This window comes from Acinetobacter sp. H1(2024) (genome assembly GCF_046557555.1).
GTDB classification, from domain to species: Bacteria; Pseudomonadota; Gammaproteobacteria; order Pseudomonadales; family Moraxellaceae; genus Acinetobacter; species Acinetobacter seifertii.
In genome coordinates, this window is sequence record NZ_JBKGFO010000004.1 from 1 (window position 1) to 57671 (window position 57671).

General features: G+C 38.9%; 57 protein-coding genes and 1 pseudogene (1 of these 58 running past the window's edge). 23 read left to right on the forward strand and 35 right to left on the reverse strand.

Going from position 1 to position 57671, the window contains the following annotated elements:
* Positions 1 to 441: 441 nt before the first annotated feature.
* The 7 genes from ACLCEG_RS11910 (at position 442) to ACLCEG_RS11940 (ending at position 5410) form a co-directional block, all read left to right on the forward strand.
* Positions 442 to 1341 (forward strand): VacJ family lipoprotein, encoded by a 900-nt coding sequence (locus ACLCEG_RS11910; protein WP_217486314.1) that lies wholly within the window; start codon positions 442 to 444, stop codon positions 1339 to 1341.
* Positions 1342 to 1456: 115 nt separating this feature from the next.
* Positions 1457 to 2425, forward strand: coding sequence for an RsbU family protein phosphatase GigA (gene gigA, locus ACLCEG_RS11915; RefSeq protein ID WP_410567660.1), 969 nt, complete (start codon positions 1457 to 1459; stop codon positions 2423 to 2425).
* A gap of 102 nt (positions 2426 to 2527) precedes the next feature.
* Positions 2528 to 3049 carry an anti-anti-sigma factor GigB gene (gene gigB, locus ACLCEG_RS11920; protein ID WP_000103065.1) on the forward strand — a complete coding sequence of 174 codons (522 nt, stop codon included), beginning with the start codon at positions 2528 to 2530 and terminating at the stop codon, positions 3047 to 3049.
* 26 nt (positions 3050 to 3075) lie between these two features.
* The gene (locus tag ACLCEG_RS11925; protein WP_004698535.1) at positions 3076 to 3900 is read left to right on the forward strand and encodes a carbon-nitrogen hydrolase family protein; all 825 of its coding nucleotides are present in this window, start codon (positions 3076 to 3078) and stop codon (positions 3898 to 3900) included.
* Between the two features lie 14 nt (positions 3901 to 3914).
* A complete protein-coding gene (locus ACLCEG_RS11930) occupies positions 3915 to 4292 on the forward strand; it encodes a DUF4951 domain-containing protein (protein ID WP_410567662.1) in 378 nt (125 codons plus the stop codon).
* A 161-nt stretch (positions 4293 to 4453) separates the two neighbouring features.
* Positions 4454 to 4891: a MarR family winged helix-turn-helix transcriptional regulator gene (locus ACLCEG_RS11935; RefSeq protein WP_410567664.1), complete on the forward strand. Its 438-nt coding sequence runs from the start codon at positions 4454 to 4456 to the stop codon at positions 4889 to 4891.
* 87 nt (positions 4892 to 4978) lie between these two features.
* Positions 4979 to 5410: an organic hydroperoxide resistance protein gene (locus tag ACLCEG_RS11940; protein WP_174724020.1), complete on the forward strand. Its 432-nt coding sequence runs from the start codon at positions 4979 to 4981 to the stop codon at positions 5408 to 5410.
* Positions 5411 to 5466: 56 nt separating this feature from the next.
* On the opposite strand, the gene gspE is transcribed toward ACLCEG_RS11940, so the two are convergent.
* A complete protein-coding gene (gene gspE, locus ACLCEG_RS11945; protein ID WP_410567666.1) occupies positions 5467 to 6957 on the reverse strand; it encodes a type II secretion system ATPase GspE in 1491 nt (496 codons plus the stop codon).
* Between the two features lie 96 nt (positions 6958 to 7053).
* Here gspE and ACLCEG_RS11950 point away from each other — a divergent pair, with 96 nt between their 5' ends.
* Together ACLCEG_RS11950 and ACLCEG_RS11955 are read left to right on the forward strand one after the other, a co-directional pair.
* Positions 7054 to 7875, forward strand: a complete 822-nt coding sequence (locus ACLCEG_RS11950; RefSeq protein ID WP_004698550.1) for a hypothetical protein — start codon at positions 7054 to 7056, stop codon at positions 7873 to 7875.
* A gap of 9 nt (positions 7876 to 7884) precedes the next feature.
* The gene (locus ACLCEG_RS11955) at positions 7885 to 8802 is read left to right on the forward strand and encodes a mechanosensitive ion channel family protein (protein ID WP_191012640.1); all 918 of its coding nucleotides are present in this window, start codon (positions 7885 to 7887) and stop codon (positions 8800 to 8802) included.
* Here the strand turns inward: ACLCEG_RS11955 and ACLCEG_RS11960 are convergent.
* Entirely contained in the window at positions 8792 to 11605 is a 2814-nt protein-coding gene (locus ACLCEG_RS11960; RefSeq protein WP_410567668.1) for a DUF2339 domain-containing protein, read from the reverse strand. The two genes, ACLCEG_RS11955 and ACLCEG_RS11960, sit on opposite strands and share 11 nt — an antisense overlap.
* A 154-nt stretch (positions 11606 to 11759) precedes the next feature.
* Here ACLCEG_RS11960 and polA point away from each other — a divergent pair, with 154 nt between their 5' ends.
* The gene (polA, locus tag ACLCEG_RS11965; RefSeq protein WP_191105667.1) at positions 11760 to 14531 is read left to right on the forward strand and encodes a DNA polymerase I; all 2772 of its coding nucleotides are present in this window, start codon (positions 11760 to 11762) and stop codon (positions 14529 to 14531) included.
* A 59-nt stretch (positions 14532 to 14590) separates the two neighbouring features.
* Here polA and ACLCEG_RS11970 read toward each other — a convergent pair whose 3' ends face one another.
* The 5 genes from ACLCEG_RS11970 to ppx are packed head-to-tail and all read right to left on the reverse strand — an operon-like array spanning position 14591 to position 19690.
* On the reverse strand, positions 14591 to 15160 hold the full coding sequence (locus ACLCEG_RS11970) for a YggT family protein (RefSeq protein ID WP_002054582.1): 570 nt from the start codon (positions 15158 to 15160) through the stop codon (positions 14591 to 14593).
* A gap of 21 nt (positions 15161 to 15181) precedes the next feature.
* Entirely contained in the window at positions 15182 to 16018 is an 837-nt protein-coding gene (gene proC / locus ACLCEG_RS11975) for a pyrroline-5-carboxylate reductase (RefSeq protein ID WP_077169012.1), read from the reverse strand.
* Positions 15993 to 17393, reverse strand: coding sequence for a tRNA lysidine(34) synthetase TilS (gene tilS / locus ACLCEG_RS11980; protein WP_410567671.1), 1401 nt, complete (start codon positions 17391 to 17393; stop codon positions 15993 to 15995). Before tilS ends, proC begins: the two co-directional genes overlap by 26 nt.
* Positions 17330 to 18151, reverse strand: a complete 822-nt coding sequence (locus tag ACLCEG_RS11985; RefSeq protein WP_004698563.1) for an acetyl-CoA carboxylase carboxyltransferase subunit alpha — start codon at positions 18149 to 18151, stop codon at positions 17330 to 17332. Before ACLCEG_RS11985 ends, tilS begins: the two co-directional genes overlap by 64 nt.
* An 18-nt stretch (positions 18152 to 18169) precedes the next feature.
* Positions 18170 to 19690: an exopolyphosphatase gene (ppx, locus tag ACLCEG_RS11990; protein ID WP_004698565.1), complete on the reverse strand. Its 1521-nt coding sequence runs from the start codon at positions 19688 to 19690 to the stop codon at positions 18170 to 18172.
* A 279-nt stretch (positions 19691 to 19969) separates the two neighbouring features.
* Here ppx and trxA point away from each other — a divergent pair, with 279 nt between their 5' ends.
* Both trxA and rho read left to right on the forward strand, forming a co-directional pair.
* The gene (gene trxA, locus ACLCEG_RS11995) at positions 19970 to 20296 is read left to right on the forward strand and encodes a thioredoxin (RefSeq protein ID WP_002054512.1); all 327 of its coding nucleotides are present in this window, start codon (positions 19970 to 19972) and stop codon (positions 20294 to 20296) included.
* A 320-nt stretch (positions 20297 to 20616) separates the two neighbouring features.
* Entirely contained in the window at positions 20617 to 21885 is a 1269-nt protein-coding gene (gene rho, locus ACLCEG_RS12000; protein WP_001054522.1) for a transcription termination factor Rho, read from the forward strand.
* 186 nt (positions 21886 to 22071) lie between these two features.
* Here the strand turns inward: rho and ACLCEG_RS12005 are convergent, their stop codons facing one another.
* Entirely contained in the window at positions 22072 to 22206 is a 135-nt protein-coding gene (locus tag ACLCEG_RS12005; protein WP_077162702.1) for a hypothetical protein, read from the reverse strand.
* 92 nt (positions 22207 to 22298) lie between these two features.
* Here ACLCEG_RS12005 and ACLCEG_RS12010 point away from each other — a divergent pair, with 92 nt between their 5' ends.
* Positions 22299 to 22562 (forward strand): hypothetical protein, encoded by a 264-nt coding sequence (locus ACLCEG_RS12010; RefSeq protein ID WP_410567673.1) that lies wholly within the window; start codon positions 22299 to 22301, stop codon positions 22560 to 22562.
* Positions 22563 to 22729: 167 nt separating this feature from the next.
* Here the strand turns inward: ACLCEG_RS12010 and ACLCEG_RS12015 are convergent, their stop codons facing one another.
* From ACLCEG_RS12015 to pheS, 3 genes are read right to left on the reverse strand one after another with little or no spacing between them, the layout of a single operon-like run.
* Positions 22730 to 23026, reverse strand: coding sequence for an integration host factor subunit alpha (locus ACLCEG_RS12015; RefSeq protein WP_000126166.1), 297 nt, complete (start codon positions 23024 to 23026; stop codon positions 22730 to 22732).
* Complete coding sequence (gene pheT / locus ACLCEG_RS12020) at positions 23023 to 25404, reverse strand: phenylalanine--tRNA ligase subunit beta (RefSeq protein WP_410567675.1); 2382 nt, start codon at positions 25402 to 25404, stop codon at positions 23023 to 23025. The genes ACLCEG_RS12015 and pheT overlap by 4 nt, the downstream gene beginning before the upstream one ends.
* Before the next feature lie 32 nt (positions 25405 to 25436).
* Complete coding sequence (gene pheS, locus ACLCEG_RS12025) at positions 25437 to 26417, reverse strand: phenylalanine--tRNA ligase subunit alpha (protein WP_002054514.1); 981 nt, start codon at positions 26415 to 26417, stop codon at positions 25437 to 25439.
* Between the two features lie 157 nt (positions 26418 to 26574).
* On the opposite strand from pheS, the gene ACLCEG_RS12030 reads away from it, so the two are divergent.
* Positions 26575 to 27576 (forward strand): hypothetical protein, encoded by a 1002-nt coding sequence (locus ACLCEG_RS12030; protein WP_107973746.1) that lies wholly within the window; start codon positions 26575 to 26577, stop codon positions 27574 to 27576.
* A gap of 6 nt (positions 27577 to 27582) precedes the next feature.
* On the opposite strand, the gene ACLCEG_RS12035 is transcribed toward ACLCEG_RS12030, so the two are convergent.
* The 5 genes and pseudogenes from ACLCEG_RS12035 to ACLCEG_RS12055 all read right to left on the reverse strand — a co-directional run.
* Complete coding sequence (locus ACLCEG_RS12035) at positions 27583 to 28086, reverse strand: GNAT family N-acetyltransferase (protein ID WP_347914002.1); 504 nt, start codon at positions 28084 to 28086, stop codon at positions 27583 to 27585.
* A 58-nt stretch (positions 28087 to 28144) separates the two neighbouring features.
* Positions 28145 to 28702, reverse strand: coding sequence for an NADAR family protein (locus ACLCEG_RS12040; protein WP_410567678.1), 558 nt, complete (start codon positions 28700 to 28702; stop codon positions 28145 to 28147).
* A 91-nt stretch (positions 28703 to 28793) separates the two neighbouring features.
* A complete protein-coding gene (rplT, locus tag ACLCEG_RS12045) occupies positions 28794 to 29153 on the reverse strand; it encodes a 50S ribosomal protein L20 (protein WP_000124858.1) in 360 nt (119 codons plus the stop codon).
* Positions 29154 to 29164: 11 nt separating this feature from the next.
* Positions 29165 to 29359, reverse strand: coding sequence for a 50S ribosomal protein L35 (gene rpmI, locus ACLCEG_RS12050; RefSeq protein WP_002054552.1), 195 nt, complete (start codon positions 29357 to 29359; stop codon positions 29165 to 29167).
* A gap of 11 nt (positions 29360 to 29370) precedes the next feature.
* Positions 29371 to 29469: pseudogene (locus tag ACLCEG_RS12055) on the reverse strand (hypothetical protein); the annotation flags it as partial.
* Positions 29470 to 29608: 139 nt separating this feature from the next.
* Here ACLCEG_RS12055 and nreB point away from each other — a divergent pair.
* Positions 29609 to 30859, forward strand: coding sequence for a nickel resistance MFS transporter NreB (nreB, locus tag ACLCEG_RS12060; protein WP_134262295.1), 1251 nt, complete (start codon positions 29609 to 29611; stop codon positions 30857 to 30859).
* 40 nt (positions 30860 to 30899) lie between these two features.
* On the opposite strand, the gene ACLCEG_RS12065 is transcribed toward nreB, so the two are convergent.
* The 4 genes from ACLCEG_RS12065 to thrS all read right to left on the reverse strand — a co-directional run bounded on the left by ACLCEG_RS12065 (position 30900) and on the right by thrS (position 34685).
* Positions 30900 to 31328, reverse strand: coding sequence for a YqaA family protein (locus ACLCEG_RS12065; RefSeq protein WP_033846493.1), 429 nt, complete (start codon positions 31326 to 31328; stop codon positions 30900 to 30902).
* Positions 31329 to 31379: 51 nt separating this feature from the next.
* Positions 31380 to 32000, reverse strand: a complete 621-nt coding sequence (locus ACLCEG_RS12070) for a glutathione S-transferase N-terminal domain-containing protein (protein ID WP_019456643.1) — start codon at positions 31998 to 32000, stop codon at positions 31380 to 31382.
* A gap of 205 nt (positions 32001 to 32205) precedes the next feature.
* Complete coding sequence (gene infC / locus ACLCEG_RS12075) at positions 32206 to 32757, reverse strand: translation initiation factor IF-3 (protein ID WP_077162708.1); 552 nt, start codon at positions 32755 to 32757, stop codon at positions 32206 to 32208.
* 5 nt (positions 32758 to 32762) lie between these two features.
* On the reverse strand, positions 32763 to 34685 hold the full coding sequence (thrS, locus tag ACLCEG_RS12080; protein WP_019456642.1) for a threonine--tRNA ligase: 1923 nt from the start codon (positions 34683 to 34685) through the stop codon (positions 32763 to 32765).
* 411 nt (positions 34686 to 35096) lie between these two features.
* On the opposite strand from thrS, the gene ACLCEG_RS12085 reads away from it, so the two are divergent.
* Positions 35097 to 36725 (forward strand): acyl-CoA synthetase, encoded by a 1629-nt coding sequence (locus ACLCEG_RS12085; protein ID WP_410567680.1) that lies wholly within the window; start codon positions 35097 to 35099, stop codon positions 36723 to 36725.
* A 55-nt stretch (positions 36726 to 36780) separates the two neighbouring features.
* Here ACLCEG_RS12085 and yjgA read toward each other — a convergent pair whose 3' ends face one another.
* From yjgA to mazG, 9 genes are all read right to left on the reverse strand, one after another.
* Positions 36781 to 37317: a ribosome biogenesis factor YjgA gene (gene yjgA, locus ACLCEG_RS12090; RefSeq protein ID WP_004698595.1), complete on the reverse strand. Its 537-nt coding sequence runs from the start codon at positions 37315 to 37317 to the stop codon at positions 36781 to 36783.
* 2 nt (positions 37318 to 37319) lie between these two features.
* Positions 37320 to 37589 carry an HPr family phosphocarrier protein gene (locus ACLCEG_RS12095; protein WP_019458135.1) on the reverse strand — a complete coding sequence of 90 codons (270 nt, stop codon included), beginning with the start codon at positions 37587 to 37589 and terminating at the stop codon, positions 37320 to 37322.
* A complete protein-coding gene (rapZ, locus tag ACLCEG_RS12100) occupies positions 37586 to 38437 on the reverse strand; it encodes an RNase adapter RapZ (RefSeq protein WP_019458134.1) in 852 nt (283 codons plus the stop codon). Before rapZ ends, ACLCEG_RS12095 begins: the two co-directional genes overlap by 4 nt.
* A gap of 22 nt (positions 38438 to 38459) precedes the next feature.
* A complete protein-coding gene (gene panC / locus ACLCEG_RS12105) occupies positions 38460 to 39308 on the reverse strand; it encodes a pantoate--beta-alanine ligase (RefSeq protein WP_004698600.1) in 849 nt (282 codons plus the stop codon).
* Positions 39309 to 39311: 3 nt separating this feature from the next.
* Complete coding sequence (gene panB, locus ACLCEG_RS12110) at positions 39312 to 40121, reverse strand: 3-methyl-2-oxobutanoate hydroxymethyltransferase (protein WP_004698602.1); 810 nt, start codon at positions 40119 to 40121, stop codon at positions 39312 to 39314.
* A gap of 43 nt (positions 40122 to 40164) precedes the next feature.
* Positions 40165 to 40647, reverse strand: a complete 483-nt coding sequence (gene folK, locus ACLCEG_RS12115) for a 2-amino-4-hydroxy-6-hydroxymethyldihydropteridine diphosphokinase (protein WP_004698604.1) — start codon at positions 40645 to 40647, stop codon at positions 40165 to 40167.
* On the reverse strand, positions 40644 to 42107 hold the full coding sequence (pcnB, locus tag ACLCEG_RS12120) for a polynucleotide adenylyltransferase PcnB (RefSeq protein ID WP_410567682.1): 1464 nt from the start codon (positions 42105 to 42107) through the stop codon (positions 40644 to 40646). Before pcnB ends, folK begins: the two co-directional genes overlap by 4 nt.
* 125 nt (positions 42108 to 42232) lie before the next feature.
* Entirely contained in the window at positions 42233 to 42643 is a 411-nt protein-coding gene (locus tag ACLCEG_RS12125) for a ComEA family DNA-binding protein (RefSeq protein WP_410567684.1), read from the reverse strand.
* Positions 42612 to 43418, reverse strand: a complete 807-nt coding sequence (gene mazG / locus ACLCEG_RS12130; protein WP_410567686.1) for a nucleoside triphosphate pyrophosphohydrolase — start codon at positions 43416 to 43418, stop codon at positions 42612 to 42614. Before mazG ends, ACLCEG_RS12125 begins: the two co-directional genes overlap by 32 nt.
* 112 nt (positions 43419 to 43530) lie before the next feature.
* On the opposite strand from mazG, the gene ACLCEG_RS12135 reads away from it, so the two are divergent.
* Positions 43531 to 44304 (forward strand): SDR family oxidoreductase, encoded by a 774-nt coding sequence (locus ACLCEG_RS12135; RefSeq protein ID WP_410567688.1) that lies wholly within the window; start codon positions 43531 to 43533, stop codon positions 44302 to 44304.
* A gap of 45 nt (positions 44305 to 44349) precedes the next feature.
* Here the strand turns inward: ACLCEG_RS12135 and ACLCEG_RS12140 are convergent, their stop codons facing one another.
* The 4 genes from ACLCEG_RS12140 to cysM are packed head-to-tail and all read right to left on the reverse strand — an operon-like array spanning position 44350 to position 49851.
* Entirely contained in the window at positions 44350 to 46656 is a 2307-nt protein-coding gene (locus tag ACLCEG_RS12140; protein ID WP_410567690.1) for a RelA/SpoT family protein, read from the reverse strand.
* Between the two features lie 30 nt (positions 46657 to 46686).
* A complete protein-coding gene (gene rlmD / locus ACLCEG_RS12145) occupies positions 46687 to 48078 on the reverse strand; it encodes a 23S rRNA (uracil(1939)-C(5))-methyltransferase RlmD (protein ID WP_410567692.1) in 1392 nt (463 codons plus the stop codon).
* A 9-nt stretch (positions 48079 to 48087) separates the two neighbouring features.
* Positions 48088 to 48906 (reverse strand): 3'-5' exonuclease, encoded by an 819-nt coding sequence (locus ACLCEG_RS12150; RefSeq protein WP_410567694.1) that lies wholly within the window; start codon positions 48904 to 48906, stop codon positions 48088 to 48090.
* Positions 48907 to 48918: 12 nt separating this feature from the next.
* Complete coding sequence (cysM, locus tag ACLCEG_RS12155) at positions 48919 to 49851, reverse strand: cysteine synthase CysM (protein ID WP_174739060.1); 933 nt, start codon at positions 49849 to 49851, stop codon at positions 48919 to 48921.
* Positions 49852 to 50023: 172 nt separating this feature from the next.
* Between cysM and ACLCEG_RS12160 the strand changes: the two genes are divergently transcribed.
* From ACLCEG_RS12160 to rsfS, 5 genes are all read left to right on the forward strand, one after another.
* Positions 50024 to 52831 carry an ATP-binding protein gene (locus ACLCEG_RS12160; RefSeq protein WP_346791043.1) on the forward strand — a complete coding sequence of 936 codons (2808 nt, stop codon included), beginning with the start codon at positions 50024 to 50026 and terminating at the stop codon, positions 52829 to 52831.
* Between the two features lie 96 nt (positions 52832 to 52927).
* The gene (locus tag ACLCEG_RS12165; RefSeq protein ID WP_410567697.1) at positions 52928 to 53716 is read left to right on the forward strand and encodes a crotonase/enoyl-CoA hydratase family protein; all 789 of its coding nucleotides are present in this window, start codon (positions 52928 to 52930) and stop codon (positions 53714 to 53716) included.
* A gap of 11 nt (positions 53717 to 53727) precedes the next feature.
* Positions 53728 to 54594 (forward strand): NAD(P)-dependent oxidoreductase, encoded by an 867-nt coding sequence (locus ACLCEG_RS12170; protein ID WP_410567699.1) that lies wholly within the window; start codon positions 53728 to 53730, stop codon positions 54592 to 54594.
* A gap of 16 nt (positions 54595 to 54610) precedes the next feature.
* Positions 54611 to 55405 carry a hydroxypyruvate isomerase family protein gene (locus ACLCEG_RS12175; RefSeq protein WP_019458119.1) on the forward strand — a complete coding sequence of 265 codons (795 nt, stop codon included), beginning with the start codon at positions 54611 to 54613 and terminating at the stop codon, positions 55403 to 55405.
* An 81-nt stretch (positions 55406 to 55486) separates the two neighbouring features.
* Positions 55487 to 55888, forward strand: a complete 402-nt coding sequence (rsfS, locus tag ACLCEG_RS12180) for a ribosome silencing factor (RefSeq protein WP_019458118.1) — start codon at positions 55487 to 55489, stop codon at positions 55886 to 55888.
* A gap of 82 nt (positions 55889 to 55970) precedes the next feature.
* Here rsfS and ACLCEG_RS12185 read toward each other — a convergent pair whose 3' ends face one another.
* Positions 55971 to 56351 carry a hypothetical protein gene (locus ACLCEG_RS12185; protein WP_200027460.1) on the reverse strand — a complete coding sequence of 127 codons (381 nt, stop codon included), beginning with the start codon at positions 56349 to 56351 and terminating at the stop codon, positions 55971 to 55973.
* A gap of 265 nt (positions 56352 to 56616) precedes the next feature.
* On the opposite strand from ACLCEG_RS12185, the gene ACLCEG_RS12190 reads away from it, so the two are divergent.
* Complete coding sequence (locus ACLCEG_RS12190) at positions 56617 to 57438, forward strand: SDR family NAD(P)-dependent oxidoreductase (RefSeq protein WP_410567701.1); 822 nt, start codon at positions 56617 to 56619, stop codon at positions 57436 to 57438.
* Positions 57439 to 57523: 85 nt separating this feature from the next.
* Here the strand turns inward: ACLCEG_RS12190 and ACLCEG_RS12195 are convergent, their stop codons facing one another.
* A protein-coding gene (locus tag ACLCEG_RS12195) for a hypothetical protein (protein WP_410567703.1) crosses the window boundary here: on the reverse strand, positions 57524 to 57671 show its end. It continues 416 nt past the right edge of the window; 148 of the gene's 564 nt are visible here — the last part of the coding sequence; its start codon lies off the right edge, out of view — the gene reads right to left on this strand; the stop codon is at positions 57524 to 57526.

Consider the following 57671-nt stretch of genomic DNA (forward strand, 5'->3'; position numbering starts at 1 on the left):
CAGTAAAAATCCACACAAGTTGTTCTTCAATTCTCTTAATGATCTTCTTCCTGGTTCGTCACCAGCAAGCTAGGTCGGCTATATTACTCTTAATCTCTTAAAAGTCAACAGGTAATTTCGATATTTTTTAAAACTTATTTTCTAAACTACCTTATCATCAAATTCATCACTTAAAGCAACCAATCTAATCACAAGTAACTGTTTTTCAACAAGTTTCTATCTGCATCACCGCCGATGGATGTGCATTATAGACCATTAATCCCCAGTTGCAATACCTTTCTCATATTTTATTACTCAAGCGGTCACTTTTTAGGCTTTTTCGCCATATTTCTATATTATTTGACCAATTTTACATTGATAATAGGTTATCGCTTCTGTATTAAAATATATCTCTATCCAACTGCATATTATAGATAGCCTGGCTAGCGGTTAAGGAATTATATGAATTATTCTAATTTACTATTATCGAGCTTATTAACTGTTGGTATTTATACATCAGCACACGCTCAAGAAAATCTTACTGAAGGATCTACCGCGAGTTCGGAAGATGTCGCTTCGACAGAGGCTCAGCAGAGTCGCCCCCGCTCACAAATTATTAAAGACTTGAAAGGTCTAAAAGCTAAAGATTTAAAAATCAATGCAAACGCTGCTCAACCTGACACAGTAAAAGATCCATTACAGTCATTAAACCGCCCTATTTATTCTTTTAATGACATGCTAGATCGCAACTTTTTGCGTCCCGTTGCAGTTCAATATAATGAAAAAACACCAGAAGATGTTCGTGGTTCCTATCGCCAGTTCCGCAAAAACCTGGGTGAGCCATGGAATGCTGTTAACCAACTCATTCAAGGTCGTCCTGGTCGCGCAGTAAAAACACTTGGCCGATTTACTGTGAACACCTTAACAACTTTAGGTTTAGCTGACCCCGCTAGTCGCTTAGGGCTTCCACCTGAAGATGAAAGTTTTGGCGTAACTCTCGGTTACTATGGTGTTCCTTCTGGACCATTCCTGATGCTACCTTTCTTTGGCCCAAGTACTTTACGTGATGGTTTAGGCTTAGCTGTAGACTCTCAAGCTCGTCCACAAAAGTATATTATGGATAACCAAGATGGTTTGTATTGGTCAACTAACGTCTTACAAGCTGTTGATACACGTGCCCAGTATTTAGATTTGGATCAAACGATACAAGGCGATCAATATGCAATGATTCGCGATTTGTATCTTCAACGTAAGGCATTCCAGATTGCCGAGAAAAAAGGTAATTCAGCAGACGTATCTTTCATCGATGATGACGAATCTGAAGATGTTCCAGATGATAGCCAACCTAAAAGCAAGAAATAATTAAAGAGGAAACCAAGGTATTGTATCTACTATATAGAAAGGCAATACCTTGATTTTGATTATACATCCTCTATGATGGATAAAATGATCTTGAAAAAGGACAATCATATCTTCTATGTATTTTATTAAACCGACACGCTCTATCCCTTTCTTAGAGCAAGCTCTGGATTCACTTCCAGACTTACAAGTCATTCACATAGATGATCTCGATTTATACGATCCAACAATTATCGCAATTGCTGATGTACAAGATTTCCTGACTTATAAATGGCGTTTACCTACCATTGTGATTGCTTTTGAACATGAAGGTAGTGCATTAGCTAAGGCATGGGAGGCAGGTGCTCTTGCTGGATGGGTATGGAATCAGTTACCTCAAGATCTGAATAAAGCATTAACAAGAATTGATGCTCAATATAAACGCAATCAAGATAGTCGCGACTTACCTTCGGCGGCAGAATTACAAAAACGTTTACTACCGAATCCTATTGATTTATTAAATTATGAAGTTGAAACTTTTTTCCAACCTTCCGCATATCTATCAGGTGACTGGTATGACTATTGGAAATTAAATGATAAAGAAGTTTTATTTTATCTTGCTGATGTATCGGGACATGGTGTTACAAGCAGTTTATTAACTTCATGGATGGCTGCATTTCATGGGCGTTCAAAAACTCCCCGACAATTGATTAAAAAATTAAATGGAATGCTCGTTCAAGAGAATATTGAAAAACATATTACGATCGTGGTCGGTATTTTAAATCTTGAAACGCATAATCTTCGCTGGTCTAGTGCAGGTCACTACCCTCCTCCAATTATTTTTGAACCAAATCAACCTCCAAAAATTTTAACGACTAGTAGCTTTCCTCTGGGCTTAACTGACGAATTGGAAGTTGAAGAACATGTATGTACATTAAATCGTCATGCGCGTTTCATTGTTTGTTCAGATGGAGCACTAGAACCATTTGATGGCGGATTGAATGATCAGTTTCAACAATTGGTTCAACATTTGCAAAATCAATCATTCCAAGCCCCTGATCATGTTGCTGATGACATTGCCATCTTTAGTCTTTGTCGAATGAATTAATTTAAAAATCAATCAATTAAAAAATATACGACTTAAGGACTCTTGAGTCTGAGATGGCACTATGTGATAATTTTTCTATCCTTCTCTGAAAATGGCATTTATATGTCAACAGGTCATGTTGAATATGCAAGCTTAAATGGAACGCATATTTTCAAACTTATTGGTGAAGTGCGAGCCCATTCTTGTATAAGTCTAGACAAACTTTTAAACAGAATTGAACAGCAAGAGAATGTTGTTGGTGCAATCGTTGATTTAACCCAAACAACATTTATTGATAGTACTGTATTAGGCATCTTAGCTAAGCTAGGCTTAAAACTGAAACAGACTCATCATATTCAAGCTGTGATGCTATCTACCAATCCAGATATCACAACCTTAGCCAACAGCATGGGGCTAGGGCAGGTTTTTGTCATTCTGAATTATTGTGGCGATCCTAACGTTTGTACTTTGACACTAACGGATGAACACATTACTCATAATGCAATGCTAAGAACCGTGCTGGATGCACACAAGACATTGATGAAACTTAATGCAAACAATCAGAATATGTTTGAGCCACTTGTTAAGCAATTGCAGAAAGAACAAGACACGCTTGAACAAGTATCTGATAAGCAAAATGCCTAAATTTTATTGCTAATCTGGATTTGTATATGACTCTTGTTTCAGTTGTTCAAATGAATTCTCAAGATGACATTGAAAGCAACTTTCAAATAATCGAGTCATTGATTCAGCAAAGCAAAGCTCAAAATGCCAGCTTAATTGTTTTTCCAGAAAACTTTGTATGTTTCGCTGCTGGTAAACAGCGTGAAACAGCTGAGCAATTTGAATCAATTCAGCAAAGACTTGAGAAACTTGCGCATCAATATCAAATTTGGATTGTTGCTGGCACTTTACCGTGCCCATTTCGTCCAGATGGTTCTATCATACAAGATGGCCGTGTGCGCACAGTAAGCTTATGTATTAGTCCAGAAAGGACAGAAGCACGTTACGACAAAATACATTTATTTGATGTTCAAGTTGGCGATGCTGTCGGTGGATATCAAGAATCCCGCTTCTTTGAACCTGGAACAGACGTTGTAGTCACATCTACCCCTTTTGGCAATATCGGGCTAATGGTATGTTATGACTTGCGTTTTCCTGAGTTAGCTTTAACCTTGAGACAACAAGGTGCTCATCTATTGACTGCACCAGCAGCATTTACCTATACAACAGGGCAAATGCACTGGCAGCTTTTATTACAAGCACGTGCAATGGATAGTCAATGTTATGTTTTAGGGGCAGCACAGCAAGGTTGGCATGGAGAAAAACGTCAAACTTGGGGACATGCAGGAGCAACTGATAGCCGTGGACAAGTTTTAAGTATGATTGAACATGAAGGTAATGGTTTAATTACTGTACCTTTTGATTTAACTGCTCAAGAGCTTGTCCGTACATCAATGCCTTTAATGACGCATCGTAAATTAATTCACTATTAAAAGCTTAATTATTCATGTGGAAATATTTAATTAGCATTTTTTGCTTAGGGGCAAATATTCACTGTTGTGCAGCTGAATTTGGTGCAACAAATCATTTTGTTTCTCCAAACTTACAGCTTAAACAAGATGTCCTTCCACCTACTCCTAAAAATATCCCTCTCCCTGCTTTTGGACAACGGATTATTGGTTGGGGAACCGGTGCAGAAGGTGCGAGACAACGTTTAGAGAATATTCAACCTGCTGATGTTTCTATGATTAAAAAACAAGGAACAACCTTAGAAATGATTACAGCTTGGCAAGATTTCTATGAACAAGAACAGCAACGTAATGAAAATAACCCAACTGCAAAATATCGTGCTCGTTTAATGAAGAAAATTGCCGACCTCTGGTAACTGTTCCAAATTCATATTTTAAAGTTATAGAGTAATCTTTCGATTACTCTTTTTTTTTTGCGTTATCTCATTTTTATCAATAGCTCAGAATTATGAGCATTTAAGAAATCAGACATAAAGCGATATACTAGAAAAGCATCTTTTAGTTTTCTGAGGAATATATGGACCAAGACTGTCAAAATTTAAAGCTTGAGAATCAATTATGTTTCCTCATTTACTCAACAAATTTAGCTCTTAATCAGCTTTATCGAAAACTTTTGACTCCATTAGGCATTACTTATCCTCAATACTTGGTGATGTTGGTTCTATGGGAAAAAGATGAGATCACTGTTTCAGAAATTGGCAACAAACTATTTTTAGAATCTTCTACCTTAACTCCCATTTTAAAAAAATTAGAAGCAATGCAACTTGTGAATCGCACTCGTTCAAAAGAAGATGAACGTCAAGTAATTATTACACTAAGTGAAAAAGGTAAAGAACTTAAGGAACAAGCTGTGAATATTCCTACTCATATTTTGGAAGCTAGTTCTTGTGACATGACCACTCTACTTGGTTTGAAAGATCAACTAACACAACTTCGTACAAATATAGCCAAATAATCATCAATTTTTTTACAAATTTGGCTTGTTAAAATAATTAAGTCGTGTACGATATATTTGTATTCAATTTAATTTAGGAATAATAAGATGTCTTTAGAAAAAGTTGTGTATCGTGCAAAAGCTAAAGCAACTGGTGGCCGTGATGGTCGTGCAACGTCATCAGACGGCGTATTAGACGTACAACTCGGTGTACCTAAAGAAATGGGCGGCGCTGGTGGTGCTGTAACTAACCCAGAACAATTATTTGCAGCTGGTTACTCAGCGTGCTTTTTGGGTGCTTTAAAATTCGTTGCAAACCGCGATAAATTTAATATTAGCAAAGATGCTTATGTTGAAGGTGAAGTTGGTATTGGTCCAATTCCTACAGGTTTTAGTATTGAAGTAACGTTAAATGTTTACTTAATTGGTATGGACCGTGAAGAAGCTGAAAAATTAGTGGGGGCAGCTCATATTGTTTGCCCATATTCAAATGCGACTCGCAATAATATTGATGTGACTTTTAATATTGTGACTGAATAAGTTTTGATATTTCAAAAATGCCCGAATCAAATCGGGCATTTTTTATATCTTCCAAATTATACTTCACTTGCCTCATTGGTTACTCGAAGCACTTCTTCAAGTGTAGTTTTACCCGAAAGCACTTTACGCAAGCCATCATCACGAATTGAACCTGAATACTGACGAGCATGGTTTTCTAATTCATATTCAGCGGCATTGCCATGAATAAGGCGACGCATAGGTTCATCAACAGGTACAATTTCATAAATAGCCGTACGACCATTAAACCCTAAATGTGAGCAATGATCACACCCCTTGGCTTCAGGTAACTTTAAAGCTGGCTCATGCGAGATATGTTGAAAAACCTGCTTTTCAAAAGTATCGGCTTCACGCCATGTCATACAATGTGGACATAAAGTGCGAACCAAACGTTGAGCAACCACCCCAATTAAAGAGCTTGATAATAAGAAGGGTTCAATCCCCATATCTTTAAGCCGAGTAACCGCTCCAATAGCAGTGTTGGTATGTAGTGTAGATAAAACTAAATGACCTGTTAATGAGGCTTGTACTGCAATTTCAGCAGTTTCTAAGTCACGAATTTCACCCACCATCACCACATCAGGATCTTGACGTAACATTGCTTTTAAAGCACGAGCAAATGTCATATCTACTTTGGTATTCACTTGAGTTTGACCAATACCTTCGAGTTGATATTCGATAGGATCTTCAGCAGTTAAGATATTTCGAGTATTGTCATTTAGATCAGATAGAGCTGCATATAAAGTTGTTGTTTTACCCGAACCCGTAGGCCCTGTGACCAAAATAATGCCGTGTGGACGATGTACCAATTGCGTTAGACGTTCATAGTCATTTGCCATTAAACCCAAGTGAGTCATATTGAGTCGACCCGCTTGTTTATCGAGTAAACGCATAACAACCCTTTCACCATGTGACGATGGCAAAGTTGAAACACGGACATCAACTTCACGGCCAGCAAGACGTAAAGAAATACGTCCATCTTGTGGTACACGCTTTTCGGCAATATCGAGTTTCGCCATAACTTTAATACGTGAAACAAGTAACGGAGCTAGTTCACGGCGTGGCTGTACAATTTCACGCAATTGACCATCTACCCGTAAACGAACAGATAGTTTTTTTTCGAAAGCTTCAATATGAATATCTGAAGCCCCTACCCGAATTGCCTCTGAAAGTAATGCATTGATCAGACGGACAATAGGCGCGTCATCTTCTTGATCCATTAAGTCTTCTGTTTCAGGAACTTGATCGGCAAGACTCAATAAATCTGGATGATCTTCTAAACCAGCCGCAACTTGTTGCGACTCCCCAGTGTCGCCTGCGTAACTCGTACTTAATAGGCTATTAAACTCTTGTTCAGTACATAACTGATAATGTGCAGGCTTCCCCAAAATTCGTCTTGCTTCCTGCAATGCAATTTTTTCTGTATTTTGACGTCTAACAATAAAAACTTGATCACCGTCATAACGAAATAAAACACCATGACGCTTGGCAAAACTATATGGAACTTGTATTTGTTTCAATATTTGCATCACAATTTATAATGATGAGTAAGATGATTTTGAGTGTACTCTAAGCAGATTACAGCGTGAAGTCTGTTTAACAACTCGGTAGAGGAATTTTACGTCTTGTTTGAAAATAATGAATATCAGCCTCGCCCCCAAAATTCTTTAAAATGGTGGGGTGAACAGCACTTTGAAATTAACCAATCCAAAGCATGGCAATTTGGTTCAATGCTCTTTCGTTTAACGCGCGGGATAAAAGAATGGCGTATCGAATATTATCGTCCTTCTCTTCAAGATGATAATGAGCAAGATTGGCATCCAGTTGCCGACCCACATTTTGCTTTTCCACATAATGTTCAAGTCGAACGGTATATGTTTCGAAAGACCAATTCAGAATTTTTACTTATGCCACGTCTGGCAGATCGTTCTGTGGTTATTAAACCTATTGATCCGATTTATATTCCAGCAGGTCAGCGAGGAACACTTTATATTAGTACGCCTCTCTGGATTGCTGGTTTAGTTGAAAGTCAGCATGAGCCTTTATTTGAAATTCCTGTAATTCAGCCTAAAGATACATGGTTTGGGCCTAATGCACAGCAAGGTGAAATTTGCTATGCAACCTCTGTTGATGGACGTACTGATTTAAACTTGTTAACACCTCGTGCGTTTCGTGCGGTTACACCCATTGATTTTCACAATACAAGTAACCATCAATTACGGTTTGATCGTATGAATGTACCAGTAACTGCCCTACCTCTTTTTTATAGTGAAAGTACTGGTCGTTTATGGACTTCTCAAATTAAAGTTTATTATGAGGGCTCTGACCGACCTGCCCGTATTCGTATTGAAAATCGTACACCACCCCTTGCTGGTGAAGTGACTTATGTTCATCCCCCGCGGTCACCTGGTGGTGCACTATTTAATATGTTTGATTCATTCTTTTAAGGGGGTTATATGGCTGATACAAATATTCCGAAAGAAATCGCTTATAGTCTCAAAAGTATATTTACCAATATTAATACCGAACGTATTAGTGAAATTTTAGTCGGTGTTGTGCTTTGCTTTATTGGTTTTGTTCTTGCACGCATTATTTCAAATACATTTATTAGAACTATTGGCTCACGCTTTAATGCTCATCAACGTTTAGTGTGGCGTCGTGGTATTTTTTATTTTATTTTCTTACTCTTCATTATGACGAGTTTGAAAGAGGCAGGATTTAAACTTAGTGTATTCCTTGGAGCGGCAGGGATTTTAACAGTAGCACTTGGTTTTGCTTCACAAACATCAGCCAGTAACTTAATTAGTGGTCTATTTTTGATTGGAGAAGGTTCATTTGAAGTCGGTGATACCATTCAAATTACCCTCATTCGTGGCAATACCATTGAAGGTGAAGTCATTTCAATTGACCTACTCTCGGTTAAGCTACTCACGCTCGACAATGTTTATATTCGTTTGCCGAATGAACAACTTATTCGTGCACCTGTACACAACTTATCTAAATATCCAATACGGCGTATTCCAATTACACTCGCCATTAACTTTCACGAAGACATTATTAAAGTTCGCGAAGTTTTACTAAATGTGGCAGCGAATTATCCACTCGTATTAGATGACCCAAAACCTGCGGTAACTGTAACTGCATTTAGGGAATCATCGATTGAGCTTTTATTTGCAATGTGGTGCCGCCAAGAAAATTCTTTAAAAGTTCGAGATGAGATGCAAGAACGTATCCGAAATGGCTTTTTAGATAATCAAATTGAAATTCCTGTTCCTAAAATGGGATTAATTGATCGTCCATCTACTGTTTTTGCTGAAGATGATATCGATCAATACAGCAACCAGAAAGAGTTAAAACGAGAGCCTAAAGCTTAGGCTCTTGATTCTTCTGCACAGAGGATGATGGTGGTAATGGTGCAAGATAAGCAATAATCAGCATTACCCCACCTGCTCCAATAAATGAAATAACTCGAGTTAATGTTGCACTTTGCGATAGATCAAGCAAAATCAGCTTTAATACAACAATCCCTAAAAGTGCAGCACCTACAAACCAGAGTTGACGAATCATTTTCCGACTAGAGTATGTGGTCAATACAAATGCCAGAATAACCCAAAGTAGTGTCAGGCTTAATTGGACTATCCCATTTGTCCAAATTGCCACGCTCCATAGTGGTGTCGCCCAGTAGTGGTGCAAGCCCCGAACGACCACACTACTGAACACCAACAGTCCCACTAAAATTGTTGTAATTTTAAAAGTCCACTCCAGTGACTTATCTTGATCAAAATCATGTTGATAAATAATAAAGAGTAGACCTGCAAATCCCGCAATTGAAAGTAAGTCAGTTAAGTTAAATAAAGGAACAAAATATAGGTACTCGGCAGAATGAATATCAACACTCATCGCAAGCAACCACAATAAGCTCAAACACCACACCGGAATTTGATGCAACAACATCGTTTTATGAGCTTTATATGCCCAAAGTGAATACCCCCCTGAAACAAAAGCCAAAGCCACAATTGGCATTTGCGGAAAAATAGCCACACCCACTATCGCTAATGCTAACCAGCATAAACCAGCCCAGACTTTTAAGTAGCTAGACTCACCCGACTGCGGTTGAGCGATAATAAATAAACCACTAAGAAGAATAGTACTAACAAGGAAAGTAATTTGCTGTAATGAATCTACCCATTTAAACAACATAAAAACTTGACTTGTAAAGGCTTCACCCAAAATTAGTAACAGTAACAGACTAATTAAAAGTAACTGTAAACTTTCCCATTGGACACGAGGCTTATAATAAATAACTGCACTAAATATTGCGATTAGGGCTATGGCAAACATCAAATATGGGCTTAAGGCATGATGATGCCATGCCATTATTTCTACACCTGCTACAGCACCCGCATACATACCTAGACATAAGAAAATGCCGCTAAACATGCTTGCACTGAAATAGCGTTGTTCTTTACTGTTGTATTGCAATAAATAAAAAGCCGAAATGAATTGAGCAATTGCATAAATGCTAGTGCTTAGCGTTGGGAACTCTTCATTTGCCCAAACCTGATAAAACAGTGCAAGTGAGCTAAGTAAAACTAAAACTACTCCAATATATCGGCTTAAACGGTAGCGCTCAGTGACACCCCATATAATAAGAGCTGTACCTTGAGCAACCCAACCAATTGCTGTCCAATGTGCCCCTTTCGCGAGTGGAAAAATTAAGGCAAAAAATGCAACGGAAAGAATGAAAAAGCTTTTGGCAAGAACTGAAAGTTGTGGATGGGATTTTTTAATCCAGAAAGTTAATACCGCATAGGTGCCCGCCAAGACAGCAGCACCAATTGTTAATGCTTGTGTAGATTCATGAACTAAATAGGCATGAAGCGTAAAGCCTAATACAGGAACACTAAAAATAAGACCAACATCTAACAGTGGAGGTAAACGAATACCCACTTGTTTATCATGTTCTGAAACCCGCGATATATTTTGGCTATAACGAACACTTAACCAAATAAACAAAGCAATATGACACCATAAGATCCAGTCTAATGTGTCAAATTTTGCTGGCTCAGCATAAAATGCGATTGCACTACCACCAATAAACATTGTGGCAAAGAAAGCAATCTGATTTAGGATTTTCCAAGGCTGAATAAAATTAACAGCAGCCACTGCAAGATTAATGACGAAGTAATAACTAAATAGAAAAATTACATCTGGGCGATATTGCGGAATAACTAAAGGAGCCGCATAAGCCATACCGAGTGCTAATATTGCTAAATAAATTGCTTGTTGTTTTAAGCTCAGGAATACCGTAATTGCTAATAAAATAGCAAATAAAATACTTGCTGTATTGATATTGGCAATCACACCAAAATGATGTGAGAACACAAGTGTCAGGAATACAACCGCAAGCCCTACACCCTGCAATGCCACAGCAAAAAGCTGGTTTTTCTTTTGCAAGGTATACCCAAATGCTGTTAACACAGCTCCAGCAAGAGCAATAAAACCAAGTTTTACACCTAAGCTTAACTGCCAGTGCTCACTTGCAAAACGTAATAACAACACTACTCCAACCATCAGCACAGCAACAGCAACTCTTAAAATTGGATTGCCATGAACCATCCAATCGACTGCTGGTTGCCACCATGCGCTTTGTACATGAGCTATTTGTTGTTCTTGATTTAAAGCTATTGTTTCAGGTAGAGCTGGCTTGACTGGCTCAACGATATTTTTTGGATAAACTTGCTCTAATACAGGTTTTACAACCTCTGTATTTATGGTTTCATCCACATGAACATTCTGCTTTACTGATTCAAGGAACAACAAACGAGTATGAAATGTACTGATGGTTTGAATCAAACATAATAATAAAACCAGTAATGCCCCACCAGCAATCCACATCCAATGATTGATATAAGCAACTAATGCAACCAAGGCGGTTGCATAAATTACTGTTCTTTGCATATGAATAGAATAAAGTGGCGTTTTCTGCTGAGAAAACTGTTGTTCTAAATGAATTAAACGCTGATGCAGATTTGATAAAAATTGAACTAATATGACAGTCAGTGCAATAGATAAAGCAACAACGACGCTCTGAAATTTAAAACCAATTGAAATGGCTAAAAACAAAGTCAAAGCGATCAAAACGACGATCATTCCCTGTTTGTCTTTTTTATACATGGGCTTAGCAATATAACAGCTTCATTACATGTCATATTACTTCAAGCCAATACAAGCGTATATTTATTCATACAAAATACTGCAAAAATCATAATCCTGCATTCATAGCCATTTTCACGTAAAATACCCCTAATTCAAATTAAGGAATTGTTCAATGCCACCATTTGTCTTGGTTGATGGGTCCTATTTTTTATTTCGTGCATATCATGCATTACCACCATTGACGACCTCTACAGGGTTACATACCAATGCAATACGTGGGGCAATTTCTGCCATTCAAAAATTAATGCGCCGTATGCAGCCAACACATATGGCTGTCATTTTTGATACGCCTGAGCCAACTTTCCGTCATAAGCTTTCACCTATTTATAAAGGTGATCGCCCAACCATGCCTGAAGAATTATCTCAACAGATTCCATATTTGCATGCATTGATTAAAGCTCAAGGGATTCCTTTATATAGCCTTCCGGGTGCTGAAGCTGATGACATTATCGGTACACTTGCTAAACGTGCCGTACTCGAGGGCCACCATGTCCTTATCTCAACTGGAGATAAAGACATGGCTCAGCTCGTCAATGACCATGTAAAATTAGAAGATAGCTTTAAAGATCGCGTCATGGATATCGACGGCGTATTTGAAAAATTTGGTGTTTGGCCAAATCAGATTATCGATTACTTGACTCTAATGGGTGATGCATCTGATGGTATTATGGGCGTGCCTGGCGTGGGTGCAAAAACAGCAGCCAAGTTACTGACCGAATATGGCACTTTAGATAATATCATTGCTAATGTAGACCAGCTTAAAGGCAAACTGAGCCAAAATATTAAAGACAATTTAGATAACATTAAGCTTGATCATCAGTTGGCAAGTATTGTTTGCGACCTTCCTTTAGAACTCGACTGGCATGAGTTAAAGCTTACTGATCCAAACGTAGAGGCTTTGCGTAATCTATACACTGAGCTCGAGTTTAGAAATCAATTACAATCGCTTGATCATCCAAACAACCCAAATAGCTCAAGCTACAAACAGCAAGCTTCACAGACCGTGGTTCAAAATGAAGTTAAACCTGCTGAAACGATAGAAACAGAAGATCAAGCTAGCTTAACCAGTCAAGATGACCAACTTGGAACTGCAAATTATCATACTGTTTTAACTCAAGAAGCTTGGGATCAACTCTGGCAACGCATGCAAAATGCCGATCATTTTGCGATTGATACAGAGACCACAAGTCTTGATTACCGTATTGCAGAGATGGTCGGTTTTTCAATCGCGTTTGATGCACAAGATGCCTACTATGTGCCTTTAGCGCATAACTATGAAAATGCACCACAACAACTGAACCGTGAACAAATTCTAGCGCAAATTAAGCCTGTGCTAGAAAATGAAGCAGTTAAAAAAATTGGTCATCACCTTAAATATGACGCCCATATCTTTGCCAATCACGGTATAGAGCTTAAAGGCTGGTATTTCGATAGCATGCTGGCATCTTATGTGCTAAATGCAGCTGCTACTCGTCATGGTATGGATGATGTTGCTCGTGTCTACTTAAGTCACTTAACCACGACTTTTGAACAAATTGCTGGTAAGGGTGCAAAGCAGAAAACTTTTAATCAAATTGAGATTGAAGTTGCTGCTCATTATGCAGCCGAAGATGCACATGTGACCTATCGTTTATATGAAGTTCTTTCAAGTAAGCTCAAAGCACACCCTGAATTAGAAAATATTTTATACAACATCGAAATGCCAGTTGCCCGAATTTTGTCAGGCATGGAAGAAGATGGTATTCGTTTAGATCATGCATTCTTAGACAAGTTAAGTGTTGAATTTGCAAAAACAATGGAAGGGCTTGAAAATCAAGCGATGGAAATTGCAGATGAAACTTTTAATATTGCTTCACCTAAACAAGTAGGCGAAATCCTATTTGATAAATTAGGAATCAAAGGTGGTAAAAAAACTGCAACTGGGCAATACAGCACCAGTGAAAGTGTTTTAGAAAAAATTGAACATCCTTTAGCGGAAATTATTCTAGAACATCGTGGTTTGGCAAAGCTAAAAAGTACCTATACTGACCGTTTAGTTGAGCAATCTCATAACGATACGCATCGCGTACATACGAGTTATCACCAAGCACTCACAGCGACAGGTCGTCTCTCCTCTTCTGATCCGAATTTACAAAATATTCCAATTCGTAGACAAATTGGCCGTCAAATTCGTAAGGCATTCATTGCACCAGAAGGACGAGTTTTACTAGCAGCCGATTACTCGCAAATTGAACTTCGTTTAATGGCTCATTTTTCTCAAGATGAAGCATTAGTACATGCGTTCCAGCATGGGCAAGACGTTCACCGTCGTACTGCTGCCGAAGTATTGGGTATTGCAATTGAAGATGTGACCAACGACCAACGCCGCCAAGCGAAAGCAGTTAACTTTGGCCTACTGTATGGTATGTCTGAGTTTGGCTTAATTCGCCAGTTAGGCTTCACACGTCAAGAGTCACAAAACTATATTAAACAATATTTCCAACGCTATCCTGGCATCTATGAATATATGCAACGCACACGTCAAGTTGCATCAGAGCAAGGCTTTGTTGAAACCATTTTAGGTCGTCGTCTTTATACACCTGATATTGATGCACGAAATGTGATGGTGCGTAAGGCTGCCGAACGTGCTGCAATTAATGCGCCTTTACAAGGTAGTGCGGCTGATATTATTAAACTTGCAATGATTGAAGTTGATAAAATCTTGCCAAAAGATCAAGCCAAACTACTACTTCAAGTACACGATGAATTAGTATTTGAAGCTAATCAAAATATTGCTGAGGAACTTTCAAAACAAATCGCAAAAGTCATGGAATCTGTTGTAGAAATTTCCGTACCTTTAGTGGTTGAAGTTGGGCAAGGACAAAACTGGGATGACGCGCACTAAGTCATCAATAAACCAATAAAAAAGGGCTGTGAAATACAGCCCTTTTTTATCGTCTCAATTTAAAGTCCAGTTAAAAGAACTTTAGCGACTTCATTCATTAAGATTTCGGCAATATACAGTGCTAAGAATGCCAAAATTGGAGACAAATCAATCATTCCCATATTAGGCAACAAACGACGGAATGGTGCCAGTAATGGTTCAGCTAAATCTTGAATCACCTCAATATAAGGTGAACGCGATTGAGTGAACATAACCACCCAACTCAAAATGATTGTCGCGAAAATCAAATAACGGCAGAAACGAATCAAATCTTGAATCATGGTCACAAATGTCAGAATCACTAAATGAATCGGACTATTTGGCATTGAGCCAGAAAGATACATTACACCGAAAATTTTCAGTAAATATAAAATAATTAAAAGAACTAACGCGGCTAAATTGAATCGGCCTTTTGCGACCGTTGGAAAAATTCGGCCAAAAATATCAACAATTTTCGTCGCTTTTACTGTCGATAAAACCACAGGATTATAAGGACTTACTGCCGCCAATTGCATTAAAAAACGGAAAAAGACCAATAAAATCGCGACATTAATTAAAATTCCAAAAATTAGCGCAGAATTTGCACCCATAGTTGTCTTATCCTATTTAAGCTATTTTGCACTGTCACTCAGTTCTTGAGCCAACTCTTGACTACGCTTCTGTGCAGCAGCCAATGCAGATTGAATATTTTGGGAGATTTGTGCACGGTCAAAAACTTCAAGTGCAGCTTGTGTCGTACCATTTGGTGATGTCACATTCTTACGAAGTTCAGACGGAGTATTTGAACTCGTAATTGCCATTTGAGCTGCACCTAATGCCGTTTGAAGAGTTAAAGCAGTGGCAACTTTTTCATCAAGTCCTAAATTTTTACCAGCACGGATCATACTTTCCATGAGATAGAAAAAATATGCAGGACCTGAGCCAGAAACCGCTGTTACCGCATCAATTTGAGCTTCGGAGTTTACCCAAATTGTTAAGCCTGTGGCTGCTAAAATTTGACTCGTTAATTCACGATCCGCAGAGCCCACCACATCATTTGCATAGATACCATGCGCACCAGTTTGAACGAGGGCTGGCGTATTTGGCATAACTCGAACAATTCGATTACTATCAATTAAGTTTGATATCGTTTGAATTTCAGCACCAGCAATAATTGATATAACCAATTTATCTGATAAAAGTCCTTTTAGAGGACGCAAAACAGTTGCCAAAACTTGTGGTTTTACTGCCAATACAACGACATCAGCATTTTTAATTGCAGCCACATTATCTTGTGTTACATGAACTTCTTTTTCTTGTAATAAATGGCGAATTTGTTCAACTGGATCTGAAACGGTAATACGTGTTGGCGGTAAACCTCTTGAAATCAGGCCACCAATCAACGCTTGGGCCATATTACCACCACCAATAAAACAGATATTACTATTTACTGCACTTGTCATAACCATATTCGCCATTTACCAGATCACAAGAATGAGAAATTAAATCTGGTTGCCATCCTCCTTGCTCACAATACGGAGACTGAGCCAACCAAAATCCTTTCGGTGTAAAAACCCCAAGCATAACATTATCTATGACTAATATTTGAATTGTATGACGAAGCCAAGGCAAAATATGTGCTTCTTGAATTGCTTTTTTTAACGGCCATTGCCCAACACGACCATATAAATGGACTTTTTCACCGCCTTGACGTCGAATTATTTTCAATTCTTTATTTAGTAAAGAATGACTCAAACCAATTTCTTTAGACAGAATATGAAAAAGTCCAGAAGCCCCCTGCCATTTTTCTTCTAATTTAAATACATGCTCGAGTTCAGCTTCAACCGGATTTAATGTTTCGGCAAGAAAATCTTGCTTACTTAATCTATAAAGGTAATTTTGATAACGAACATAGTAAAACTGATTCCAGTGCAAAGCGGCTTGTGCATCAGACTTTGAATTAATTACTTCACTCTTTAACCGCTCAACCATTTCAAATGCAGGCCGATATTGTCCATCACCTTTCATCCAAACAGAAAGTAATTGACGCTGACGTGCAGATGTCAACTCCAGTAATTTAGTTAAATCTAAACACTCAGCCGTGCCACAATGCTCTAAATCAACTTTTAAAACTTCTTCTAAAATTTCAGAAGCGTCTTGCATCAGGTAACTGGTTCGGCTTAAAGCCTGCTGCATTTTCGGAAATCGGTTTTGTAAGAATGGCCAAAGCTCTTCACGTGACCATGCCCGATCATAATGAATATCATAATTTGTAGGATCATTTACATACTCAATTTCAAGTTGAGCGGTCCAAGCAGCGATTTGTTCACGAGTTAAATCTAAAAAAGGACGCCAAATCGCCATATCCACACGATAATCAATAGACTGCATAGCAGCAAGTCCATCAACACCAGCTCCTGACAACAATCTTAATATAACTGTTTCGGCTTGATCTTGTTGATGGTGTGCAAGCACTAAAGTTTCATTAGGTTGTAAATGCTGTAGATAAGCTTGATAACGTGCCTGACGTGCTTGAGCTTCCAAATTACCATCAGTAACTTGGACTTTTTGAATAATATAAGGGATATTTAAACTTATTGCTTGATTGGCAACTAGTTTCGACCATTCTGCACTTTGTTCTTGCAGTTGATGATCAATGTGAATTACTCGGATATTTTGAGGGAAAATTTGAGACATCAAATGTAGCAGCAGCATTGAATCCATGCCGCCACTACATCCAATAAGAAAAGAGCTATTCTCTGAAAACTCTTGAGACTGCTTTAAGACGCTATGCCTAAATTTTCGCTGCCAAACTTCATTAAACGTTGATAACGTGCTTCGCATCGTTCATTTGCATCCATTGGTAGCAATTCATCTAAAGCTTGCTTCAAAACTACTTTTAGATTTTGCATAACACGCTCAGGGTCTAAATGAGCCCCTTCGCCTTCATCTACTACATATTCAACAATACCTAAAGATTGCAGCTTATCTGCTGTCAAACCTAAAGCTTCACTTGCTTGAGCAGCTTTTTCAGCAGTCTTCCACAAAATAGATGCACAACCTTCTGGTGAAATAACAGAATAAATACTATGAGATAGCATAATTACTCGGTCAGCAACACCAATACCTAAAGCACCACCAGAACCGCCTTCACCGAGTACTGTTGCAACTACAGGAACTTTCAAACTTGAAAGTTGAGCAAGACTCGTTGCAATTGCTTCAGCTTGTCCACGCTCTTCAGCACCAACACCTGGGTAAGCACCCATAGTATCAATAAATGTAAAGACTGGAAGATTAAAACGCTCAGCCATATCTAATAAACGCTGAGATTTACGATAACCTTCTGGGTTCGCCATACCAAAGTTGTGCTTTAATTTTTCACGGGTACTACGACCACGGTGTTGTCCAATGACCATCACAGGTTGACCGTCAAAACGAGCAAGACCACCTACCATCGCACCATCGTCACCAAACAAACGATCACCATGCAAGGCATCAAACTCTGTAAAGATTTCACCGACATAATCTAGAAATTGCGGACGATCAGGATGACGTGCAATTTGAACCGTTGTCCACGCTTTGGACTGAGTAGCTTTTTTCATAGGTCGAATATTATCCCTTTAATCGATAAATTTTTCCGACTGAATATTCAATTCAATGTCCCAATGCTTAAACTGCTCTTGCTCATCATGCAAGTCGGCAACTAACAATGGCCATTGTTTGGCATCACCAGAAACACTAAGCTGCCATTGTTGATCATTTATGATGGTTAATTCAATGGCAGGAAGCATCTGATCACTGCGACTATGATTGAGTAAAACTGCAAGGCGAAGTAATAAACTTAAGTAAAGTAATTTATTACCGCCAGCCTTCAAAACTTCATTTTTTACATCATTACGTAATTTACGTCGATGGTGAGCAACTAAATGTGAAAGATGATTTTGATCAATTTGTGAGAAACCAGGAATATCAGAATGCTGTAATAAATAAGCACCATGACGATGGTAACCACCATGACTAATTGCTAAACCAATTTCATGCAAATAGGCTGCTCTACGTAGTAAGTCACTGTCTTCACTGGTTAAATTAAGTGATTTTGCAACACCATCAAATAAATGTTGGGCTGTATTTACGACACGTTCTGCTTGTTTAGGATCGGCGTTATAGCGCCCCATTAAGGCCTGTACACTACGATCACGAATATCTTCATGCTTGAAACGACCTAACAGGTCATACATGACCCCTTCACGTAATGCACCATCAGAATATGCCAAACGTTCAATTTCTAAAACTTCAAAAACTGCGTACAAAATTGCCAATCCGGCTGGCAAAACTGCTCGTCGATCTTCTCGTAAACCTTCAAAATCAATTTCAGAAATATTTTTGAACTTAAGTAGTTTATCTTTGAGTTTATATAGGCCTTCTCGAGTGACATTTTCTTGTTCGTCACTTAACCCCATATTCACCATAATTTGACGGCAAGCTTTAATCGTTCCACTTGAGCCAACAACAGTATCCCAACCTTCCATCTTATAAGTCGTTGCGATTGCTGAAAGTTCTTTACGGGCAGCGACTACAGCTTTATCAAAGGCTTTTTGTGTGATTTCGCCATCAGCGAAATAAGCTTTTGTATAAGCTACACATCCCATTTGTAATGATTCGGTATAAATTGGCTCAAACTCTTCGCCAATGATAAACTCGGTAGATCCCCCACCAATATCTACAACTAAACGACGTCCACCATTAGCCATCGTGTGAGATACACCAAGATAAATCAAACGAGCTTCTTCACGACCCGCAATAATTTCAATAGGTTTAGGTAAAATTTCGGCCGCTTTTTGAATAAATTCATGACCATTTTTGGCCTGACGTAAAGCGTTGGTCGCCACAATTCTTAAACGATTGGGTTGAACCGAACTTAAACGTCCAACGAAACGAGCTAAACATGCTAATCCACGTTGTTGCGCTGCTTCTGTTAGGTTTTTATTTTCATCCAGACCAGCTGCAAGCTGTACTTTCTCTGACATTGAAGCCACTTTTTTAACTTCACCGTGATCTACCCGTGCAATCGCAAGGTGAAAACTGTTCGACCCCATATCTATGGCCGCAAGTAATTCTTCATCAATCAGAAAGTCAGACATTATTGAACTAAACCCATAACAATTCACGCCTAGAGTAATTCACAAGAATGCAATTGAAAAGCCATTTTCATCAACATTTATTAGCCATCGATATTTTTCTATTTGTTAAACGATTGTACAAGCCGATGATGAATATCGTGAGCATCCATTAGACAAATTTAGTTAAGCCTTGAATAATAGCATCAAACCCTTACATTGAACTAAGTAGCTATGTAATACTGATAGAGATTATATCCTCACACAGTGATAGCACTTTTTTCTAAAAATTGGAGCCGTACCATGTCTGCGACTATTGTAAATACAACTGATGATAACTTCCAAGCAGATGTTCTTGATGCTGAAACACCTGTACTTGTTGACTTCTGGGCAGGTTGGTGTGCGCCTTGTAAAGCCATTGCACCTGTTCTTGAAGATTTATCAAGTGAATATGCTGGTAAAGTAAAAATCGTTAAAGTTGACGTGACTTCTTGTGAAGATACTGCAGTAAAATACAATATCCGTAATATTCCTGCTCTATTACTTTTCAAAAATGGTGAAGTAGTAGCTCAACAAATCGGTGCTGTACCTCGTTCTAAACTCGTTAGCTTTATTGACGAAAACGTTTAAAACGAAACGTTATAGATAAAAATACGCTATACCTATATAGCGTATTTTTTTCGGCTATAAATTGACAAATTAGCTGATCTCACTTATATTGCATGCTCAAGAGGCACTGAAGGGAATCGTCTTCTGTCCGGCTTCTTACAAGACACAAACATAAAGATCGCCACTCGGCAACAGAAATTGTTTTTTCACATTTCTCTTCGAAACAGTTAATCAGACTTCTGAATTGTTATTGTGTAAATACAATTGCGATACTCTTTTTTGTATGCGAGCGATTTTTCTTCTTTTAAACCACACTCTACTCTTTCCTAATTCTGACCCTTATGAATTTAACTGAACTCAAGAAAAAACCAATCGGCGAACTAATTAAAATTGCTGAATTTATGGGCCTTGAAGGTATGGCTCGTAACCGAAAGCAAGATATTATCTTTGCCATCTTGAAACGCCATGCAATGAATGGCGAAGAAATTTTTGGTGACGGCGTTCTTGAAATTCTCTCTGATGGTTTTGGTTTTTTGCGCTCTGCCGCAGGTTCGTATTTAGCAGGTCCGGATGATATTTATGTGAGTCCTTCACAAATCCGACGCTTTAACTTGCGTACAGGTGATACCATCACAGGTACTATTCGCCCTCCAAAAGAAGGTGAGCGTTATTTTGCGTTGCTCAAAGTTAATCAAATTAACTATGACACGCCAGAAAATTCTCGAAATAAAATTTTATTTGAAAACTTAACTCCTCTTTTCCCAACCGAACAATTGGTTATGGAACTAGGTAATGGTACGACAGAAGACTTAACTGCTCGTGTTGTCGACTTAGTTGCCCCAATTGGTAAAGGTCAACGTTCAATTATTGTTGCACCGCCAAAAGCGGGTAAAACAATGTTACTTCAAAACATTGCTCAATCTATTGTTAGAAACAATCCGGAAGTTTTCCTTATTGTTCTACTTATTGATGAGCGTCCAGAAGAAGTAACTGAAATGGAGCGTACTGTACGCGGTGAAGTTGTTGCCTCAACATTTGATGAAGCACCTGCACGTCACGTACAAGTTGCAGAAATGGTGATTGAAAAAGCAAAACGTCTTGTTGAACATAAAAAAGATGTTGTGATTTTGCTTGACTCTATTACACGTTTAGCTCGTGCATACAACACTGTAATTCCTTCATCTGGCAAGGTACTAACAGGTGGTGTAGATGCTCACGCATTAGAACGTCCTAAACGTTTCTTTGGTGCTGCCCGTAACATCGAAGAAGGTGGTTCTTTAACGATCATTTCTACTGCGCTTATTGAAACTGGCAGTAAAATGGACGATGTAATTTACGAAGAATTCAAAGGTACTGGTAACCAAGAAATTACGCTTGATCGCCGTATTGCTGAAAAGCGTGTCTTCCCTGCCATGAATATCAAAAAGTCTGGCACACGTCGCGAAGAACGTCTAATGGATGAAGATAAATTACGTAAAGTCTGGATTCTCCGCAAACTTCTTCACCCTATGGATGAGTTGGCTGCTATGGAATTCTTACTTGATCGTATGAAAGAAACCAAAACAAATGATGATTTCTTTGATCAAATGAAACGTAAAGCTTCAACTTAATCAATTTTACTATCATTCAAAAAAGCTACTCTATTGAGTAGCTTTTTTATTTGGTTGACAAGCTTTACACAAAAATACATTTTGTTGTTTTCTATGTAAGAATATATTTAAGTTTTTGAAAACAAATATTTTTAGTATAAAAAAATTAGGTTTTTTAGTAGCTTACTTATACCTTTTCCAATATGTTTAATCTAATTGATTGTTTTTTTCTGTTAAAAAACAGCCTGTTTTTTCGTTTTTTCTACGCTTTTTTGACAGGTGGCAGTAGTATTTCAACATTCGCAGTGATAGCATAGCGGCAGACCAGTTAGACTGCTCCATGCGTTGTTACCTAGCTACGTTTAGGAATAATAAAAGCAAAACAGCCTAACTTAGGTTTTTTTAATCTCAAATTTTTTTGTGAGAGTGATGCCATGTTATTCAAAAAATTCGCTGTTGCTGCTGCTGTTGCCGCTACTTTAGCTTTCGTTGGTTGTTCTAAGAAAGAAGAAGCTCCAGCTGCTGCTGCTGCTTCTGAAGCTGTAGCTGCTGCTTCTGAAGCTACTGCTGCTGCTTCTGAAGCTGCTGTTGCTGTTGACGCTGCTGCTTCTGAAACTGCTGCTGCTTCTGACGCTGCTACTGCTGCTTCTGACGCTGCTGCTACTGCTACTGATGCTGCTGCTTCTGCTGCACACTAATCTATACTCTAGATTAGATAAAAAAGAGGACTTTATGTCCTCTTTTTTTATGCTTAAATTTTATAATTTAAACAATAGCTACGTTATATATTATTTAAATAATATTTATCACCTATAAAATATACTTTATTCCAAACCATTAAAAATTATAAATAAAAAAAAGCAGATCAATCGATCTGCTCATTTCCAACACGTTGTCTAAATTTCTGACCTGCTCTAAAGGTCACTACTCGGCGAGCAGAAATTGGAATTTCTTCGCCTGTTTTAGGATTGCGTCCTGGACGTTCGCGTTTATCTCTAAGTTCGAAATTACCAAAACCAGAAAGCTTAACCTGCTCACCCGCAATCAGCGCTTGGCTAATTTCGTCAAAGAACAACTCGACCATTTGTTTTGCTTCACGGCGATTTAAGCTGGTTAACTCACTTAAATGATCAGCCATGTCTGCTTTAGTTAGTGCTGTCATGAGGCCCTCAATGTCGCTTGATAAGTGTTTTCCAACACTTGGATTATATTGTCCATACCAGATTTAATTTCAGCATCTTCAAGCGTACGTGAAGGATGTTGCCATAGTAGTGCAAACGCTAATGAGCGTTTACCTTCTTCGACACCCTGCCCCGTATACACATCGAATAACCAAGTAGAGTCTAAAAGCTCTCCACCAGTTTTTTCGATTAACTGCTGAATATCTCTAACATTTATATTATCAGAGATTAAAAGCGCAATATCACGTCTAACCGAAGGAAAACGTGATAATTCTGTAAAATTAGATACATAAGATTGCAAAACTGCTGCCTGATCAAGCTCAGCAACCCAAGTTGTGCTCAAATCGAGCTCATTTTCTAAAGATGGGTGCAAACGGCCTAGGTAACCAATTGATTTACCATCAACTAAAATTTCAGCTGATTGTCCCGGATGTAACCAAGCACGCTCTGAGCGTACATATTCAACTTTGACACGTCCAGCAGCTAAAACTTCTTCTACTTCACCTTTGAAGTCGAAGAAATCCATTGGCTGTGGCTTAACATGCCATGACTCTGGTTCACGAGAACCTACAGCAATTAAAGCTAATGTCGGGATTTGCTTTAAGTCTTGAATAGACGTAGCATTTTGATAATCAAAACGCAAACCAAGCTCAAAGAAACGCACACGGCTTTGCTGACGATTTAAATTATATTGGACACAAGGAATTAAACTAGAAAGCAAAGTGCTACGCATTGCTGCCAAATCACTTGAAATTGGATTTGCGAGCATTAATGGATTTACTTGTGGGTTCAATTGCTTTTCAAGTTTTGCATCAGCAAAGCTAAAACTAATTGCTTCTTGGTAGCCCAAAGTAACTACTGTTTGGCGTAACTGTGCAATTTCAAAACGATCTTGGTACTTAGCAAGCTGAACATCCATGCTTGGTAGACTAATTTGGATATTGTCATACCCATCAATACGTGCAACTTCCTCAATCAAATCTTGATAAATTGCCATATCGTAACGATGTGATGGAGGAACAACGCTCCACTCACCTTCAGCTTTAACAGTTACGCTACACCCTAGTCGAGTTAAAGCATCTGTAATGAAATCAGCAGCAACTTGATATCCCAATAATTGGTCTACTTGAGCTTGCTTAAGTTCAATAGCTTCACGTTTTGGAAGTAAATCCGTTTTTTCAGCTACAGTGATAGGACCAAACTCACCACCCGCTAATTCTTGAATGAGCTGAGAAGCACGATTCATCGCAATTAATGGCAATTCAAAATCTACACCGCGTTCATAACGTTGCGAAGAATCTGTATGTAAACCAAAACGGCGAGCACGCCCAGCAATCGCAAGTGGAGCGAAGAATGCGCTCTCCAAGAAGATATCAGCTGTATCATCAGTTACACTTGATGCTAGACCGCCCATAATACCAGCGATTGCTAATGCTTTCTGGTCATCCGCAATCACCATTATATCTTCTTGCAACTCAACTTCTTGATCATTCAAAAGTTGTAACGTTTCTTGTGGCTTAGCTTGGCGAACGTGCACAGTTCCTTCAATTTTAGCTAAATCGAAAGCATGCATTGGCTGACCCAATTCCATGAGAACATAGTTCGTTACATCAACCAGAATGCTGTGAGTACGAATTCCTGAACGCGCTAAAGCTTGTTCCATCCACTCTGGGGTCGCAGCTTTTATATTTACGTTTTTAACTACACGTCCTAAGTAGCGTGGAGCACCATCCGTGCTGATCACTACTTTTTTCTCATTAGCGATTGTCGCATCAACTGATTTGATTTCAGGCTCATTCATTTGCAGTTGGTTGATTACCGCAATCTCACGTGCGATACCACGGATACTGAAACAGTCACCACGGTTTGGTGTAATACTGATATCGATGACGTTATCATCAAGTTTTAAGTATTCACGGATGTTTACCCCTACTGGAGCATCGGCAGGTAGCTCAAGCAAACCATCGATTTTATCTTCAAGGTCAATTTCAGAAGCACCGCACAACATACCTTGTGACTCGACACCACGAAGCTTACCTTTTTTGATTTTAAAATCACCTGGTAATACTGCGCCAATAGTTGCGACAGGTGCTTTCATGCCAGCACGAACGTTAGGAGCACCACATACAATTTGCAGAGGCTCACCTGAACCAATATTCACTGTTGTGACACGTAGACGGTCTGCATCTGGATGCTGTTCAACTGTTAGAACCTCACCAACCACAACCCCAGTAAATGGCTTAGCAACAGGTGCTAGTTCATCTACCTCAAGACCAAGCATAGTTAACTGATCAGATAATGTATCACTATCAATTGCTGGGTTAACCCATGTGCGTAACCAATTTTCGCTAATCTTCATCTTTATAAACCTTATTTAATCCTGAAAAAATGTTAGGCAAATTGGCGTAAGAAACGCACATCATTTTGATAGAACATACGCAAATCATTGATGCCATAACGCAACATTGCAAAACGCTCTACCCCTAAACCAAAAGCAAAGCCTTTGTATTTATCAGGATCAATACCTGCAGCGCGTAATACATTTGGATGTACCATGCCACAGCCTAATACTTCTAACCAACGTCCACGCTCATCCATGATATCCACTTCTGCACTAGGCTCTGTAAATGGGAAATATGATGGGCGGAAACGTACTTTTAAATCTTTCTCAAAAAATTCATTCAGTAGGTTAATTAATAAACCTTTTAATTCAGCAAAGCTGGTGTTCTCAGCAACGTACAAACCTTCGATTTGATGGAACATTGGCGAATGCGTTTGGTCTGAGTCACAGCGATATACACGGCCCGGACATACAATACGAATTGGCGGCTGGCTTGTTTCCATGGTACGAATTTGCACACCAGAAGTATGCGTACGCAACAAATGGTTTGCATCGAAATAGAAAGTATCGTGCATGGCACGTGCAGGATGGTGCCCAGGAATATTTAATGCTTCAAAGTTATGATAGTCATCTTCAACTTCCGGTCCTGTTGCAACCGTAAAACCAGCTTTAGTAAAGAACTGGCAAATACGTTCTTGTACTTGAGTAACAGGATGAACTGTACCAATGCGCTGTCCACGACCTGGTAAAGTAATATCAATGGTCTCATTTGCTAGTTTTTGCGCTAGCGCAGCTTGTTGTAATGCCGTTTGACGCTCAGTTAAAGCGCTATTAATTGTTTCTCGAACAGCATGAATCGCAGCACCTTGTACTTTGCGTTCTTCAGGGTCCATTTTCCCTAATGCTTTCGATTGTTCTGCAAGCTGGCTTTTTTTCCCTGTAAATTGCACACGCACCTGATCAAGTGCAACAAGGTCTTGAGCTGCTGCAATGGCAGCAAGCGCTTCTGTGGTCAGGGCTTCCAGTGACATATTAACTCTCAAAGCAACAAATTTAAAAATATAATAAAACACTGCATTCTAACAGTTTTTCACCGTATTGATGAAGTTTATCCATCATGAAAAATGTATTAGGCAACAAAAAGATAAAACGTATAAAATAATACTATCGTCAATGAGATCAATTATTATGGCGCTCAATCAGATTTGGAAACAACAACTTACACTTGTGACCTACGGTAATGAATACCTTCGCCAGAATTTAAGCTTCAACCAATGGCGACAACATCATATTTTTGATCAACATAGTTTTCAGTTTCGTGACTTAATTTCACAGCATTTACTTGCTCAACATTTCCAAGTTTGGCTAGAAGCACTCAAAAAACAGGGAACAACCCAAATCTCTCTTCACTTATCAACCATCTTAAATGAAGAGCAGAATCCAAATAATAATGTAGAACTTTTACCCTATACCCATTTTATTGTGAGCCATCAAAACAATAAAAAAATCGCATGGATTTTTGGCCATGAGCTTGCCGAATGGTACAGCAGTGATAATGAATTTGAGCCACCTTTAAATCAGCGTAGTGATTTACGTTTAGAAACTTTCTGGCGTTTTGAACTGAATGAAAAATTATCTAAGAAAGTTGATGCTGACTTAAAAGCACCTCAATGGGATGAAATTGCTGACTTTATGGAATCTGAGTTATTTCGAAGTAAGTATGCAGCAGGTTTTGAAGAACCTAAATTTGAGAAAAAATATTTTGATGGGTCAACTCATCAAATCTCAATAGATCATCAACCAACTCTTGCTCTTATTCCTGAAAATTATCCAGCTGATTGTGCACACCAACTCCTCTACCGCACCCAAGCTTTATCAGATTATTTGGAGCAAAAGAAACGCGCCGCAAATGATCCTTTAGGGGAAGACTTAGACCAAGAACAAATTATTAACTTAAGAAATTTTACCCATAAAACTGATGATCTGTTTGCAAAGCTGATTGTTAAAGCTGCCAATCATTATCAAACTGCTCAATTAAAACCTGTTGAGAAACCCTCTCCTTTTGATGCAACAAATGAGTCCGTAACTCATTTAAAAGCACCTCATCATAAAACTGGTGGAACAGGTGTAATCAAGCTCATTATTTTAACCATTATTATTTGTGCCTTAGCTTATTATTTTGGGCTTTAATCTTGATTAAAGTTCCCATTGATAAAGCAACTCTGTTATTCCGAAGCCGAACTCTGGTAGTTCGGCTTCAGCAATTAACTTTGCTCCCATTTTTTCATAGAAGAAGCGACTCGGATTTTTATTAAAAACCTCTAAACGAATAAAAGCATAACCTTGATTTAAAGCGCATTGATAGAACTTTTGAAATAACTCACGACCTATGCCTTGTTTTTGAACTTCTTTTAAAAGATAAAAAGCAAGAATTTCAGCAACATTATTTTCTGGATTTAAATAACCATCGAGAAAGCCTTTTACTACTCCATTTTCAGTATAGATAAATAACTTATGATTAGGACTTCTGCTTATCTCTTTCCATAACTGTTCTTTATCTAGTACGTTAAGCTCATCTAATATTTCTTGCTTAACCATACCGGTATAGGTTTCTTTCCAAGCTTGCACATGTACTTCTGCAATAGATAATGCATCCTTAAATGTTGCTATACGAATATCTGTGTCATTTAATGGTTTCAATTCACTCCCCTCACGTCACTACTTTTTAGAATGAAGTATTGATTAGTCTCACATGCACCTACTCAGTTAAAAACTGCTCTCGAACATGCATTAAAGCAAATCCCAACAAATTTAGACCTTGCCATAGAGATGGATCTTGGATGTGTGGATGGTCTTGCGCCATACCAATACCCCAAATTTTATCGACTGGAGATGCTTCAACCAAAATACGGTCTTTCGTTGCCAATAAGAATTTTTTCAATTCAGTATGCTGTGAAAATTTAGCAAAATTCGCCTGCACCACGATGTCAAAACGATTTTCTTGCCATATCTGTTCGTCATAATTACGCACTTTACGGCCTAGCTGCTTCGCTTCATTCGGATGTTTAACCTGCAAAATTCGTGCAAAAATTTCTTCATCATTAAATAATTTTGCTTTTTGCGCCATCATATAGTGCTCAGCAGTAAAGTACTCGACACCTTCCACCTTAAATTGCGCAGGGAACCACTGGCTAAAACAGCTTTTATCAACAAGATCAGCTTGTTTAGGAGTATGTCCCCAGAAATATAAGTATTTATACTGGTGACCTTGCTGCACTTTTTGAATTAAATCATTTAAAAATTTTTCGTCTTTCATCATTTATCTCTGATTATTTTCTCTTTTTAAAATAGAACCGCTAAAAATAAAAAAGACCGCTAAAAAGCGGTCTTTCTTTGAATCTCTAAGCTTATGCAGCTAATGCGCCTTTAGCTTTTTCAGCTAAAGCAGCAAATGCTACTGCATCATGCATAGCGATGTCAGCTAATACGCGACGGTCGATGATCACTTGAGCTTTTTTCAAGCCATCGATCATACGGCTGTAAGACAAACCGTTTTGACGAGCACCAGCATTGATACGCGCAATCCATAGAGCACGGAATTGACGTTTCTTTTGACGGCGGTCACGGTAAGCGTATTGACCAGCTTTGATTACCGCTTGGAACGCTACGCGGTAAACGCGTGAACGAGCACCATAGTAACCTTTAGCGCGAGCAAGAATTTTTTTGTGACGACGATGAGCCACTACACCACGTTTTACACGAGCCATTTATAATCTCCTTAGATGTATGGGCACATACGACGAACTGAATTCATGTCAGAAACATGAACCATTACACAGCCGCGTAATTGACGGATACGTTTAGCAGATTTTTTGGTCAAGATGTGGCGCTTGAACGCTTGTTTACGCTTAAAACCGTTTGCAGTCGCTTTGAAGCGTTTAGCTGCACCACGGCGAGTTTTTAACTTAGCCATAGTAACCTCTTTTAGGCACCTGTTCGGCGCGATCGCACCATTGCAAAATCGACCTGCAGGTAAGGAAGCGCGTATTTTATAGCATGCTGACTAAAATTAAAACTACTCTTAGCATTTTTTTGGATTACCAACTTAACAAACTAAAAAATTCATATCATTTTTTTAGAAGGTAGTGATTGCTAATAAATTCAGCATCGTGGCTTATTTCACTCTATAATATGTTCAAATTATCAACATACGATATTTCAAATGCAGAAACATGATGCATTCGCTGCACTGCGCTATAGAGATTTCTCTATTGTTACCATTAATCAATTTTGCTTAACGTTAGCAATTTTGATTCAAGAAATTATTGTTGCTTATTCACTTTATCAAATTACCAAAGACCCTCTAACTTTAGGCTTAATTGGATTAGCAGAAGCCATTCCATTTATTGCCCTATCGCTTTGGGGTGGCTATTTTGCTGATAAATTTAATAAACAGGTCATTATGAAAATCTGTTTATTTTTCTCAGTGCCTCTACCTTTAGTTTTGTGGTTGCTGTTTCATTTGCATGGTTTAGGTCATATCAGTGTAAATTTCCTTTCTTGGGGTATTTATGCAGTGATTTTTGGCTTAGGTACCATACGTGGGTTTTACAATCCCTCTGCCACATCATTGAAACCATTCTTAATTCCACGCGAGCTTTATGCCAATGGCGCAACATGGACAACGATTGGTTGGCAAAGTGGCGTGATTATTGGGCCTATGCTAGGTGGGTTTATGCTTGCTTACTTAGGTAGAGAAACCAGTCTTTTTAGTGTTGCAGCCCTACTCAGCATCTGTTTTATTCTCATTAATTTATTACAAAAACGAAGCTTTCCTAAAATTGAAACTACCAATGTATTAGAAAGCTTAGGTGATGGTTTCCGCTTTATATGGAAAACCAAAATAGTTCTCTGGGCTATTTCTCTAGACCTTGCCTCTGTTTTATTTGGAGGTGTGATTGCCCTACTGCCTATCTTTGCAGAAGATATTTTAAAAGTGGGACCAGAAGGCTTAGGTTATCTGCGTGCAGCACCATCTATTGGTGCACTCATTACCATGATTGCTTTGACTCGTTTTCCTCCAACTCAACACGCATGGCGTAACATGCTACTCGCAGTTGCTGGGTTTGGTATATTTACGATTCTTTTCGCTTTCTCAAACAATATGTGGTTATCACTATTTGCACTGGCGATGACAGGTGCTTGTGACAGTATTTCAGTTGTGGTTAGACAAACCATTTTGCAAATTTTCCCGCCAGAAAATATGCGTGGTCGCGTTGCGGCTGTAAATGGAATGTTCGTTTCATCTAGTAATGAATTGGGTGCATTTGAATCAGGCCTAGCAGCTAAATATTTGGGAACGATTGCCGCGACTATTTTTGGTGGTTGTATGACACTTGCAGTGGTCACGTTCTGTTGGTTAAAAACCAACGACCTATTTAAAGTCGACATTACCAAAAGCTCAGAAGACTAATTAAATCCTTTTAATAAAAGCATCTTCGGATGCTTTTACTTTAAATAAAGTCTGTAATTACCCAATAAATGAAAATATAACGCCCAGCCTTAGCAATAAGAACCATAAATAAAAAGCGCCAAAAATTTTCTTTGAATAAGCCAGCAACCAAAGTAATAGGGTCACCAATCACAGGTGTCCAACTTAAAAGCAGCGAATAAAAGCCATACTTATGATAAAAACGTTGAGCTTGTTCTAAACGTTTTTCAGAAACTGGGAACCATTTTTTATGTTTAAACTGTTCTATTTTTAAACCTAACCACCAGTTCACACATGAACCGAGTACATTTCCGAAAGTAGCAATTGAAATGAGAAGAAAAGCGGACTGTTGATTTTTTAATAATAAAGCAGCGAGTACAGCTTCTGATTGTAGCGGTAATAATGTAGCCGCCCCAAAAGCACTCAAAAAAAGTAAAAAGTAACTTAGCATTCTAATTAAACCAAATCACCTTTCACTTTATTCATTACCTATCAAGTAAAATTAGATGACTTTAATTGATAATGCTTTTTGTACAGCTGGACGTGCTGTTAAGCGAACAATGTATTCTTGTACATATGGGTAGTCCTCTAATTGAATACCCTGCCATTCATAGCGCAGAATCCAAGGTAAAATTGCCATATCCGCAATTGAGTATTCGCCTGCAACAAACTTTTGCCCTATAAGCTGTTTGTTTAATACACCATATAGACGTTTAGTTTCATTCAAATAACGCTCTATGGCGTAAGGAATTTTCTCTGGTGCAAAGCGATTGAAGTGATGATTTTGTCCTAACATCGGGCCTAAACCACCCATTTGCCACATGAGCCATTGTTCTACTTCAACTCGCTCTTGCTCGTCAGTTGGATAGAACAAGCCAGTTTTTCGACCTAAATATTGTAAGATTGCGCCTGATTCAAATACTGAAATTGGCTCACCACGAGGACCATCCTGATCAACAATTGCAGGAATTTTATTATTTGGAGAGATTCTTAGGAAGTCGGGTTGAAATTGATCATTTTCTAAAATATTAATTGGATAAAGAGTGTAATCCAGTCCCATTTCTTCTAAGGCAATTGTGATTTTATGTCCATTGGGTGTGCCCCAATAATATAGATCAATCATTCTATTTTCCTATTCATCGTTATCATGACTGCGTCTTGCGTTATATCATGTTTTGGGTAATACAATAATATTTCCAACACCAAAAAACACATAAAATTTGAGAATAACTTTGGTTCAAAAAGTTATTAAATCGCACTTTAAAGGAACTAAACCACAAAATGACAAGCAAAAAAAAGCACTGCTTTTGCAGTGCTTTTTTTGAGTATTACTTTTTCTTTTTAGGTCCAAGTAACATACCCATTTGTCGACCTTCCATTTTCGGAGCTTGCTCTACAACCCCAAACTCAGCTACATCTGCTTCAATTTTTTGTAATTGAGCTAAACCAAGTTGTTGGTGAGCCATTTCACGACCACGGAAACGTAAGGTGATTTTGACTTTATTGCCTTCTTCAAGGAACTTCAAAATAGCACGAAGCTTAACTTGATAATCACCTACATCAGTTGCTGGGCGTAGTTTGATTTCCTTCACTTGCACTTGATGCTGTTTTTTCTTGGCATCTTTTTGCTTCTGTTTCAGGTCAAACAAGTGCTTGTTGTAATCCATGATTTTACAAACAGGCGGCTCAGCGTTTGCGACAATCTCAACAAGGTCAAGATCTGCATCCTCAGCAGCACGCAGTGCTTCATTTAATGAAACAATTCCTTTTTGCTCACCATCAGCAGCGACGAGGCGTACTTCTTTTGCACGGATCTCATCGTTAATTGCTGGACGGTTACTCTTTGCACCTTGTTGTTGGTTACGGTCAGGCTGTTTAATCTTTCTTACTCCACAATATACCGGCCACGTTCGGCGACGGCAGATTTCACTAAGTCAATGAAAGCATCCACTGACATAGTACCTAAATTTTTTCCTGAGCGAGTACGTACATTCACTGTACCTTCTTCAACTTCTCGATCACCAAGAACTAACAGGTAAGGAATGCGCTCTAGAGTACGCTCACGAATCTTAAATCCGATTTTTTCATTTCTCAAGTCAGAAATAGCGCGAAGGCCATTTTCCTTGAGTTTTGCCACAACTTGTTCACTTGCTTCAGCTTGAGCATCGGTAATATTCATGACACATGCTTGTACAGGTGATAACCAAGGCGGCATAAAACCAGCGTAGTGTTCAATTAGTATACCAATAAAACGCTCAAAACTACCAAGAATTGCACGGTGCAACATTACAGGCTGATCACGTTCGTTTTCTTCAGTTACATAAGAAGCGTCTAAACGAACTGGCAAGTTGAAGTCACACTGAATGGTACCACATTGCCATACACGACCAAGACAGTCTTTTAAAGAGAACTCAATCTTTGGACCATAGAATGCGCCTTCACCCGGCTGCAACTCCCATTTAAGACCAGCTTCATCTAAAGCATCTGCTAAAGATTTTTCAGCTAAATCCCAAAGTGCGTCATCACCTACACGCTTTTCCGGACGAGTAGACAACTTCATTTGAACTTCTTCAAAGCCAAAGTCTTTATAAACATCTAAAGTGAGTTTAATAAAGTCTGCAACTTCTTTTCCAATCTGTTCTTTAGTACAGAAGATATGTGCATCATCTTGGGTAAAGCCACGAACACGCATAATACCGTGTAAAGAACCAGATGGTTCATTACGGTGACAAGAACCAAACTCAGCTAAACGAATTGGTAAATCACGGTAAGATTTCAAGCCTTGGTTGAACACTTGAACGTGACAAGGACAGTTCATTGGCTTTACAGCATAGTTACGACTTTCTGAATGAGTCGTAAACATGTTTTCTGCATAGTTTGCTGCATGGCCAGATTTCTCCCAAAGCGTAAAGTCTACGATTTGTGGAGTTTTAATTTCTTGGTAACCATTGTCTTGCTGAACTTTACGCATGTACTGCTCTAGTACTTGATAAATAGTCCAACCATTTGCATGCCAGAACACCATACCCGGTGCTTCTTCTTGCATATGGAACAAGTCTAACGCTTTACCAATTTTACGATGGTCACGCTTTTCAGCTTCTTCAATACGCTTGATATAAGCTGCTAACTGTTTTTTATCAGCCCAAGCAGTACCATAAATACGTTGAAGCTGTTCATTCTTTGCATCACCACGCCAGTAAGCGCCAGAGATTTTTGTAAGCTTGAATGATTTTAAAAATTTAGTATTTGGTACGTGTGGACCACGACACATATCTAAATAATCTTGATGGTAGTACAAGCCCATTTGTGTTTCTTCAGGCATGTCTGCAATCAAGCGTAATTTATATTCTTCACCGCGTGCAGTAAATTCAGCAATGACTTCATCACGTGGTGTCATTTTTTTAACAACATCGTAATCTTGGTCGATGAGCTTTTTCATACGCTCTTCGATCGCTGCCATGTCATCTAATGTGAAAGGACGTGGCATCCAGATATCGTAATAAAAACCTTCTTCGATGACTGGACCAATCACCATTTTAGCTTCAGGGAAAAGCTGCTTTACAGCATGCCCTACAAGGTGTGCACAAGAATGGCGAATGATCTCAAGACCTTCTTCATCTTTTGGAGTGATAATTTGTAAGGTCGAGTCTTCGGTAATTAAGTCACATGCATCAACTAGGCGATCATTTACTCGTCCAGCAACGGTGTTTTTTGCTAAACCAGGCCCAATACTTTGAGCGACTTCCATAACAGATACAGGGTGATCAAAACTTTTTTGATCGCCATTTGGCAATGTGATAATTGGCATAAAAAAATCCTTAAGGAGTGATGCCCTATACGAAGGAGCATTTCACCGCGAGATTATGATCGAGGCGAACCTCAAAATATAAAAACGGTGTAAATCAAAATTAAAAACCAGAAAGATTTTACACTTGTTCACGCCAAGTGAAAACCTTTGTGCTCATAAAATCATAAATAGATGTTGGTTATATGGTAAACAGCAATAAGTGACTTTCGTAAGTGTTTCTCATAAATTTTAAGAAATACATAAATAGGATAATTATTCATCAGAACTGATTTAACATGATGGAAATAGCATTTGTGCTCATTTTCTGACTGAGGGGTATTTCTGTTTAAGACTAAAGCATTAATGCTTTGATTAATATTAAGTCATATTTTCAAAGAATGAATTAAAAAATAGAACATGGAGTTGTTTCACATGGTTAGTGCATACGATGAATTACCACGTACACAAGCAAACTTTATTGCGTTATCCCCTTTGCGGTATTTAGAACGGGCAGCTTATATATATCCAGATCAGGCTTCGATTATTCATGGCAATCGCTATATTTCGTGGAAAGAAACTTATCAGCGTTGTCGGCAATTTGCCTCTCAGCTTCAACAATTAGGTATTACTAAAAATGATACTGTTTCTGTATTATTGCCCAATATACCCGCAATGATCGAAGCACATTTTGCTGTACCTATGGCTGGTGCTGTTCTTAATACATTAAATACTCGTTTAGATGCTAAAACCATCGCCTTTATGCTAGAGCATGCTGAAACTAAAGTACTTTTAGTTGACCCAGAGTTTGTTAATTTAGCCAGAGAAGCCCTCTCACTGATTCCTAACCAACGTATTATTGTGATTGATGTAGCTGATGAAGAATATGAGGGAGAAAATCAATTTCTTGGTTCGTTTGAATATGAAGAATGGATTGCTCAAGGTGATGCTAATTTTGAATGGCATTTGCCGCAAGATGAGTGGGATGCGATTAGCTTAAATTACACCTCTGGGACAACAGGCAACCCTAAGGGAGTGGTTTATCACCACCGTGGGGCTTACTTAAATGCAGCGAGCAATATTCTAGCCTGTGGCATGAAACCTCGAGCCGTTTATTTATGGACGCTTCCTCTGTTCCATTGTAATGGCTGGTGCTTTGCATGGAGTATTGCAGCCAGTGGTGGAACCAATATTTGCTTACGCAAAGTTGACCCTGAACTGGCTATGCAGCTTATTGCAAAACATAAAGTTGATTATTTCTGCGGTGCTCCAATTGTGCTGTCCATGATTATTAATCTACCTAAAGAAAAACAGCCGAACTTAGAACATCATGTAGAAGTTATGGTTGCGGGAGCAGCACCTCCTGTCGCCGTGATTGAAGGTATGCGAAATATTGGAATTAATGTAAACCACGTTTATGGTTTAACTGAAACTTATGGACCATCCGCGCTTTGTGCCTCTCAAGCAGGATGGAGCGATCTTTCTATTACAGAGCAAGCACAACTACATTCACGTCAGGGCGTGCCTTACCCGCTTCAGGACAGTATGCGAGTGCTAGACCCTGAAACGATGCAACCTGTACCAAATGACGGTGAAACCATGGGAGAAATTATGTTCCGTGGCAATATTGTGATGAAGGGATATTTAAAAAATCCAAAAGCAACTGAAGAGGCATTTGCAGGTGGTTGGTTCCACACTGGAGATTTAGCGGTTTGTCATCCAGATGGTTATGCAAAAATTACGGATCGTTCCAAAGATATTATTATTTCCGGTGGAGAGAATATTTCATCTTTAGAGGTAGAAGACGTTTTATATAAGCATCCTGCAGTTTTAACAGCTGCTGTTGTGGCAAAACCCGATGAACGTTGGCAAGAAGTACCATGTGCATTTATTGAATTAAAAACAGGTGCTACAGCAACTCCTGAAGAAATTATTGCACACTGCCAAAAAGAGCTTGCTCGCTTTAAAGTTCCTAAGGATGTGGTCATTACCGAAATTCCAAAGACATCAACAGGCAAATTACAAAAATTTATCTTGCGTGAATGGGCAAAGGAGCGCGTTTAAATATTTTCAAATAAAAAAGCGACGTATTGAACGTCGCTTTTTTATTTGAAAGGTATTAGCCTTGATCTGACAATAAAGCAATTTGTTGCACGTAGTTAATAAACTTCTTTTTAGATGCTTCAAGATCTGCTTCTGCAACTTGCTGAGTTTTATCACGGTTAATTCTTAACACATGTTGACGCAAAGTATGACGCTCTGATGCATTATAAATTTTGCTAAACTCATTGATTGCAGGATCACCCTGTTCAATCATACGATCTACCCAACGCATAAGTTGAGCTTGCTTTTTCGCACCTTGTTGAGGTGTCAAATAAGACAAAATGACTGTCTCATCTTCATTACGCAAGAGTTTACCAACACGCTGAAACTGGCGACGGCGTGCTTCAAACGAACTAATATTCTGGACTTCTAAAAGAGCATCAATTAAACGCTCATCAACTGGAAGTTTTTGAATCTGTTTGATAGAAAGTTGTGCTAACTGCTCACCTAAAGCAGCCATACGTTGAACTGCTTTTTTCTGTTCGGTTTTACTTGCACGTCCTTCTAAAGAATCAAAATCTTCTTCAGTATAACGCTGGGGACGACGTGCCACGATTAATCTGCCTCATAAAATTTTGCGGCGAATAACGCCTGTACTTCATTTAATGCCTGTTCTTCGTCAGCGCCATCAATGACCAAACGTAAAGTGGTCCCTTTACCTGCACCTAACATCAGTAACGACATAATATTCTTTGCATCTACCAAATGATCGCCCTTACCAATCTGAATTGACGAACGAAACTTCGTAGTGACCTCTATCAGTTTTCCTGATGCACGTGCATGTAAACCGAGTTTATTAATTACATCAACAGTTGTGTCTATCATGACCAGTGCTTCATTTCTCTGTGTAAGACCTGAACAGTCCATTCTGCCTCAAGTGCTTGTTTTAGTCTATCTACCATATAAACTGAACGATGCTGGCCGCCTGTGCAACCTATTGAAATCGTCATATAGTGACGATGCCCTTCAGCAAATGCAGGCAACCATTTTTTTAAGAAGTGGTGTATGTCCTCAAACATTTCATTTGCTTGCGGACTTGCTTCTAAAAACTGTCTTACTGGCTCATCTAAACCAGAAAAACGGCGTAATTCTAAATCCCAATGTGGATTTGGTAAATGCCGTACGTCAAAAACATAGTCAGCATCTAAAGGAATGCCATGTTTATAACCAAATGACTGCAATATAACAATCAGGTTATCCGACTGCCCTAATTTTGACAGCAAGATATGTTTTAAATCATGAACACTTTTATCTGTGGTATCAATATGAACAGTGGCACGGAACTGAATTGGAATCAGCAACTGCTTTTCTTCATGAATACACTGTAAAAGGCTTTTGAAACGGTTCGCCAACGGATGCGGGCGACGTGAAGCACTAAATCGAGCAATTAAATCTTGATCTTGTGTCGTCAGGTAAATCACATCAACCGTACCATGCTTTTGTAATTGCTCAAAAACATGATCGAACTCCTGCATATCTGCCCTTGTACTTCGGACATCTACACCTAAAGCGAGTTGTTCAAGATTATTTTCATGATCTAGCTTTGCTACAATTTCAGGCAGCAATGCCAAAGGTAAATTATCAATACAGTAATAGCCCAAATCTTCCAAAACTTGAAGAGCTGAAGATTTTCCTGAACCAGACTGTCCTGTCACGATAAGTATACGCTTCATGGCATGGCTGTCCTTTTATGTATTATTGAGATGTAAAGGCAACTTGTAAATTATCAATTAAACGTGTCCCACCCAACTTAGCCGCAACAAACAACACAATATTACGATCAAATTGAGTAACAGGTAACAGATTTGACTGACGAGCTTCCACATAATCCACAACAAAACCATTGTCTGTCAACAACGTTTTTAAATCTGCCAAGACTTGTTGCAAATCCTTACCTTGATGTAATTGTTCTTCAGCTTGCTTTAGACCTTGATAGATGACTGGTGCCGTTTGACGCTGTTCAGGTGTCAAATAACCATTACGCGAACTCAATGCCAGACCATCTGCCGCACGAACAATAGGCACACCAATAACTTCTAACGGAATGTTTAAGTCTTGAACAAACTGGCGAATTACAGCTAACTGTTGATAATCTTTTTGACCAAAGAAAGCATAGTTTGGCTGCACAATATTAAAGAGTTTTGTGACAACCAACGCTACACCATCAAAATGTCCTGGACGTGAACTACCACACAAGTCATCCGTAATTTGACTAACACTAATGTTAGTTAAACGAGGCTGTGTACCATACATTTGCTCGACTGAAGGTGCGAAAACGATGTCACAGCCAACATCTGCAAGTAGACGGCTATCTTGCTCCAAAGTACGTGGATAGTTGTCAAAATCTTCACCCGGACCAAATTGGGTCGGATTCACAAAGATACTTACAACCACAACATCACATAACTTCTTCGCTTCACGAACAAGTGTGAGATGGCCTTCATGTAGATTTCCCATAGTTGGGACAAAACCAATGATTTTACGTGCAGCTCTAGCAGGATTTAAAGAAGCAGCTAAGCCTTGTATAGTGGTTTCTGTTTTCATGAATTACAGCTCAACATTGAAAGTATGTTCTTTGGCAGGGAACGACTGATCTTGTACTGCAGCATGAAAAGATTTAAAAGCATCTAAAATAGCTGTTTCACCAGACTGTTCTTTCATGAAGTTACGCACAAAACGTGCAACCTTGCCAAACGTCAAACCTAACATGTCTTGTACAACCAATACCTGACCGTCAGTCGCATTACCTGCCCCAATACCAATCACTGGAGTATTTGGGAACAGCTCAGCAATTTCTTGGCCTAGTTGTGCTGGAACGCATTCAAGCAATAGTACCGCCGCTCCAGCTTCAACCACAGCCGTACAGTCAGCAATCAGTTGATCCGCAGCTTCACGTGTTCTAGCTTGTAACTTATAACCACCAAATACATGCACAGATTGAGGTGTTAAACCTAAATGAACGCATACAGGTACACCATTACGCGTTAACACTTGTACCGTTTCACTTAGCCATGCACCGCCTTCGATTTTGATCATCTGGGCACCAGCTTGCATAACTGTTTTCGCATTCTGCAAAGCATCGTTTAAAGTGGCATAACTCATAAATGGTAAATCAGTCATAATCAATGCATGCTGGTTACCACGGCGCACCGCCGCCGTATGATAAGCCATGTCTTCAACAGTTACAGGTAACGTTGAATCACGACCTTGAATTGCCATTCCAAGAGAATCACCAATTAAGATAGTATCAATTTCAGCAAGTTCCATTGCTTTTGCCATACTTGCATCGTAACAAGTTAGACAAGAGAACTTACGTCCTTCGGCTTTAAATTTTCTTAAGTCACTAAGACTAATCATGATGGTATCCTCTACAGGAGTTTGCAGAACGTATAAGTCAGGCTTAAGCCCAAGACTCATCAGCAAGTACAGTCAGCGTCGGCTGCTGTAAGAGTTCTAAATTTTTAAGTGGCTGATCATTAATATGTAAATCAGCATCTAAATCTAATAAAGGAATCACAACAAAATCTCTTTGCAGTATTCCTACGTGCGGCACAGTTAAGCGCTCATTTTGTATTTTTTCATTGCCATAAATCAGTAGATCAAGATCTAAAGTTCGCTCACCCCAATGACGTAGTCTCACACGCCCAGCTTCCTGTTCAAAGCGCTGGAGCTGGTCAAGTAAGTCAAGCGGAAGTAACTCGGTTTTTAGCTGAGCGACTGCATTTAGATAGTTAGGTTGATCTTGAGGACCCATGGGTGGGCTTTGATACAGTTTGGAGACCTTCACTTCACCAATAGATTTAAGCTTAGCTATTGCTTCAGACAAAATCTGGCGTGAGTCACCTAGGTTACTTCCTAAGCCAATATACGTGGTTACTGTCATTGTGTAGGCCCAAAAATAACTTGGCTCAAATCACGTTGTACCCGCTTGCGCTTTAAAATTGGGTGATCACTCGTCATGTTAGCTTGTGATGCTGAAGATTTTTCCATAAAACGATCAACAGTCTGCTCTTGTCGTGAGCGTTCTTTCTTACCACGACGGCTTCGAGGTTCTGGAACATCCACCAAAGGCTCAATTTCTACATCAACTCTATTGCTTTCAATCGGTTCAGCAGCAACCTTACGACGACTTTTCGCTTTTTGACGATTATATTGGCTAATCGCAGCTTCTTTTTCGTCATTTGACATTTCTTGGTAAGCATCCCACCAACTTCCCATTCCTTGCGTTGAGTCATCACCTGACTTTTCACGAAGTAATAAGAAGTCAAAACCTGCACGGAAACGCGCATGGCTTGCCAATGCTTCAATTTGCTGTGGCTTTGGATTAAGCAATCGGGTTTGCATTTCCCAAACTTCACGAATAAAAGTTTCAGCAAAACGAGGAATGACTGTACGTGTGGCTTGACGTTTTAAAACATCTAAACCAGCCTGCGCACGAGCTTCTGCTGGAACCACACCTTTTGTTAAATAAAAATCACAGCGTTCTAAAAATGGCTGCCACAATAAAACCGCATAGAAAAATGCTGGGTTAATGGTTTTACCAATTTGAATACGTTGATCTGTATTTTTTGCAGCGCGTTGAATAAATGGCGTCAGATCTGGACGAATATCAGCAAAAAGCTGCTTCCACACGCCAAATTCAATTAGCATTGGTAATACACGTGCCAAATGACCCATTGTGAAAAGCTTCTGAGACTCATCGTATAAACGGTGCGGAGAAACATCACGAAGTAACTGTGTCATCTCAACATCAAAAATATCGAGAATATTTGAGTTAATCTTGAAATTTAGCTTCGCTGCAAAACGTAATGTCCGTAGCATACGCACCGGATCTTCTTCAAAACGTTGTGCAGGATCACCCAATAAACGTAAAGTCTTATTTTTGACATCATCAATTGCTTTACAAAAATCGAGCACAATACCCTTACGTGGTTGGTAGTAAAGCGTATTGATAGAAAAATCGCGTCGAGCAAAGTCCTGCTCTATTGTTCCCCAGTTATTGTCACGCAAAATCATGCCAGAAGCGTTGGTGACTGCTTTTTTAGGAGGGGCACGGAAAGTCGCAACTTCAATTAGCTCACGCCCTGAATAGACATGTGCCAATTCAAATCGACGGCCAATAATTCGGCATCGACGACCAAAAACCTCTTTAATTTGAGAAGGTGTTGCATTGGTGACTGCATCGAAATCTTTAGGATTGAGTCCTAGCATTAAATCACGGACACCACCCCCAACAATATAAGCCTCATAGCCTGCTTTGTTCAGACTATCGATCACATCTAAAATCGAAGAAGGAAGTTGGGCTGTGGACAAACCACATTTTGACGCTCGCAAGGTTTGCAAAAGACGCTGTCTCCTACGTCAGGACGTAAATAACAAGTTGTCGCTAATCATAGCTCTAACACACACAAAGGGCAATTTGATTCTCTTTAGATTGCGCAGGAAATGATAATTGACGAACAGAACTTTTATAAGGCTAAACGCGATTTATTTTTTTCAAAAATAGCAGGCCCGATTCCTTTGACATTTTTAATTTCGTCAATATTTTTAAAACTTCCGTTCTTCTGTCTATATTCTACAATCGCTTGCGCCTTTTTCTCACCTACGCCTTTTAACTGCTGAAACTCATTTACAGTGGCCTGATTCAAACGAATTTGCGCTATAGAATCAGCAGAACTCTTAGTATAAGAATTTTTAGAACCATAAGAATGAGAAGGCTTAGAGATGTTTAACTTTTGGTCATACATCTGCTGTTTAGCCTTCCATTCCTGAAAGTTTTGATCAAAAGATTGAGCAAAAACCGAAGGTGAAATTACCCCTAAGTACAACATCATTAAAATAAAGCAATTATTTTTCCAATGTCTCATGCTGTATCGCATGTCGTTTTCCCCCTGTTTGTAATTGTCGTTTTGCTTGATTCCACAATTCATCCATCTCTGACAAAGTCATGTCTTCTAATGTTCTTTGCTGTTTTATGGCTTGCTCTTCAATAAAAGCAAAACGACTTCTAAATTTATGTATGGTTGATAAAAGTGAAGTTTCACTTGAAATATTAAGTTTACGTCCTACATTGACTAATGAAAACAGACAATCTCCAAATTCGTCTTGAATTTCATCAATATTTTGACTTTTGAGCGCCTCTTTGAACTCACCGAGTTCTTCTTCTAGTTTTGCATAAGCATCTTCTACTGTTTCGAAATCAAAACCGACTTTTGCAACATTTTTTTGAATTTCCTGTGCTTGAGACAGTGCAGGACCATGTTTAATTTCATCTAATCTTGATTGCGGCTTGCCTTGCTTTTCTTGTTGTTTAATGTGTTTCCATAGCTCACTGACTTGTTCGGGTGTTAAGTTATTAAATTGATCAGCTTGAAACACATGTGGATGACGTCTTATTAATTTTTCACTAATTGCCTCAACCACATCTTGAAAATTGAACGCCCCTTGCTCACTAAACATTTGTGATTGAAATACAACTTGTAGTAGCAAATCACCCAACTCATTTCGGATTTCATCAATATCGCCCTGACGAATGGCAGCCTCGACCTCATATGCCTCTTCAATCGCATATTTAGTTAGCGACATCGGGGTTTGTTGTTGATCCCACGGACATTTTTCACGTAGCTCTTGCATAATTTTAAGCAATTTATCCATGGTAACCCTCAAGTTCAAAAAGTCGGTCAGTAAATTTAAAATCTTAATTTGCTATGATCAAAATTAAAGCGGCAAATCATTCGTCATATTGTAACGATAAAGAGAAAAAAAGATGAAACATAGCATTCTGATTAGTGGCACAGCTCAAGGTATTGGAGCAGAAATTGCACGAGTATTTTACAAACAAGGGTATAAAGTAGGTATTTATGATATTAACGAATCACTTGCTCAAAGCTTAGCAACAGAATTAGGTCCCAATGCATGCGCTGGCTATTTAGATGTTAGTGATTACAGCCAGTGGCAACTTATATTAAAAGAATTTACCGACTGGGCTGGCGAGCTTAATATTTTAGTGAATAACGCAGGAATTTTATATTCTGGGGCCTTTGAACACATCGATATCAATTCACACCAAAGAACAATCAATATTAATGTAAACGGCGTCATCAATGGCTGCCATGCTGCTCTTCCTTATTTAAAGCAAGCTTCTTTTGCACGCGTCATTAATCTCTCTTCAGCTTCTGCAATTTATGGGCAAGCTGATCTCATTTCATATTCAGCCAGTAAGTTTGCAGTTCGCGGAATTACCGAAGGTTTAGATGTGGAATGGAAAAAATATGGTATTCGTGTTTTAGATGTGATGCCTTTATTTGTACAAACTGCGATGGTCAGTAATATGGACGCGGGTAGTATTCAAAATATGGGCGTTGACTTAACTCCAAATGATATTGCTCAGCAAGTCCTTTCACTTGTCGAAAAAAAAGCTCATTTCTGGACACCTACGCACACTCCTGTTGGTATAAAAACCAAATTGCTTTATCAACTTTCAACAATAAGCCCACAGTTTTTAAATCGGTTAACTAATATTTATTTATCGAGAAAGTAGCTGATAAAAAAGACCGTCAATTGACGGCCTTTTTACTTAGTTTATTTAAACACCTTGAATCATACGTCGTGCGCTGATAATCCCCGGTTGCTGCTCTAAACGAGCCAACAAACGTGAAAGCTGAGCCAAACCTTTCACCTCAATGAGCAACTTCATATTGGCAATACCATCAGCCTCAGAAATTGTATTTACCTGACGGATATTAATTTGGTCAGAGAAAATCACTTGAGTTAAGTCTTTGAGCAAACCACGACGATCATAAGCTTCAACTACAATTTGAACACTTTGACCACGAGTTGGCTGCATTTCCCAATCAGCTTCAACAGCACGTTCTGGCTCTTGCTTGATCATGCGCTGATAATCAGAACACAAGACTTTGTGAATACTTACGCCACGATTCAACGTGATATATCCCGCAATTGATTCACCATGGACTGGTTGGCAACACTGTGCAATATGTAGCTCTACGTTGTCTAAACCATCAATCAAAATACCATGTGCAGACAAAGTATGGCTGGCACGTGGGTTTAATGTTGGCTTAAGTACCAGTTCAGGCTCATCCTGATCCAGATGCATTTGGCGATTAATCTGGTTAATCAAGGCATGCAGACTTATATCGCCGCTAACCAGATTAACCAAAATATCATCGCCTGTTTTCACATTAAAATGTGATGAGTAGTCGTTGAGATCGATACTCTTCGGGTGAATAGCCAATCGAGACAATTCTTTGTTCAGTAACTCACGACCAACTTCAAGGTTCTTGCTACGATCTTGCTGTCTGAACCAGTGACGTAGCTTGTCACGTGCACGAGATGTCTTGATATAACCTAAAGAATTCACCAACCAGTCACGGTTTGGTTCACGGTCTTTCTTGGTTAAAATCTCAACCTGCTCACCTGTTTTTAGCGTATAGGTTAATGGCACGTAGCGCTGGTTAACACGCGCTGCATAACATTTATTCCCTACCTCTGTGTGTACATGATAAGCAAAGTCTAAAACAGTTGAACCACGTGGTAATTCTTTAATATCACCATCACGACTAAAGACATAAATCTTTTCAAAACCTTCAAAGTCTTGAAGCTGATCAAAGCTTTCTGTCTCGTCTTCATTTTGATGTACTGTGGTTTCATTACGTTCTTGGTAATGTTCCAAAACAGCACGAAGCGAATGTAACCGATGGTTAAAAGAATGATCGGTATTCTTTGAGCCTTCTTTATAGTTAAAGTGCGAACACACGCCTAATTCTGCTTCATCATGCATCTCATGAGTACGGATTTGTACTTCTAAAGATTTATTTTCAGCAATTACAGCAGTATGTAATGAGCGATAACCATTTGCTTTCGGGTTGGTAATATAGTCATCAAACTGGTGTGGAATATGACGCCAAATTTGATGAACAATACCTAATGAGTGATAACACTCGGGTACGCTATTGACCAACACACGTAAGGCACGAATATCATAAAGCTGATCGAAACTCAGATTTTTACTTTTCATTTTTCGATAAATCGAATAAATGTGCTTTGCTCGACCTGTAATTTCAGCTTCAATACCGTAAGACGCCAACTCATTCTTTAAGCGATCAATCACGAACTGAATATAATGTTCACGCTCTAAACGCTTTTCATTGAGTAAAGAAGCAATCTCTTTATAACGGTCTGGTGCCAAATAGCGGAAAGCTAAATCTTCGAGTTCCCACTTAAGCTGTGCAATACCTAAACGGTGTGCTAATGGAGAATAAATAGTTAGAATTTCACGTGCGACACGCTCTTGACGCTCACGTGATGAGTTTGCGAGCTCTCGTAAAGAATAAGTACGCTCGGCTAACTTAATTAAAACAACACGAACATCTTCGGTCACAGAAATCAGCATTTTATAAATGCCGCTTAAATGTTCCCGCTGGTTATTATTAAAATGGTCTTCTAATCGTTTATTTTTTTCAATGAGCTCTGAAAGCTTACCCATTGCCAAAGTGCCTTTGACAAGGTTATAGACTTGCTCACCAAATTTGCGCCTCACTTCTTCTATATCAGTAATGTCCTCACGAACACTACGATAAAGCATCGCAGCAGATAAAGTATCTTCATCTACATGTAAATGCGCCAGAATATCAGCCATTCCAACACCAGTAGCAAATGTATTGGAACGATGATTAACCGTTGAATCTAACTCTTTTTGCAGGGTTAAATGCGCAACCTCTTCGAGTTGTTTAAGCTCTGCCCCATCTAATATTTCACGAACCCGATCCAACCATGAGGCTAAACCGACTTGTGTTTCGGCGGCATGCTCTACAGTCGTTTCCTCTGACAACTCAGTTAGTTGTTCAGGTAACTGTTCACGTACTGTGACCATACCATTCTCCTAGATATGTAACTCATGTTTTTAATCGTTTATCTCTTGAATTTTTTCAAATAAAGCAATTGATTCAACATGTTCTGTATGCGTAAACATGTCCATAACCCCTGCTTTTTTTAACTGGTACCCATGTTGAACCAAAACACCGGCATCCCTTGCTAGTGTTGCTGGATTACATGATACATAAACGATTCTTTTTGCTCCAAAGTTTGGTACATACTGCATAATTTCATATGCACCGGCACGAGGAGGATCAATCAATAATGCATCAAATCCTTGATTTGCCCAAGAATGATGCGAAAAATCTTTTGTTAAATCTTGTGAAAAGAAGGTTGCTTGCACCAAATTATTGCATTTTGCATTGTCTGCTGCCCGCTGCACCATTTCTTCACTAGCTTCCACACCAACAACCTGACCATTTGCACCAACACATCGTGCAAGTGGAAGCGAAAAATTACCTAATCCACAAAACAGATCGAGTACCCTTTCACCGTCTTGTAATTGAAGCAATTCACATGCCAATTGTACCATTTGTTCATTTACTGTCGCATTGACCTGCGTAAAATCCAATGGCGAAAAAGCAAAATTTACCTCAAATGCATTTAAAGCATAATGTAACCGCATAGCACCTTGCTCTTCATCAATACGACGAAGACTTTCAGGGCCTTTGGGTTGTAAATACAATTGCCAGCCTTTGTGTAACGCAAATTGTCTTAATTGGTTGACATCAGAATTATTTAATTTTTCTACATGACGAACCAATAAAGACGTTTCATCATCACCTTTTGCTAATTCTACATGACCAATATGTGCTTTGCCCTTTAGACTTTGGAGTAAATTACGCAACTCTGGCAGACTATCTGATAACTTTTTATCCAAAACACTACAAGTATGGATAGAAGTTAAACGATTACTATGATGCTCACGGAAACCTAGAATCAAACGATCCGGTTTTGGCAAATAACGCACACCTATACGCGCTCGACGACGATAATCACTTTGTAAAGATCGAATTGGCTCTAACCACTGTTCAGGTTGAATACCCGCAAAGTGTTGTAAATGTGACTGGAGTACATTTTGCTTTAAGCGAATTTGCTCATCTGGATGGATATGCTGCATGCTACAACCACCACAAATACCATAATGAGGGCAAACTGCCTCTACACGATTTGGTGAAGGTTCAGCTAAAAGCTCAATCATTTCAGCTTCTTCAAGACGTTTAGCTTCATGCGTGATTTGAGCCTTTACCATTTCTCCAGGCAACGCATAACGAATAAACACTTTTTTACCATGCTTATCTGCCGGATGATCTGGATGAGAACCATAGTGCGCAATTCCTCGCCCCTCATGAGAAAGAGTTTCAACCTGAAAAATATATTCTGGTTGTTGAGCTTTGCGAGATTTGGCTTGCTGTTTCAAAGAATGAACCTAAAAATCTAAAGGATTAAAATAGTGGGACGTAAATTCGGTGTATTTCGAAGTACGTTGCCACACTTCAAGAAAATCGGCCTGCTGAGGCATAGTTTGTAAATATTCAATACTCGAACTAATCCAGTGATTATGTTCATCTGCATTTAATTGGCCTTTTAGTACTAACCAACGCAAATAAATGAACCATGTATTGAGTACATCACCTTCACAATAACTGGTTAATTTTAACCACTGTTGATTACGAACATATTCAGGAACATGATAACCCGATTCACCACGCTTACCCGGCAAACCTAAAATACAGGCGATATCGTCAAGCTTTTGGAAATTACGACCATTAAACATTGCCATAACATCCATTAAATCAATATGACGATGGTGATAACGGTTTTGGTAATTATTAAAACGTTTTTGACTATCAAGCTCACCTTGATCAAACAAGCCCGGCGCAGAAAGACCATGATACATGGCACGGAACAAAATAACCGGTAAATCAAATTGTGAGCCATTCCAACTTACTAAAGTCGGGTGGCGCTTATCAAAAATAGATAAAAACTTCTGTAAAATTTCAGCTTCTGAATAGTGCTCTCGACTAAATGAAAATAATCGAAAGCCCGATTCATCAATCCATAGTCCAGAAATACAAACAATTTCGTGCAATGGTAAACGCTGAAAATCCATGCCTGATTCTTGACGGCGGATTTTGGTGAGTGCCTGTTCGACATCTGCCTCTCGCAAATCAAGATGATATAAATGCGCTCCCGCTTTTAAATCAGTTAAAGTTTCAATGTCAAAAACTAAAGTTGGGAAACGCATTCTTTCTCTCAATTATGAGTTATCGTCCTGTACTGAAAACAAACCTGTAGATAAGTAGCGGTCGCCACGGTCACAGATAATGCAAACAATAACAGCATCTGGATTTTCTTCTGCAATCTTAATTGATGCCCAAACCGCACCACCTGAAGATGTACCAGCACTAACACCTTCCATACGTGCCAATTTACGCATGGTTTTTTCAGCTTCAATTTGAGGAATATCAATAATTCGGTCTACACGACTGCTATCAAAAATCGTGGGTAAATATTCTTTTGGCCAACGACGAATACCCGCAATACTTGATCCGTCTGCTGGCTGTAACCCCACAATCTGAATGTCTGGATTTTGTTCTTTTAAATACTTAGAAACACCCATAATGGTACCTGTTGTACCCATTGAGCTTACAAAGTGAGTAATTTTACCACCAGTTTGTTTCCAGATTTCAGGGCCTGTCGTAAGGTAATGAGCTTCGACATTATCAGGATTACCAAACTGATTTAGAACATGACCTTTGCCGTCTTTTTCCATTTGCAAAGCTAAATCACGTGCGCCTTCCATACCTTGTTGGGGAGTCACTTCAATCAGTTCTGCACCATAAGCCAGCATCGCATCTTTACGTTCTTGGCTCATGTTATTTGGCATAATAAGTTTCATTTTATAGCCACGCATTGCTGCAACCATAGCTAACGCAATACCTGTGTTACCACTAGTTGCCTCAATTAACGTATCACCCGGTTTAATTTGACCACGCTTTTCTGCCTGCATAATCATGTTGTAGGCAGGACGATCTTTTACAGAACCTGCTGGATTATTACCTTCCAATTTTGCTAAAACCGTTGCTTGCGTATGACAAGCCAAGCGCTGCAAACGGACTAGAGGTGTTTTACCTACATAGTGATCTAACAAAAATTCGTCGGCTAAAAAATCAGGTTGTGTATTACTCATGATCAACACCTAAATCGGGGTGGCACTATTGTATGAAAAAATGATCGGTACTGCACCCATTTCACTATGCTTTTTAATAAAAGTGATTAAAGCACGGTCAGTTATAAAATGCCGTCTGTTTTAAAATAAAGCGTGATAATATGCCCTACAGAGAGATCAATCTGATGTAGCCATGTCTAATTTCAATAAAACCTTATCGAAACGCTTACGTCTGAATCATGCATATGGGCAATTGATTGCTCTTATTTTTGTGCCCATGATGATTTTAACAGGGGTTGGCGCATTTCTGGTTTTAACTGAAACATCTCATTCGGCCAAGCAACAGCAGCTCCATCACGCTTCGGCTATTTTGGCTCGTTATAATGAAATCGCCAAAGACCTCTACACATTGGTAGAGCTAAAACCTGATGAATATGATCATGCACAAAACATTATGCAAAGCATGTTCAGTGAAAAAGATTTAAAACGTGCTGCTTTAATTGATAGTAATGGTCAAACATACTTAAGTGTGGGTTACCGAGATAATCGTTACTGGCCCAACTTTACACAAAGCAGTAGTTTCTTCGGTCCTATTTCTTACAACCATAACAATATCTATGGTATTCGAGTCACTAATACCACAGGAAAAACTCCTGTTTGGCTTGTGATTGAAATGGACAATCAGCCATTAGAGCTAGCACGCTATCGCATTCTGATCGCGTTAGTCATTACCAGCTTAATGACACTACTGTTGCTTTTGCTCTGCCTAAATTTCTTCTCTCGCCGCTGGGTTGCACCGATGTACGAAATTCGAATGCAATTACAACGACTTAATGCAGACACTTTAGATCAGCACATGATCATTAACAGTACAGGCGAATTACGATTACTCCAACGTGATATTGCAAACGTAGTAAAACGCTTACATTTTAGTTTTTTAGAGCTTAAAGAACATACAGAACAAACCGAAGAAGACTTACGCAGAACACTAGATACCTTAGAAGTTCAAAACATTACTTACCGTCAGGCACGTGACCAAGCCATTTCATCAAATCAGGCAAAATCCGTTTTCCTTGCCAATATTAGTCATGAGCTTCGTACACCGCTTAACAGTATTGATGGCTTTATTCATTTATTGCTTCGACAACAAAACCTAAGTAACGAACAAAATCTCTATCTACAAACTATTCGAAAATCCTCTGCTCACTTATTAGCATTAATTAACGATGTATTAGATTTCTCAAAAATTGATGCAGGTAAACTAGAACTTGAAACAGCACCGTTTGATTTAGAAGAAGCTATTTTCGATGTCATGGACATGTTGTCACCTTTGGCTGCCCAAAAGCATATTGCCATGGCATTTTATTATGCAGACAACATTCCTCAAGAAGTCATTGGGGATGCTTTACGCTTTAAACAAATTTTGACCAACCTAATTTCAAATGCAATCAAGTTCACCCCAGATGGCGAAATTATTGTTCGTGTCCGTATGGAACATGATGATATTGGTCAATGCTTACTTCATTTTAGCGTTCAAGATAGTGGTATTGGTTTAAGCGGCACAGACCGTAAAAAATTATTTGAGTCGTTTTCGCAAGGCGATGCCTCTGTTACACGTCAATTTGGTGGTACAGGCTTAGGTCTCGCGATCTCCAAACAACTGGTTCACCTCATGCATGGTCAAATTGGTTTTGAAGATAACCAAGAGCGTGCGCCAACAGAAAAAGGTTCAACATTCTGGTTTACTGCACAGTTTGCTGTAGATGAAGAACATGAGATAGAACATCCTCACTTCGAACATTTACAAGTCGTGTCTTATTTAGCACATCCAGCAACGGCAAGTGTTTTACGTTACTATCTTGAAAATTATCAAGTTCCACATATCGAAACTCAATCGATTTTGGACTTATTTAGCCGCTTAAAACACCTCGACCAGAAAGATAATACATGGCTCGTTGTTGATCATAGCGGTGACACAGAAGCTCTACTTAAAGAAATTCGTAGCCGTTATCAAGGTAACCTAGCAGTTTACGGCTACCAAATGACACTTGAGCCAAACATGCTCACCGAATATCGTGCTCGCCCTCTTTATCAACCATTAAGCCGCAGTGGACTTATTCAATTATTAAGTGACCAACCTATTTTTGAAGAAGAACAACAAGACTTTAATGGTCAGGGATTACATATTTTAGCAGTCGATGACCATTTACCGAACTTAATTGTTTTAGAAGCATTGTTAGGTGAGTTAAATGTTAAAACCACTAAAGCCTTAAGTGGACAAGAAGCGCTGAATATCATCCAAGAACGCATTGATCAAAAGCTCAAACCGTTTGATTTGGTGTTTATGGACATTCAAATGCCGGTTATGTCAGGCATTGATACCACTCGCGCGATCCGCTCTTTAGAATCAACGCTAGATGGTGAAATGCAACTTCCAATTATTGCATTAACAGCTCACGCGCTTGCTGATGAAAAACAAAAGCTTCTGAAAGTTGGTATGAATGACTATGTCACCAAGCCAATTCAAATGGAGCAGATCATTCAGATTTTAACGCAATGGACCAAAAACAATTTCACTGCACAAGCCTTAGATAAAGATCATCATGTTGTTGCCGAGGCACTAGACCCAGAAATATTAAACTGGCAGCAAAGCCTACAATTGGCAGCAAACAAAGAAGACCTTGCCCAAGACTTGCTTAAAATGTTGGTGGACAGTTTCCCAACCGAGCTAGATGAAATGCAGCAGCTCATTGAACTTGAAGACTTCCCTCAACTTGAGCATGTATTACACCGCCTCTATGGTGCAACTCGCTATGTTGGCACACCAAAACTTCAACAAGTTACTGGTGACTTTGAACAGTTTGTTTCTAAGTTACGCAAAGAGCGCCGTAGAGCTGACGATGGATTTATTGAAGAAGTTACACAGCGCTTCAATGAATTAGGACTTGTCATTAAAGAAGTAGAGAGTGCAGCTCACCAAATTTTAGTGATACCGGACTAAAAAGAACCTGTAAAAAAGGCATGACTGACCTGTCATGTTTCCAATTTACAGCCATGTTATGCTCCGCTTATCGATAAAAAAATAAGCGGGAATCTCATGGCACTTTTACGTATTGAAAAGAATAATGGCATTGTGACAGTTTATCTAAACCGTCCGGATAAACGTAATGCCATGAGTTTCGCTCTCCTCAAAGAACTTGTTTCAACGGCTAAAGCCATACAAAAAGACCGAGAAATCCGCTGTGTAATTTTGACTGGCGAAGCACAAGTATTTAGTGCCGGAATTGATTTATCTGACCTCAACAATCCTAAAAATTCTGCATTTGCGATTTGGGAGCTTGTAAAACCAGGACAAAGCCTTTTCCAAAAAGCATTTTTGATTTGGCAAAACTTGCCTGTCCCTGTGATTGCAGCAATTGAAGGTTATTGCTTTGGCGCGGGAATGCAACTTGCGTTGGCTGCCGATATCCGTATTGCCCATCCAGAAACCAAAATGTCAATTATGGAAAGCCGCTGGGGTTTAGTACCCGACATGGGACTTACCCGCTCACTTAAAGGTTTGATAGGTGTTGACCTTGCCAAAGAACTCACTTTAACTGCCCGTGTGTTTGACGGAAACTATGCAAAAGATATTGGCCTTGTAACTCACTTAAACGAAAATCCATTAGAAAAAGCGAATGCGATTGCCTCAGAAATGCTACAACGCTCACCAGATGCATTGACTGCTGCAAAACGCGTATTAGATGCAATGGAACATCAACCAGAAAAATCATTGCGTCTAGAAAAAATCTGGCAACTTAAACTATTACTTGGTAAAAATAGCAAACTCGCTCGTAAAAAAGATAAACATCCGGAAGTTAAATTTTTACCACGCCAATATAGATAAGAGCTTTGAAGATGAATTTTGATCGTAATACACCGATTGCCTTTTTAGGCATAGGGCTTATGGGAGGCCGTATGGCTAGCCGTCTTATTCAAGCAGGTTTTCAAGTTGCTGTCTGGAACAGAACAGCATCTGCTTGTGAAGAACTTATCGATATCGGCGCACACGCTCTCGATCTTTCAAACATCGGACAATACCCTGTAGTTTTAACTTGTTTAGCTGACGATAAAGCTGTGCAAGCTGTATTTGAACAAATTCAACCTCACTTAAAAGCTGGTCAAGTTATTGTGGACTTCTCAAGTCTGTCTGTTGCTGCAACAAAAGCACTCGCTCAAGCTACTGCTTCACAACACGTGACATGGATTGACTCTCCTGTCTCGGGCGGTACAGCTGGTGCTGAACAAGGTACACTTGTCATTTTTGCAGGTGGAGATGCTCAAACTATTGAAGCTTTAAGCCCTGTTTATAATGTACTTTCCCAACGTGTAACACGAATGGGGGATACTGGTACCGGCCAAGCCACTAAAATTTGCAATCAACTCATTGTGGCAGCAAATAGCGCTCTTATCGCTGAAGCTGTAGCACTAGCAGACCGCGCAGGTGTAGACACGACATTACTCGCTCCCGCGCTAGCTGGTGGATTTGCCGACTCAAAACCTTTTCAAATACTTGCGCCACGCATGGCAACTCATACATTCGAGCCTATTCAGTGGAAAGTTCAAACATTATCTAAAGATCTTAACAACGCGGTAACATTAGCTAAGAATGTTAATTTAGACATCCCTGTTGCACAAAAAGCTCTATTACAGCTACAAACTCACCAAAAAAATGGCTTTGCTGAGAAAGATTTAGCTACTATGATTCAAGTAGTAGAGCAATAATAAACGGAGTTTGCATATGGGTCGTCTTGCCGTTAACTTATCAATGATTTTTACCGAAGTTTCTTTAATTGAACGCTTTGCATTAGCCCATGCAGAGGGCTTTGAACACGTAGAAATCCAATTCCCATATGAACTTACCATTTCCGATATTCAAGACCAACTTGAACGCTATAACCTCAGTTTATGCTTAATTAATGTTCCTGCTGGCGACCTTATGCAAGGTGGAAATGGTTTGGCAGGTGTACCAGGCCAAGAAAAAGCATTTCGTGAAGCATTAGAATTAGCTATTCGTTATGCCACCGCTTTAAAAGTACCACGTGTCAATATTTTGGCAGGTAAGCAACCTCAAGATTCAGATTTACTTCCTTGCCTTAAAACTCTTGCAAGCAACTTAAAGCTGGCCTGTGACTTACTCACAGAACATGATATTGAACCTGTATTTGAGATGATTAATGGCACAGATATGCCACGTTTTTTAGTACAGAACATTGCTCAAGCTCAAGAAATGCTAGAAGCAGTCAATCACCCTGCTTTAAAAATGCAATATGACTGTTACCACATGGCGATGATGGGTGAAGATGTACTTGAAGGGTTACAAGAAAATATTCACCAAATTGGTCACATTCAGTTCGCAGATTGTCCAGGACGCCATGAACCCGATACAGCCCAGATTCCTTACGAACAAATATTTTCTTGGATCAAACAAAGTGCTTATATGGGCTACATTGCGGCAGAATACAAACCTAAAAACGGGTCAAATCAGTCATTTACATGGAAAAACAAATATTTTTCCGATGATGTAAATATATAAACTGTTACTAGTTTCGTTTGAAATTCTGAGTGAAAACCACTATATTAGATAGTGAGTAATTGTCAGGAAAATATACCCTATATGAATTTAGAACCATCGCCCAGCGTGTCTAATTCTCACGATTTCGCAATGAACACCTCAAATAAAGACGTACAAGCTTGTCTCAAAGTCGTCCATGACGCTTTAGTTGATGTAAAAGCAAAAGATATTCTACAGTTAGATGTTAGCACTATTAGCAACGTTGCTGATGCTATTGTTATTGCGAGTGGTACTTCTACTCGTCACGTCAAAGCACTTGCTGATAATGTTGCAGAAGAAGCTCGAAAAGCTGGTTTCCGCCCGATTGGCGTTGAAGGCGAACGAGATGCCGAATGGATCTTAATTGATCTTGGCTTTGTTGTAGTACACGTGATGCTACCGACAGCCCGCAAATTCTATGATTTAGAAAGCTTATGGCGTACTGCCCCAGAGTCAGTCGCATAAAATTTTTGCTTTTAAAAAAAGCGGCTCTTTTGAGCCGCTTTTTTAGTTGTTAAAGGTGCTATTTTTCATTACCACCTACAGTTTATTGTGTACTAACTTTTCTTTCTTCTCGAATAACTTTAAGCATTTCCTCAGTCATATTTATCTTCATTTTCTTTACAATATCACTTTGTAGCTCAGAAATTAGCTTGAGTTGCTCCTCACTTATATTTTTATAATCATCACCCGCCAATTTTTTTATATCAGTTACCCCCATCCATTCCTTTTCCTCTTGTCTACATTTATAGAAAGCATCTTCAACAATATCATTTTCATCTTTGTTCATTTTTATTTGAGGCCCAACTTGTCCCATCAAACAATTTGCATATTTTTCACTTGCTTCCTCAAGAGGCTCTGCCAAAGTTACCGATGAAAAGAAAAAACTGATAAATGAGATTAAAAAGAATATTATTTTTTTAACCACTTAAATTCCTTAAATAATTACTATATATCAATCAAATATTATCATTCTTAGCATCCAGTTAAAGTAAAAAATAGCCAATATAACCTCTACATCACATTAAATAAAAATAAATACCTCCATTTTTTGATTATAGAGATTAAGTGAAAGTCCCAAAGCTGTCAGTCATCAGCCATTTTCAAATTTGACATGACAAATTGTCAAAATTACAGCACTATAACCATTCTTAAAGTCTCATCAATAAATAGCATAACTGGAGCACTAAAAAGTGAAAATACTCATTACGGGCGCCAACACAGGAATTGGCTTTGCCACAGCAGAACAACTTGTAAAACAAGGACAACATGTCATTTTGGCGTGTCGAAATCCTCAAAAAGCTCAAGAAGCACAAAACAAACTGCGCTCACTTAACCAAGGGCAAGTCGATATCGTTTCTCTCGACTTAAACAGTCTTGAGTTAACCAAGAAAGCTGCAGATGAAATTGCAGATAAATATGGCAATCTTGATGTACTTATTAATAATGCTGGGTTATTTGCAAAAACAAAACAGCTCACAACAGATGGTTTTGAGCAACAATTTGGCGTTAATTATTTAGGTCATTTCTTACTTACTCAAAAGTTACTCCCAGTTTTACAACAATCTCCTCAAGCACGTATTGTTCATCTTGCATCTATTGCTCACTGGGTTGGCTCAATTAAACCCAATAAATTTCGTGCAGAAGGTTTTTACAACCCCTTGTTCTATTATGGACAATCTAAGCTCGCAAACTTACTCTTCAGCAATGCATTAGCAGAACAGTTAGCTGGAAGTTCAATTACTAATAATGCATTACACCCTGGCGGTGTTGCCTCCGATATTTATCGCGATTTACCAAAACCAATTTATGCAGCCATGAAAATAGGCTTAGTGCCAACCTCAGTTCCTGCAAAACTTATTACAGAAATGGCAACTGGAGATGCTTGGCAAAACCGTAATGGCGAATATGTCAGCGCACATATGCCTGACTGGAAATCGTCACATGCCAAAAACCAGCAACTGGCACGTGATCTCTACCAACAATCAATGGATCTGGTCGAAAAGTTTCTTTAAATCCTAAAAAGCAAAAAAACCACCCGAAGGTGGTTTTTTATTTCAAAGTAATTTAGTGACCTGTACCATTAATTAATTTAGAGTTTTAATCATTAATTCTATATTTTTCAATTACACCTTGTTCTAACTCAAGAGTTACACTAGCTGTAGTTCTATAAATATCTTCATGCTCCATAAAATGCAGATTCCAGAAACCCAACTCCCTACCATTCTTATCATATTCTTGAGAATGA

Coding starts and splice junctions, on each gene's coding strand:
- ACLCEG_RS11910 (WP_217486314.1), top strand. CDS start 442: ATGAATTATTCTAATTTACTATTATCGAGCTTATTAACTGTTGGTATT.
- gigA (WP_410567660.1), top strand. CDS start 1,457: ATGTATTTTATTAAACCGACACGCTCTATCCCTTTCTTAGAGCAAGCT.
- gigB (WP_000103065.1), top strand. CDS start 2,528: ATGTCAACAGGTCATGTTGAATATGCAAGCTTAAATGGAACGCATATT.
- ACLCEG_RS11925 (WP_004698535.1), top strand. CDS start 3,076: ATGACTCTTGTTTCAGTTGTTCAAATGAATTCTCAAGATGACATTGAA.
- ACLCEG_RS11930 (WP_410567662.1), top strand. CDS start 3,915: ATGTGGAAATATTTAATTAGCATTTTTTGCTTAGGGGCAAATATTCAC.
- ACLCEG_RS11935 (WP_410567664.1), top strand. CDS start 4,454: ATGGACCAAGACTGTCAAAATTTAAAGCTTGAGAATCAATTATGTTTC.
- ACLCEG_RS11940 (WP_174724020.1), top strand. CDS start 4,979: ATGTCTTTAGAAAAAGTTGTGTATCGTGCAAAAGCTAAAGCAACTGGT.
- gspE (WP_410567666.1), bottom strand. CDS start 6,957: ATGCAAATATTGAAACAAATACAAGTTCCATATAGTTTTGCCAAGCGT.
- ACLCEG_RS11955 (WP_191012640.1), top strand. CDS start 7,885: ATGGCTGATACAAATATTCCGAAAGAAATCGCTTATAGTCTCAAAAGT.
- ACLCEG_RS11960 (WP_410567668.1), bottom strand. CDS start 11,605: ATGTATAAAAAAGACAAACAGGGAATGATCGTCGTTTTGATCGCTTTG.
- polA (WP_191105667.1), top strand. CDS start 11,760: ATGCCACCATTTGTCTTGGTTGATGGGTCCTATTTTTTATTTCGTGCA.
- ACLCEG_RS11970 (WP_002054582.1), bottom strand. CDS start 15,160: ATGGGTGCAAATTCTGCGCTAATTTTTGGAATTTTAATTAATGTCGCG.
- proC (WP_077169012.1), bottom strand. CDS start 16,018: ATGGTTATGACAAGTGCAGTAAATAGTAATATCTGTTTTATTGGTGGT.
- tilS (WP_410567671.1), bottom strand. CDS start 17,393: ATGCGAAGCACGTTATCAACGTTTAATGAAGTTTGGCAGCGAAAATTT.
- ACLCEG_RS11985 (WP_004698563.1), bottom strand. CDS start 18,151: ATGAAAAAAGCTACTCAGTCCAAAGCGTGGACAACGGTTCAAATTGCA.
- ppx (WP_004698565.1), bottom strand. CDS start 19,690: ATGTCTGACTTTCTGATTGATGAAGAATTACTTGCGGCCATAGATATG.
- trxA (WP_002054512.1), top strand. CDS start 19,970: ATGTCTGCGACTATTGTAAATACAACTGATGATAACTTCCAAGCAGAT.
- rho (WP_001054522.1), top strand. CDS start 20,617: ATGAATTTAACTGAACTCAAGAAAAAACCAATCGGCGAACTAATTAAA.
- ACLCEG_RS12005 (WP_077162702.1), bottom strand. CDS start 22,206: ATGGAGCAGTCTAACTGGTCTGCCGCTATGCTATCACTGCGAATGTTG.
- ACLCEG_RS12010 (WP_410567673.1), top strand. CDS start 22,299: ATGTTATTCAAAAAATTCGCTGTTGCTGCTGCTGTTGCCGCTACTTTA.
- ACLCEG_RS12015 (WP_000126166.1), bottom strand. CDS start 23,026: ATGACAGCACTAACTAAAGCAGACATGGCTGATCATTTAAGTGAGTTA.
- pheT (WP_410567675.1), bottom strand. CDS start 25,404: ATGAAGATTAGCGAAAATTGGTTACGCACATGGGTTAACCCAGCAATT.
- pheS (WP_002054514.1), bottom strand. CDS start 26,417: ATGTCACTGGAAGCCCTGACCACAGAAGCGCTTGCTGCCATTGCAGCA.
- ACLCEG_RS12030 (WP_107973746.1), top strand. CDS start 26,575: ATGGCGCTCAATCAGATTTGGAAACAACAACTTACACTTGTGACCTAC.
- ACLCEG_RS12040 (WP_410567678.1), bottom strand. CDS start 28,702: ATGAAAGACGAAAAATTTTTAAATGATTTAATTCAAAAAGTGCAGCAA.
- rplT (WP_000124858.1), bottom strand. CDS start 29,153: ATGGCTCGTGTAAAACGTGGTGTAGTGGCTCATCGTCGTCACAAAAAA.
- rpmI (WP_002054552.1), bottom strand. CDS start 29,359: ATGGCTAAGTTAAAAACTCGCCGTGGTGCAGCTAAACGCTTCAAAGCG.
- nreB (WP_134262295.1), top strand. CDS start 29,609: ATGCAGAAACATGATGCATTCGCTGCACTGCGCTATAGAGATTTCTCT.
- ACLCEG_RS12065 (WP_033846493.1), bottom strand. CDS start 31,328: ATGCTAAGTTACTTTTTACTTTTTTTGAGTGCTTTTGGGGCGGCTACA.
- ACLCEG_RS12070 (WP_019456643.1), bottom strand. CDS start 32,000: ATGATTGATCTATATTATTGGGGCACACCCAATGGACATAAAATCACA.
- thrS (WP_019456642.1), bottom strand. CDS start 34,685: ATGCCAATTATCACATTGCCAAATGGCGATCAAAAAAGTTTTGATCAC.
- ACLCEG_RS12085 (WP_410567680.1), top strand. CDS start 35,097: ATGGTTAGTGCATACGATGAATTACCACGTACACAAGCAAACTTTATT.
- ACLCEG_RS12095 (WP_019458135.1), bottom strand. CDS start 37,589: ATGATAGACACAACTGTTGATGTAATTAATAAACTCGGTTTACATGCA.
- rapZ (WP_019458134.1), bottom strand. CDS start 38,437: ATGAAGCGTATACTTATCGTGACAGGACAGTCTGGTTCAGGAAAATCT.
- panC (WP_004698600.1), bottom strand. CDS start 39,308: ATGAAAACAGAAACCACTATACAAGGCTTAGCTGCTTCTTTAAATCCT.
- panB (WP_004698602.1), bottom strand. CDS start 40,121: ATGATTAGTCTTAGTGACTTAAGAAAATTTAAAGCCGAAGGACGTAAG.
- folK (WP_004698604.1), bottom strand. CDS start 40,647: ATGACAGTAACCACGTATATTGGCTTAGGAAGTAACCTAGGTGACTCA.
- ACLCEG_RS12125 (WP_410567684.1), bottom strand. CDS start 42,643: ATGCGATACAGCATGAGACATTGGAAAAATAATTGCTTTATTTTAATG.
- mazG (WP_410567686.1), bottom strand. CDS start 43,418: ATGGATAAATTGCTTAAAATTATGCAAGAGCTACGTGAAAAATGTCCG.
- ACLCEG_RS12135 (WP_410567688.1), top strand. CDS start 43,531: ATGAAACATAGCATTCTGATTAGTGGCACAGCTCAAGGTATTGGAGCA.
- ACLCEG_RS12140 (WP_410567690.1), bottom strand. CDS start 46,656: ATGGTCACAGTACGTGAACAGTTACCTGAACAACTAACTGAGTTGTCA.
- ACLCEG_RS12150 (WP_410567694.1), bottom strand. CDS start 48,906: ATGCGTTTCCCAACTTTAGTTTTTGACATTGAAACTTTAACTGATTTA.
- cysM (WP_174739060.1), bottom strand. CDS start 49,851: ATGAGTAATACACAACCTGATTTTTTAGCCGACGAATTTTTGTTAGAT.
- ACLCEG_RS12160 (WP_346791043.1), top strand. CDS start 50,024: ATGTCTAATTTCAATAAAACCTTATCGAAACGCTTACGTCTGAATCAT.
- ACLCEG_RS12165 (WP_410567697.1), top strand. CDS start 52,928: ATGGCACTTTTACGTATTGAAAAGAATAATGGCATTGTGACAGTTTAT.
- ACLCEG_RS12170 (WP_410567699.1), top strand. CDS start 53,728: ATGAATTTTGATCGTAATACACCGATTGCCTTTTTAGGCATAGGGCTT.
- ACLCEG_RS12175 (WP_019458119.1), top strand. CDS start 54,611: ATGGGTCGTCTTGCCGTTAACTTATCAATGATTTTTACCGAAGTTTCT.
- rsfS (WP_019458118.1), top strand. CDS start 55,487: ATGAATTTAGAACCATCGCCCAGCGTGTCTAATTCTCACGATTTCGCA.